At 70.1% G+C, this 41216-nt stretch carries 40 protein-coding genes, 1 pseudogene and 1 riboswitch; of the genes and pseudogenes, 23 read left to right on the forward strand and 18 right to left on the reverse strand.

Annotated elements, in window-relative coordinates; genetic code table 11:
- Positions 1 to 298: biotin/lipoyl-containing protein (locus AC1DWC_RS21365; protein ID WP_477911286.1), on the reverse strand; the 298-nt coding region annotated here is incomplete at its 3' end.
- Between the two features lie 279 nt (positions 299 to 577).
- Here AC1DWC_RS21365 and AC1DWC_RS21370 point away from each other — a divergent pair.
- Complete coding sequence (locus AC1DWC_RS21370) at positions 578 to 916, forward strand: oxidoreductase (protein WP_477911288.1); 339 nt, start codon at positions 578 to 580, stop codon at positions 914 to 916.
- A 62-nt stretch (positions 917 to 978) separates the two neighbouring features.
- Here AC1DWC_RS21370 and AC1DWC_RS21375 read toward each other — a convergent pair whose 3' ends face one another.
- The gene (locus tag AC1DWC_RS21375) at positions 979 to 2499 is read right to left on the reverse strand and encodes a leucyl aminopeptidase (RefSeq protein ID WP_477911290.1); all 1521 of its coding nucleotides are present in this window, start codon (positions 2497 to 2499) and stop codon (positions 979 to 981) included.
- Positions 2500 to 2608: 109 nt separating this feature from the next.
- Here AC1DWC_RS21375 and gcvT point away from each other — a divergent pair, with 109 nt between their 5' ends.
- Together gcvT and AC1DWC_RS21385 are read left to right on the forward strand one after the other, a co-directional pair.
- A complete protein-coding gene (gene gcvT / locus AC1DWC_RS21380; RefSeq protein ID WP_477911292.1) occupies positions 2609 to 3709 on the forward strand; it encodes a glycine cleavage system aminomethyltransferase GcvT in 1101 nt (366 codons plus the stop codon).
- 64 nt (positions 3710 to 3773) lie between these two features.
- Entirely contained in the window at positions 3774 to 4877 is a 1104-nt protein-coding gene (locus AC1DWC_RS21385; protein WP_477911294.1) for a branched-chain amino acid aminotransferase, read from the forward strand.
- Positions 4878 to 4955: 78 nt separating this feature from the next.
- On the opposite strand, the gene AC1DWC_RS21390 is transcribed toward AC1DWC_RS21385, so the two are convergent.
- From AC1DWC_RS21390 to AC1DWC_RS21410, 5 genes are all read right to left on the reverse strand, one after another.
- Positions 4956 to 5717, reverse strand: coding sequence for a hypothetical protein (locus AC1DWC_RS21390; RefSeq protein ID WP_477911296.1), 762 nt, complete (start codon positions 5715 to 5717; stop codon positions 4956 to 4958).
- Positions 5718 to 5838: 121 nt separating this feature from the next.
- Entirely contained in the window at positions 5839 to 6609 is a 771-nt protein-coding gene (locus tag AC1DWC_RS21395; protein ID WP_477911298.1) for an adenosylcobinamide-GDP ribazoletransferase, read from the reverse strand.
- A gap of 2 nt (positions 6610 to 6611) precedes the next feature.
- A complete protein-coding gene (gene cobT / locus AC1DWC_RS21400) occupies positions 6612 to 7778 on the reverse strand; it encodes a nicotinate-nucleotide--dimethylbenzimidazole phosphoribosyltransferase (RefSeq protein ID WP_477911300.1) in 1167 nt (388 codons plus the stop codon).
- A gap of 73 nt (positions 7779 to 7851) precedes the next feature.
- Complete coding sequence (locus AC1DWC_RS21405) at positions 7852 to 8436, reverse strand: bifunctional adenosylcobinamide kinase/adenosylcobinamide-phosphate guanylyltransferase (protein WP_477911302.1); 585 nt, start codon at positions 8434 to 8436, stop codon at positions 7852 to 7854.
- A gap of 53 nt (positions 8437 to 8489) precedes the next feature.
- Complete coding sequence (locus AC1DWC_RS21410; protein ID WP_477911304.1) at positions 8490 to 9146, reverse strand: DUF3043 domain-containing protein; 657 nt, start codon at positions 9144 to 9146, stop codon at positions 8490 to 8492.
- A gap of 198 nt (positions 9147 to 9344) precedes the next feature.
- Here AC1DWC_RS21410 and AC1DWC_RS21415 point away from each other — a divergent pair, with 198 nt between their 5' ends.
- Positions 9345 to 9695 carry an iron-sulfur cluster assembly accessory protein gene (locus AC1DWC_RS21415; protein WP_072847385.1) on the forward strand — a complete coding sequence of 117 codons (351 nt, stop codon included), beginning with the start codon at positions 9345 to 9347 and terminating at the stop codon, positions 9693 to 9695.
- 219 nt (positions 9696 to 9914) lie between these two features.
- Entirely contained in the window at positions 9915 to 10880 is a 966-nt protein-coding gene (locus AC1DWC_RS21420; protein ID WP_477911306.1) for a carbohydrate kinase family protein, read from the forward strand.
- Positions 10881 to 10951: 71 nt separating this feature from the next.
- Here AC1DWC_RS21420 and asnB read toward each other — a convergent pair whose 3' ends face one another.
- Positions 10952 to 12877: an asparagine synthase (glutamine-hydrolyzing) gene (asnB, locus tag AC1DWC_RS21425; protein WP_477911308.1), complete on the reverse strand. Its 1926-nt coding sequence runs from the start codon at positions 12875 to 12877 to the stop codon at positions 10952 to 10954.
- Between the two features lie 204 nt (positions 12878 to 13081).
- Between asnB and ctaC the strand changes: the two genes are divergently transcribed.
- Positions 13082 to 14152 (forward strand): aa3-type cytochrome oxidase subunit II, encoded by a 1071-nt coding sequence (gene ctaC, locus AC1DWC_RS21430; RefSeq protein ID WP_477911310.1) that lies wholly within the window; start codon positions 13082 to 13084, stop codon positions 14150 to 14152.
- A 46-nt stretch (positions 14153 to 14198) separates the two neighbouring features.
- The gene (locus tag AC1DWC_RS21435) at positions 14199 to 14615 is read left to right on the forward strand and encodes a cytochrome c oxidase subunit 4 (RefSeq protein WP_072847389.1); all 417 of its coding nucleotides are present in this window, start codon (positions 14199 to 14201) and stop codon (positions 14613 to 14615) included.
- Positions 14616 to 14744: 129 nt separating this feature from the next.
- Here AC1DWC_RS21435 and AC1DWC_RS21440 read toward each other — a convergent pair whose 3' ends face one another.
- Positions 14745 to 15491: a MerR family transcriptional regulator gene (locus tag AC1DWC_RS21440; RefSeq protein ID WP_477911312.1), complete on the reverse strand. Its 747-nt coding sequence runs from the start codon at positions 15489 to 15491 to the stop codon at positions 14745 to 14747.
- A gap of 54 nt (positions 15492 to 15545) precedes the next feature.
- Between AC1DWC_RS21440 and AC1DWC_RS21445 the strand changes: the two genes are divergently transcribed.
- Positions 15546 to 15812 carry a hypothetical protein gene (locus AC1DWC_RS21445; RefSeq protein ID WP_477911314.1) on the forward strand — a complete coding sequence of 89 codons (267 nt, stop codon included), beginning with the start codon at positions 15546 to 15548 and terminating at the stop codon, positions 15810 to 15812.
- Positions 15813 to 15968: 156 nt separating this feature from the next.
- Here AC1DWC_RS21445 and qcrB read toward each other — a convergent pair whose 3' ends face one another.
- The 4 genes from qcrB to ctaE form a co-directional block, all read right to left on the reverse strand.
- Positions 15969 to 17630 carry a cytochrome bc1 complex cytochrome b subunit gene (gene qcrB / locus AC1DWC_RS21450; RefSeq protein ID WP_477911316.1) on the reverse strand — a complete coding sequence of 554 codons (1662 nt, stop codon included), beginning with the start codon at positions 17628 to 17630 and terminating at the stop codon, positions 15969 to 15971.
- Complete coding sequence (gene qcrA, locus AC1DWC_RS21455; RefSeq protein ID WP_477911318.1) at positions 17627 to 18763, reverse strand: cytochrome bc1 complex Rieske iron-sulfur subunit; 1137 nt, start codon at positions 18761 to 18763, stop codon at positions 17627 to 17629. The genes qcrB and qcrA overlap by 4 nt, the downstream gene beginning before the upstream one ends.
- Entirely contained in the window at positions 18760 to 19611 is an 852-nt protein-coding gene (gene qcrC / locus AC1DWC_RS21460; RefSeq protein ID WP_477911320.1) for a cytochrome bc1 complex diheme cytochrome c subunit, read from the reverse strand. The genes qcrA and qcrC overlap by 4 nt, the downstream gene beginning before the upstream one ends.
- 63 nt (positions 19612 to 19674) lie before the next feature.
- Positions 19675 to 20286, reverse strand: coding sequence for an aa3-type cytochrome oxidase subunit III (gene ctaE / locus AC1DWC_RS21465; protein WP_072847392.1), 612 nt, complete (start codon positions 20284 to 20286; stop codon positions 19675 to 19677).
- Positions 20287 to 20412: 126 nt separating this feature from the next.
- Between ctaE and AC1DWC_RS21470 the strand changes: the two genes are divergently transcribed.
- Entirely contained in the window at positions 20413 to 20874 is a 462-nt protein-coding gene (locus AC1DWC_RS21470; protein WP_477911322.1) for a hypothetical protein, read from the forward strand.
- Positions 20875 to 20916: 42 nt separating this feature from the next.
- On the forward strand, positions 20917 to 21951 hold the full coding sequence (trpD, locus tag AC1DWC_RS21475) for an anthranilate phosphoribosyltransferase (protein WP_477911324.1): 1035 nt from the start codon (positions 20917 to 20919) through the stop codon (positions 21949 to 21951).
- A 94-nt stretch (positions 21952 to 22045) separates the two neighbouring features.
- Here the strand turns inward: trpD and AC1DWC_RS21480 are convergent, their stop codons facing one another.
- Entirely contained in the window at positions 22046 to 22321 is a 276-nt protein-coding gene (locus tag AC1DWC_RS21480) for an Lrp/AsnC family transcriptional regulator (protein WP_072847395.1), read from the reverse strand.
- Positions 22322 to 22407: 86 nt separating this feature from the next.
- A complete protein-coding gene (locus tag AC1DWC_RS21485; RefSeq protein WP_477911326.1) occupies positions 22408 to 24120 on the reverse strand; it encodes a DEDD exonuclease domain-containing protein in 1713 nt (570 codons plus the stop codon).
- A 537-nt stretch (positions 24121 to 24657) separates the two neighbouring features.
- Positions 24658 to 24823: riboswitch (cyclic di-AMP (ydaO/yuaA leader) on the forward strand.
- 16 nt (positions 24824 to 24839) lie between these two features.
- On the opposite strand from AC1DWC_RS21485, the gene AC1DWC_RS21490 reads away from it, so the two are divergent.
- The 4 genes from AC1DWC_RS21490 (at position 24840) to AC1DWC_RS21505 (ending at position 29414) form a co-directional block, all read left to right on the forward strand.
- Complete coding sequence (locus AC1DWC_RS21490) at positions 24840 to 25406, forward strand: NlpC/P60 family protein (protein WP_477840728.1); 567 nt, start codon at positions 24840 to 24842, stop codon at positions 25404 to 25406.
- A gap of 366 nt (positions 25407 to 25772) precedes the next feature.
- Complete coding sequence (locus AC1DWC_RS21495) at positions 25773 to 26783, forward strand: C40 family peptidase (protein ID WP_477911328.1); 1011 nt, start codon at positions 25773 to 25775, stop codon at positions 26781 to 26783.
- 8 nt (positions 26784 to 26791) lie between these two features.
- Complete coding sequence (locus AC1DWC_RS21500; protein ID WP_477911330.1) at positions 26792 to 28270, forward strand: hypothetical protein; 1479 nt, start codon at positions 26792 to 26794, stop codon at positions 28268 to 28270.
- Positions 28271 to 28286: 16 nt separating this feature from the next.
- Positions 28287 to 29414 (forward strand): glycosyltransferase family 4 protein, encoded by a 1128-nt coding sequence (locus AC1DWC_RS21505; RefSeq protein ID WP_477911332.1) that lies wholly within the window; start codon positions 28287 to 28289, stop codon positions 29412 to 29414.
- 66 nt (positions 29415 to 29480) lie between these two features.
- Here AC1DWC_RS21505 and AC1DWC_RS21510 read toward each other — a convergent pair whose 3' ends face one another.
- On the reverse strand, positions 29481 to 31289 hold the full coding sequence (locus AC1DWC_RS21510; RefSeq protein ID WP_477911334.1) for an AMP-dependent synthetase/ligase: 1809 nt from the start codon (positions 31287 to 31289) through the stop codon (positions 29481 to 29483).
- A 127-nt stretch (positions 31290 to 31416) separates the two neighbouring features.
- Between AC1DWC_RS21510 and AC1DWC_RS21515 the strand changes: the two genes are divergently transcribed.
- The 6 genes from AC1DWC_RS21515 to AC1DWC_RS21540 all read left to right on the forward strand — a co-directional run bounded on the left by AC1DWC_RS21515 (position 31417) and on the right by AC1DWC_RS21540 (position 35923).
- The gene (locus tag AC1DWC_RS21515) at positions 31417 to 31824 is read left to right on the forward strand and encodes a polyketide cyclase / dehydrase and lipid transport (protein WP_092776368.1); all 408 of its coding nucleotides are present in this window, start codon (positions 31417 to 31419) and stop codon (positions 31822 to 31824) included.
- Positions 31825 to 31954: 130 nt separating this feature from the next.
- Positions 31955 to 32392 (forward strand): SRPBCC family protein, encoded by a 438-nt coding sequence (locus AC1DWC_RS21520; protein ID WP_072846292.1) that lies wholly within the window; start codon positions 31955 to 31957, stop codon positions 32390 to 32392.
- A 17-nt stretch (positions 32393 to 32409) separates the two neighbouring features.
- On the forward strand, positions 32410 to 33651 hold the full coding sequence (locus tag AC1DWC_RS21525) for an ArsA family ATPase (RefSeq protein WP_477911337.1): 1242 nt from the start codon (positions 32410 to 32412) through the stop codon (positions 33649 to 33651).
- Positions 33648 to 34094 carry a hypothetical protein gene (locus AC1DWC_RS21530; protein ID WP_477911339.1) on the forward strand — a complete coding sequence of 149 codons (447 nt, stop codon included), beginning with the start codon at positions 33648 to 33650 and terminating at the stop codon, positions 34092 to 34094. Before AC1DWC_RS21525 ends, AC1DWC_RS21530 begins: the two co-directional genes overlap by 4 nt.
- Before the next feature lie 2 nt (positions 34095 to 34096).
- Positions 34097 to 35062 (forward strand): ROK family protein, encoded by a 966-nt coding sequence (locus AC1DWC_RS21535; protein ID WP_477911341.1) that lies wholly within the window; start codon positions 34097 to 34099, stop codon positions 35060 to 35062.
- Positions 35063 to 35191: 129 nt separating this feature from the next.
- A complete protein-coding gene (locus AC1DWC_RS21540) occupies positions 35192 to 35923 on the forward strand; it encodes a lysophospholipid acyltransferase family protein (protein ID WP_477911343.1) in 732 nt (243 codons plus the stop codon).
- A gap of 36 nt (positions 35924 to 35959) precedes the next feature.
- Here AC1DWC_RS21540 and AC1DWC_RS21545 read toward each other — a convergent pair whose 3' ends face one another.
- On the reverse strand, positions 35960 to 37363 hold the full coding sequence (locus AC1DWC_RS21545) for a glycosyltransferase 87 family protein (RefSeq protein WP_477911345.1): 1404 nt from the start codon (positions 37361 to 37363) through the stop codon (positions 35960 to 35962).
- Positions 37364 to 37425: 62 nt separating this feature from the next.
- Here AC1DWC_RS21545 and AC1DWC_RS21550 point away from each other — a divergent pair, with 62 nt between their 5' ends.
- Together AC1DWC_RS21550 and AC1DWC_RS21555 are read left to right on the forward strand one after the other, a co-directional pair.
- Positions 37426 to 37917, forward strand: a complete 492-nt coding sequence (locus AC1DWC_RS21550) for a polyadenylate-specific 3'-exoribonuclease AS (protein ID WP_477911347.1) — start codon at positions 37426 to 37428, stop codon at positions 37915 to 37917.
- Between the two features lie 66 nt (positions 37918 to 37983).
- On the forward strand, positions 37984 to 39369 hold the full coding sequence (locus AC1DWC_RS21555; RefSeq protein ID WP_477840703.1) for a class II 3-deoxy-7-phosphoheptulonate synthase: 1386 nt from the start codon (positions 37984 to 37986) through the stop codon (positions 39367 to 39369).
- Positions 39370 to 39394: 25 nt separating this feature from the next.
- On the opposite strand, the pseudogene AC1DWC_RS21560 reads toward AC1DWC_RS21555, so the two are convergent.
- Positions 39395 to 40309: pseudogene (locus tag AC1DWC_RS21560) on the reverse strand (aldo/keto reductase); the annotation flags it as partial.
- Between the two features lie 106 nt (positions 40310 to 40415).
- Between AC1DWC_RS21560 and AC1DWC_RS21565 the strand changes: the two are divergent.
- The gene (locus tag AC1DWC_RS21565) at positions 40416 to 40985 is read left to right on the forward strand and encodes a TetR family transcriptional regulator (RefSeq protein ID WP_477911349.1); all 570 of its coding nucleotides are present in this window, start codon (positions 40416 to 40418) and stop codon (positions 40983 to 40985) included.
- The last annotated feature ends 231 nt before the right edge of the window (positions 40986 to 41216 follow it).

A 41216-nucleotide genomic window follows, 5' to 3' on the forward strand; every position in this document is an offset into this window, starting at 1 on the left:
CGGCCTCGGCGGCGGGCGCGGGGGCCGGTGCGGGCGCGGCGGCGGGCGCCGGCGCCTCGTCAGCGGCACCGATGATGCCGAGCTCGCCACCGATCTCGACGGTGTCGTCCTCCTGGGCGACGATCTTTGTCAGAACGCCTGCAGCGGGGGACGGGATCTCGGTGTCGACCTTGTCGGTGGAGACCTCGAGCAAGGGCTCGTCGACCTCCACCGTGTCGCCCTCCTGCTTGAGCCACCTCGTGACAGTTCCTTCGGTGACGCTCTCACCAAGGGCTGGCATCTGGACGGAGAAGGCCATGCTTTTGACTCCTCGACAGTTGTGTTCGGGTTGTTGAGTTTGTCGACTTGTGGTCGAAATCCATTGTGCAGTAGTGCCGACGTCACGGAACCAGTTGCGGTCGGGAAATACCCCGACGAACTCGACCCGGGACGGCGTCTGCCCATCCTTCCATTGATCGGTTCGGGCCGTCCGATGAGGGGCGTGCCACAGCTTCCTCATTTCGCGCACAGGAACTGCTGGCAAACTTGAGACTGGACCACGCAATCGGCATCGACGTCGGGTGAGGAGGGGGAAATCGTGGGTTTGCTCAGCAAGTTCTCGAGGCGGCGACGCAGCGTCTCCGCGCGCGCCGACGCCGATTCCGACGCGCAGTACCTGGCGAACTGGGCGCACACGCACGTGGGCGTCGAGGCCTACGTCGAGCCGCAGACGACGGTCACCCCGGTCACCGTCGTGCTGGTGGCCACCGACGGGGAATGGACCCGCCGCCGCGTCGGTGGCGAACGCGGTGCCCGCCGGCTCGGCGAGGATCTCGGCATCCCCGTCTACGACGTGCGCAAGACCGGCTACCCGCAGCGGATGCGAGACCACGACGCCCGGCAGAAGATCCTGCGCAAACGCGCCCAGCAGGCCTGACGGCCCGTGCGCCTTCCCGGTAGGCACCGCTACCGGAAAGGCGCACAGACGACGCCAGTCGCCTATCCGTTGTCGGCGATGTCCTCGAGCACGGCGATCATCGTCCGCACCGGCACTCCGGTGCCGCCCTTGCCGGTGTACCCGAACGGGCCGCCGGAGTTGTAGGCCGGACCCGCAACGTCGATGTGTGCCCACTGGACGTCGTCCGCGACGAACTCCCGGAGGAAGATCGCGGCCGCGCACATCCCGCCCCACCGGTGGTTGGTGACGTTGGCGAGGTCGGCGACCTTCGAGTTCAGGTCGGCGCGCAACTCGGCGGGCATCGGCATCGCCCACGCGTTCTCGCCGATCTCCTGCGAGATGCGGGCGACCCGGTCGCGGAACTCGTCGGTGCCCATCACGCCGGGGGTGCGGTTGCCCAGCGCCACCATCTGGGCGCCGGTCAGGGTCGCCGTGTCGATCAGGTAGTCGGGCTTGTCCTCGCAGGCCCGCACGATCGCGTCGGCCAGGATCAGCCGGCCCTCGGCGTCGGTGTTGATGACCTCGACGGTGGTGCCGCCGTACTGGGTCAGCACGTCGCCGGGCCGCTGTGCGGTGCTCGACGGCATGTTCTCCGCCATCGGCACCGTCGCGGTCACGTTGACCTTCAGCCCGAGCTTCGCGGCCAGCACCACGGTCGCGATCACGGCGGCCGCGCCGCCCATGTCGGAGGTCATGGCCTCCATGCCGGCGGCAGGCTTGATGGAGATTCCGCCGGTGTCGAAGGTCACGCCCTTGCCGACGAGCGCGACGGACGGGGCCGACTTGCGGGCCGCGCCGGTGTAGGTCATCCGGACCAGCCGGGGCAGCCGCGAGGAGCCCTTGCCGACGCCCATGATGCCGCCGTAGCCGGCCTTGTCGAGCGCCTTCTCGTCGAGCACCTGGACCTTGAGGCCGGCCTCGGTGCCCAGGGTCTTCGCGCGGGCCGCGAACTCGGCCGGGAACAGGTGGCTGGGCGGGGTGTTCACGAACTCGCGGGCGGTGGCGACGGCCTCGCCGATCGCGAGCGCCCGCGCCAGCACGTCCTTGACGGCCTTGGTCCGGGGCGACTCGACGAGGAACTCGACGCGGGCGACCGGCTGTCCGTCGGCGCCGGGGACGGACTTCGACTTGTACGAGGTGAACGCGTAGGCGCCCAGGTAGAAGCCCTCGGCGGCGGCACCGAGGTCGAGCGCGGACAGGGTGGTCGCAACGGTCCCCGTCCCGGTCAGCGCGCGGGCGGCCGCACCGGCGGACCGGCGGACCTGCTCGGCGTCGACGTCGTCGGCCTTGCCGAGGCCGACCGCGAGGATGCTGGTGACGCCGGCGCCCTCGGGCGCCGGGACCCGGGTGACCTCCTCGGGGCGGCCGGTCGCGCCGACCGCCGTCAGGTTCGCGAGCACCGCCTCCACGGTCTCGTCGTCGAGCGCCTCGCCGACCGACGGCTCGGGGCCGTCGGGGCCTGCGGTGAGCCCGATGACCAGGACCTCCGCGCGGGCAGAGATCTTGCCGGCCAGCGCGAGGGCGGGGCCGAGCGGGGTTACGGGGGACAGGGCGGCACTCACGGGTGCACTCCTTCGTCAGGGGGTGGACAACTGCCCGACACCTTAGTTCGGTGGGCGGGGCGTTCGCCGTGGCCGTGACCCCCGACGCGGTCCGCTAGCGTTAACGCCCATGACAGAAGCCGACCTCCTGCAGGGACCCCTCCACGCTGTGCACACCGAACTCGGTGCGACCTTCGCGCCGTTCGGCGGCTGGCAGATGCCGGTCTCCTACGCCGGCACGGTTGCCGAGCACACCGCAGTTCGCGAGACGGTCGGCGTGTTCGACGTCAGCCACCTCGGCAAGGCCCTGGTCGCGGGCCCCGGTGCCGCCGACTTCGTGAACGCCAAGCTGACCAACGATCTCGGCAAGATCGGGCCGGGTCAGGCGCAGTACACGCTGTGCGCCACCGAGGCGGGCGGCGTCGTCGACGACCTCATCGCCTACTACGTCAGTGACGACGAGGTGTTCCTCGTCCCCAACGCCGCGAACACCGCGGCCGTGGTGGCGGCGCTGGCCGCGGAGGCCCCGGCCGGGGTGACGGTCACCGACCAGCACCGCGACTACGGCGTCCTGGCCGTGCAGGGGCCGCGGTCCGCGGAAATCCTTGCCGCGCTGGGCCTTCCGTCCGGCATGGACTACATGGCCTTCGAGGACGCGGTCTTCGAGGGCGCGCCGGTGCGGGTGTGCCGCACCGGGTACACGGGCGAGCACGGCTACGAGGTGCTGCCCACCTGGGACGGCAGCGAGGCGGTGTTCCGGGCGTTGGTGGCCGCGGTCCGCGAGGCAGGCGGCGAGGTGGCCGGGCTCGGCGCCCGTGACACCCTGCGCACCGAGGCCGGCTACCCGCTGCACGGGCACGAGCTGTCCACCGAGATCTCGCCGCTGCAGGCGCGGTGCGGCTGGGCCATCGGCTGGAAGAAGCCGCAGTTCTGGGGCCGGGACGCGCTGGTCACGGAGAAGGAGGCCGGCCCGGCCCGCAAGATGTGGGGGATCCGGGCGCTCGACCGTGGCGTGCTGCGGCAGGGCCAGACCGTGCTCCGCGACGGGGCGCCGATCGGCGAGACCACCTCGGGCACCTTCTCGCCGACGCTCAAGGTCGGGATCGCGTTGGGCCTGCTGAACTCCGACGCCGAACTGGCGGCGGGGGACGTGGTGGAGGTGGACGTCCGCGGTCGCGCGCTGCGCTGCGAGATCGTCAGCCCGCCGTTCGTCCCGCTGCACACCCGCTGAGCCGAGGCCTGTGCTCGCCGTACGCCGCGAAAGTGGCGTACGGCGCATTCGCTAGGATCGGCGCATGACTGGTGTCCTCGAATTCATGCACGTCGTCCACCCCTCGCCCGTCTCCGCGGACGAGCGCGCCGGGGTGTTGGCGAACCCCGGATTCGGGAAGTACTTCACCGATCACATGGTCACCATCGACTACACCGAGGGTCTGGGCTGGCACGACGCCACCGTCCAGCCCTACGCGCCGATGCAGCTCGACCCCGCGGCCATGGTCCTGCACTACGGTCAGGCCATCTTCGAGGGCCTCAAGGCGTACCGGCAGCAGGACGACACCGTCGCCTCCTTCCGGGTCGCCGCGAACGCCGAGCGTCTGCGCGCCTCGGCGCGGCGGATGGCCATGCCGGAGCTGCCCGACGACCTGTTCCTCAACTCGATCACCGAGCTGCTCGCGGTGGACAAGGACTGGGTCCCGGTGGCGGGCGGCGAGGCGGCGCTGTACCTGCGGCCGTTCATGATCGCGACCGAGGTGGGCCTCGGGGTGCGGCCGGCCAACCGGTACCGCTACCTGCTGATCGCGTCGCCGGCGGGTGCCTACTTCCCGCAGGGCGTCAAGCCGGTCAGCGTGTGGCTGTCCACCGAGTACGTGCGGGCGGCCCCGGGCGGCACCGGAGCGGCGAAGTTCGCGGGCAACTACGCGGCCTCGCTGGTCGCCCAGGCGCAGGCCGCCGACGAGGGTTGCGACCAGGTGGTCTGGCTCGACGCGATCGAACGCCGCTACGTCGAGGAGATGGGCGGGATGAACCTGTTCTTCGTCTTCGGATCCGGGCCCGACGCGCGGCTGGTCACCCCGGAACTGTCCGGCTCCCTGCTGCCGGGCATCACCCGCGACTCGCTGCTGACGCTGGCCGCCGACGCCGGATTCGCGGTGGAGGAGCGCCGGATCAGCACCGACGAGTGGCGCGAGAAGGCGGCCTCCGGCGAGATCACCGAGGTGTTCGCGTGCGGCACCGCAGCCGTGATCACCCCGGTCGGTCGGGTCAAGTCCGCCGAGGGCGAGTTCACCGTCGGCGGTGGCGAGCCGGGCGCGGTCACCATGGCGCTGCGCGACACCCTCACCGGCATCCAGCGCGGTACCTTCGCCGACACCCACGGCTGGATGAGCACGCTCGCCTGATCGGTCACACACCCGCGGCCCGCAACCGAATGGTTGTGGGCCGTCGGCGTTTCCGGTGCAGGCTGGTTCGGAACCAGGCTAGGGCAACGAAGCGGGCTCCGGCGCGGCCTCGGTCCGCTGCCGAGAGGAGATGTCGGCAGCCTCGGCCGGGACGGTCCTGGCGGACGTCAGGAACATGCCGAGGAGCTGGGACATGGCCGCGTCCCGCAGGGCCGGTTCCGCGCTCTCGGTACCGAGCAGCTCGGTCAGCCGGTGGACGGTGCGGACGTCGTCACCCCGGAGCTCGTCCAACCAGTGCTCGACAGGTTCCGGTGGCGTGGGCCGCCCGAACAGCGGATACCGCACGTACTGGTGTCGCCGGAGGTCCTTGCAGCGCCGTTCCCTGGCGAGGTCGTCCGCCGACCACTCGAAGACGCAGCCCGCCAGCGACAGTGTCGTCGGTTCCAGCTCCGAGCAGTCCCGGCCGGACGGCAGGGCCGTGATGACCAGCTCGACCGGGTCGGTTCCCTCCGCGATGGCGAACGAGATCCGGTACTCCTCACCGGATCTGGTGACCACACAAGTCACCCCCGGACAACCGGGAACCGGACGGACGGTACCGGAAGGCGGCTCGGTTCCGTCGCCGTTCGAGGCGACGTCGGGGTAGAGCAGGATCGCCGATCCCGCGGACTCCGCGGCGAGCAGCATCGTGCCGTGCGGGAAATCGGGGGAGGGGCTGCCCGCCGGGCAGGTGTACTCGACGGTCTCGGCCGCGTCGGTGCGGGAACCGACCCAGATCCCGTGCCGGCAGTACCGGGGATTGGCGTCGTAGTCCTCGACGGCGAGACTGATGGCTCCCATCGGACCTCGACGGTGTCCTACCTGTCGTAACCACTGAGTCATGTCGGCCTCCTTCGCGGATGTGCTCAGCGTAGGAAGGCCGACGGTCGGCGGTGCGAGTAGTCGACTACTCGAAACCTCGTCAGCCGCCGAGCAGGAGACCCACCGCGACCACGGTCACCGTCACCTCGATCGAGGCGCCCAGAACGTCACCGGTGAGGCCGCCGAACCTGCGGGCGCAGTGCCGGGTCAGCAGGACTGTCAGCCCGAGTGCGGCCGCGACGACCACCGGGCCCTGCCACCAGCGGACCGGCACCGCGGCGGACGCGGCCGCCAGCAGTGCGAGCGACCAGCCCGCGCACACCCACCTCGACTGGGTGCCGGCCACGAGCGCGCCGAACCCGGTAGGCGCGGCGGCGGACAGTGCCTTCCGGCAGGCCAGCACGGCGGCCACCCGGCCCGCCGCGACCGCGGCGACGAGCGCGAGCCACTGCCCGGCATGGGCGAGCGCGCCGAACGAGAGTGCCTGTGCGGCAAGGACGACCACCAGCGCGGCCGCCCCGAACGGTCCCACGCCGCCGCTGCGCATCACCTCGAGCGCCCGGGCCGGGTCGCCGTAGCAGCCGAGGCCGTCGACGGTGTCGGCCAGGCCGTCCACGTGCATCCCGCGGGTGGCCAGGGCCAGCGCGGCGACGGCGAGCAGTCCGGCCAGCGCGGGCTCGAGGTCGGCCGCCAGCAGCAGCCAGACCAGGCCCGCGGCGGCGGCGCCGAGGAGCACCCCGACCACCGGGGTCGCGGCGATCGCCCGGCGGCCCGCGACGCGGTCCGGGGCCGGCCGCCGCGGGTCGTGCAGGCCGGGCAGCACGGTCAGCCAGGACAGCGCCAGGCGGAGGCCGTCGAGTGCGGCGGTCACGGTCAGCGCGGGGCGGCGTCGGGGGCGGTGGTCCCGTCCTCGGGGTCGGTGGTCTCGTCCTCGGGACCGGCGGCGTCGGCTTCGGGTTCGCCGGAGCTGACGCCGGCGTCCGCGAAGGTGGCCATGTTCGTCAGCGTCGCGATCGCGGACTGCAGCAGCGGCAACGCGACCAGCGCCCCGGACCCCTCGCCGAGGCGCATGTCGAGCTCGACGAGCGGCTCCAGCCGTAGGTGGGTGAGGGCCAGCGTGTGCGCGGGCTCGGTGGACCGGTGCCCGGCCACCCACCAGTCCCGGGCACCCGGTGCGAGTTCCTCCGCGACCATCGCGGCCGCGGTGACCACCACGCCGTCCAGGATCACCGGCGTGCGGCGCAGCGCCGCCTGCGCGAGGAAGCCTGCCATCGCGGCCAGGTCGGCGCCCGACGCGACCCGCAGCAGCGCCGCCGGGTCCTTGACCACCGGCCGCGCCCGACGCATCGCGTCACGCACCGCGGCCGTCTTGCGGGCCCAGCCCGCGTCGTCGATGCCGGTGCCGCGGCCGACGGCCACCACGGGCTCGGTGTCGGTGAGCGAGGCGATCAGGACGGTCGCGGGGGTGGTGTTGCCGATGCCCATCTCGCCGGCGATCAGCAGGTCCGCCCCCGAGTCCACCTCCTCGTCGGCGATGGCGCGGCCCGCGGCGATCGCGCGCAGCGTCTCGTCCTCGGTGAGCGCGTCCTCGCGGTCGATGGAACCGCTCGAGCGCCGCACCTTGTGGGTGGCGACCGTCGGGTCCGTGTAGGAGTCGACCGCGATGTCGACCACCCGCACGCCGGCGCCGGTGATCGCGGCCAGCGCGTTCACCGCGGCGCCGCCGGCCTGGAAGTTCGAGACCATCTGCGCGGTCACCTCGGCCGGGTACGCGGACACCCCGTGTCGGGCGACGCCGTGGTCGCCCGCGAAGACCACCACCCGCGGCCGTTCGAACAGGTGCGGCGGGCACTGGTCCTGGCAGGCCGCGACCCAGCCGGCGAGCGACTCGAGCCGGCCGAGCGAACCGGTCGGCTTGGTCAGCTGGAGCTGGCGGGCGTCGGCGTCGGCGCGCGCGGCCGCGGACGGCGGGGTGACGGCGTCGAAGGCGGCCGCGGTGGGGCTGCCGGGCTCGACGGGGCTGGGCGATTCGGTTGTCACGGTTGACCTTTCACGTCAGCGCTGGTGATCGGAAAGAGGGTCGTCGCAGGGCGCGCCGGGTGCGCGGGAGGTGTCACTTGAGGGTCATCGCCAGGCCCGCCACCACGAGCAGGACCTCGTCGCAGGCCCGCGCGAGACGGGCGTTCAACGCGCCGATCTCGTCGCGGAACAGTCGGCCGGAGCGGGTCTCCGGGATGACGCCGAGGCCCACCTCGGGGCTCACCAGCACGAGCCGGCCGGGATAACGGGACACCGCGTCGACGAGGTCGTCCACCCGCGGGCCCACCGTTCCCCGCGGCAGGTCCCAGGCCGCGGCCGCGTCGAGTTCGGCGGTCAGCCAGGTGCCGAGGTCGTCGACGAGGGTCGCGGGGGCGTCCGCGCGCAGCACCTCGGCCAGGCCGGGTCCCGACGCCGTCTCGACGGTGGACCAGGACTGCGGGCGCCGGACCCGGTGCTCGTCGACGCGGCTGGTCCAGTCCGTGTCGGCGGGGTCGAGGCGGGAGGTGGCCACGTACCGGACGCGGTCGCCGGGCGTGCCGGCGAGCAGCGCCTCGGCGTGCCCGGACTTGCCCGAGCGCGCGCCGCCGAGGACCAGGGTGCGCTTGGGTACGGCGGGGGAGGACACGCGGTAGACCGTACCAACGGTGTTCTCCCGCATATCGACTGGTCGAAGCCGGACCGGTGGGGCGCCCGGKGGGCGCCCCCGGGGGGTCAGACGGCGTCGCCGGGGGAGACCCGCGGCTGCGGCGCCCGCATCTTCCGGATCTGCGAGGCCCGCACGAACGCGTACCAGCCGAGCTTGAAGCCGCCGTCCGTGGTCTCGGGGAACCGCTCGCGGACGCGGTTGTTGATGCGGCGGCCCATGATGTACCCCTCGACGGCCATGAACAGCATCATCACCAGCATGCCGAGGGTGACGAGGGACTGGACCGCGGGGTTGAGGAACATCGCCATGATCAGCAGCAGCGCCAGCGGCATGAACAGGCCGACCAGGTGCCGGCGGGAGTCGACCAGGTCACGGGCGAAGGCGCGCACCGGGCCCTTGTCGCGGGGGAGCAGGTACTTGTCCTCGCCCGCGAGCATCCGGGCACGGCGGTCGGCCGCGGTGGCACGACGCTCCACGGACGCAGCCTTGCGCTCCTCCTTGGAGCCCTGGGTCTGCTTGCGCCGGGCCCGGGCCTCCTTCGCGGTCAGCGGCGCCGGTGCGACGGGCCCGCGACGCTTGCCCTCGGCCTCGCGGCGGGTCGGCGTGGGCCGGCCCTTGCCCTCGGTCGGGGTGGACGGCGCCGACGCGGCGGCACTCGACTCGGCGACCTCACGGTCTCCGTTGTCGGAATTGTCGGGGTTACCTCGGCGCAGCAGTTTCACACCACCAGGCTACTTCGTGTACCGGTGCGGGCACGACACGCTCCCGTTCCGGGTGCCGCACCCCCCCGACGCCGGGTCCCGATCGACGGCCGCACGCGCTCACGGAGACGACAGCCGGGGACGTGGGGAAGGAATAATCGGAGGGCGGGGTACCGTTGAAGCGTTCACGGGTTTGGCACGAGCGAACAGGGAGAGCCCATGACTGTGCAGAACGAGACGACCGCGCACAAGGTCGTCATGACCGATGCCGCGGCCGCCAAGGCGAAGGCGTTGCTCGACCAGGAGGGTCGCGACGACCTGGCGCTGCGTATCGCCGTCCAGCCGGGTGGCTGTGCGGGGCTGCGTTACCAGCTCTTCTTCGACGACCGGAACCTCGACGGTGACCTGATCGTCGACTTCGGCGGCGTCAGCCTGGCCGTGGATCGGATGAGCGCGCCGTACGTCGAGGGCGCCTCCATCGACTTCGTCGACAGCATCGAGAAGCAGGGCTTCACGATCGACAACCCGAACGCCACCGGCTCCTGCGCCTGTGGAGACTCGTTCAACTGATCGATCCCGCGGCGTACGCCGTGTGAGCCGTGCGGCAGTGGCGCGGAACCCGGACCGGGTTCCGCGCCATTTGCCGTGTCCGGGGGTCGACGCCTCGACTCCTGTGCCGCCCGGTCGGCGCGGCCCGCGTCGCGGTGCCGGTACCGTGGCAGTTTTGCGGCACAACCGAATAGTGGGGCGGCGCGGACGCCGTCCCGACCAACTGAAAGGTCCCCGAGCGTGACAATTGCGGTCACCGGTTCCATCGCCACCGATCACCTGATGCGGTTCCCCGGCCGGTTCGCCGAGCAGCTGCTCGCCGACCAGCTCCAGAACATCTCGCTGAGCTTCCTCGTCGACGACCTGGTGGTCCGGCGCGGCGGTGTCGGCGGCAACATCGCCTACGCCATGGGCGTGCTCGGCGGATCGCCGCTGCTGGTCGGGGCCGTCGGCGCCGACTTCGCGGAGTACCGGACCTGGCTCGAGGGACACGGCGTCGACTGCGAGTCGGTCCGGATCTCCGAGACCGCGCACACCGCCCGGTTCGTGTGCACCACCGACGAGGACATGGCGCAGATCGCGTCGTTCTACCCGGGTGCGATGAGCGAGGCCCGCGAGATCTCGCTGGCCGACCTGCCCGCCGGTGTGGACCTGGTGCTCGTGGGCGCCAACGACCCGGCCGCGATGATCCGGCACACCGAGCAGTGCCGCGAGCTGGGGCTGCCGTTCGCGGCCGACCCGTCCCAGCAGCTCGCGCGGCTCTCCGGGGCCGAGGCCCGCGAGCTGATCGGCGGCGCGAAGTACCTGTTCACGAACAAGTACGAGTGGGCGCTGCTGCTGCAGAAGAGCGAGCTCACCGAGACCGAGATCGCGCAGCAGGTGGGCCTGCGGGTGACCACGCTCGGCGCGGAGGGCGTCGAGATCGTCGACCACGAGGGCAACTTCGTGCGCGTCGGGGTCGTGCCGGAGAAGGCGAAGGTGGACCCCACCGGCGTCGGTGACGCGTTCCGGGCCGGGTTCCTCACCGGACAGGCCGCGGGGCTGGGCCTCGAGCGGTCCGCACAGCTCGGCTCGCTGGTGGCGGTGCTGGTGCTCGAGACCGTCGGCACCCAGGAGTGGAGCCTGGACCGCGAGGACGCCGTCAAGCGGCTGGCCGACGCGTACGGGACCGACGCGGCCGACGAGATCGGTGCCCTGCTGAAGTAGGCGGCTCCGCSGCTCGTGCGCGGTTGACGGGTCCTTCGGACCCGTCAACCCGCGCACGAGCGCGTCAGTACCTACAGGTTGACCGGGTAGACCGGCTCCTGGATCTGCGGCACGATGCGCTTCTCCACGAAGATGCCGTGCCACACCATGAAGCACAGCACCGTCCAGAGCCGACGGCTGTGGTCGGAGACGCCCTCGCGGTGCGCGTTCAGCATCGCGGCGACCGCGGCCTTGTCGAAGATGTGGTCGGTCTGCGAGTCCGCGATCTGCTGGTGCGCCCAGTCGAACAGCTCCGTGCCGGCGAGCCAGTGCCGCAGCGGCACCGGGAAGCCCAGCTTCGCGCGGTGCAGCACGTGCGCCGGGACGATCCCCTCCAACGCCTGACGCAGCGCGTACTTCGTCGTGGTCTTGGTGATCTTCTGATCCAGCGGCACCCGCGAGGCCACGTCGAAGACCTCGGTGTCGAGGAACGGCACCCGCAGCTCGAGTGAGTTCGCCATCGTCATCTTGTCGGCCTTGACCAGGATGTCGCCGCGCATCCAGGTGAACAGGTCCAGGTGCTGCATACGCGCCACCGGGTCCCAGTCCCGCGACTGCGCGTAGATCGGCGCTGTCACGTCCTGGTGCGTCCACTCCGGCCGGAAGTCGCGCAGCACGCTCCGCAGTTGGGCGTCGCTGAAGCTGCGCGCGTTGCCGTAGTAGCGGTCCTCGAGCGTCATCGAGCCGCGGTGCAGCAGGCTCTTGCCGCGGGTGCCCTCCGGGATCCGGTCGGAGAGCTTGCCGGCGGCCCGTCGCAACGGGGCCGGCAGGTACTCGAACGGCTTGAGCGAGAGCGGCTCGCGGTAGATGGTGTAGCCGCCGAACAGCTCGTCCGCGCCCTCGCCCGAGAGCACCACCTTGACGTGCTTGCGGGCCTCCTTCGCCACGAACCACAACGGCACCAGCGCCGGGTCGGCGACCGGGTCGTCGAGGTACCAGATGATCTCCGGGATCGCGGCCGCGAACTCGGCCGGGCTGACGACCTTGACCACGTGCCTGGCGCCGATCGCGGCGGCCGACTCGGCGGCGACGTCGACCTCGGAGTAGCCCTCGCGCTCGAAGCCGGTGGTGAAGGTGATCAGGTCCGGGTTGTGCCGGATGGCCAGGGCCGCGATCGCGGTGGAGTCGATGCCGCCCGACAGGAACGACCCGACGGTCACGTCCGCGCGCATGTGCTTGGCAACGGAGTCCTCGAGGGCCTCGGCGATCTCCTGGTAGCGGGCCTGCTCAGAACCCGGGGTGAACGGCTTCGCCGGGAACTTCGGGGTGAAGTAGCGGGTGATCCGCGGCGCCTCCCCGGCCCGCACCCAGGCGTAGGAACCGGACTCGAGCCGGCGGATGTCGGCGTGCAGCGTCTCCGGTTCGGGCACGTACTGCAGCACCGTGTAGTGCTCGATGGCGCGGGGGTCGAGGCCCGTGCCGATGCCGATCAGCTCGGTCAGCTCCAGCAGGCTCTTCTTCTCGCTGCCGAAGGCGGTGCCACCGGCGCCCGTCGCCAGGAACAGCGGCTTGATGCCGAACGGGTCCCGGGCCAGGAACAGGTCCCGGGTCTCGGTGTCCCAGATCGCGAAGGCGAACATGCCGCGCAGCCGGCGGACCGCGTCGGCGCCCCAGTGGTGGAACGCGGCGACGATCGCCTCGCTGTCGCCCTCCGTCCGGAAGGTGGCGCCGTGGTCCTTCGCGAGTTCGGCGCGAATCTCCAGGTAGTTGTAGATCTCGCCGTTGAAGGTCAGGGCGTAGCGGTCAGGGTTCTCCGGCGGGCCCCAGCGCAGCGGCTGGTGCGAGTGCTCGATGTCGATGATCGAGAGCCGGTTGAAACCGAAGACGAGGTCGGCGTCGTGCCAAGTGCCGTGCTCGTCCGGTCCGCGGTGACGTAGACAGTGCATCGCCGCGTCGACGCGGGCGACCGCGTCGTCGGTGGTGCCGGTGGAGGTCAATAGCCCGAGCAGTCCGCACACAGCGTCCGGTACCTCAATTCACGCATAGGGGATGGACCCGCAGTTGACGGGGCCAATTCACGAATGTTCAAAAGTATGCCGCAGACTCGGCGAATCGCTGGTTCAGACCCGAGGGTGGATGGGCGGCAGCTTTGGTCTACGCTGCGTAGTATTCGGGCTGCCCACTGGGCGGGCCTATCTCAATTTTGCAGCGATCAGGAAGGCGTGAACGTGGCGCAGAGTCGGATCCTTCGGCGGGCGGGGCTAGCAGCATCATTAGGCCTAGCCGCCATGCTGCTGTCGGGTTGTTCGATCGACAATCCGGTACTCCGGTTCGGATGGCCGTCGGGCATTACCCCGCAGGCTGAGCGGATGCGTGAGCTGTGGACCTGGTCGGTCGTCGCCGCCCTGTTCATGGGCGTGATTGTGTGGGGCCTCACCTTCTGGGTGGTCATCTTCCACCGGAAGAAGAAGGACTCGCCCGAGTTCCCGAGGCAGACGGCATACAACGTGCCGCTGGAGCTCTTCTACACCGCGGTGCCGTTCGTCATCATCGCCGTGCTGTTCTACTTCACGGTGGTCGTGCAGAACTACGTCACGGAGAAGAAGGACAACCCGAACGTCGTGGTCGACGTGACGGCGTACCAGTGGAACTGGAAGTTCGGCTACCGCACCATCGACATGGGTGACGGCACCGCGAAGTACGAGGGCACCAACCTCGAGGCGCAGGCCGCTGCCGAGGTGCCGGCCGAGGAGCAGGAAGTCCACGGCAACCTGGTTCCCGGACCGATCAACGGCAAGAGCAAGAACGACCTGTCGTTCCTGCACTACGACAAGATCGAGACCGTCGGCACCAGCAACGAGATCCCGGTCCTGGTGCTGCCGACCGGCAAGCGCGTCGAGTTCGTCCTCAACGCCGCCGACGTCATCCACGCCTTCTGGGTCCCGGAGTTCCTGTTCAAGCGGGACGTCATGCCGAACCCGAAGGAAAACCACTCGGACAACGTCTTCCAGATCAGTGAGATCCAGAAGGAAGGCGCGTTCGTCGGCCGCTGCGCCGAGATGTGCGGCACGTACCACGCGATGATGAACTTCGAGATCCGCGCCGTGAGCCCGGAGAAGTTCAACGAGTACATCGAGCTGCGCAAGCCGGCTGACGAGGGTGGACGCGGGCTGAGCACCGCCGAGGCACTCCAGGAGATCGGCGAGTCGCCGGTCGCCACCTCGACGCATCCGTTCAACACCGAGCGCACGTACCGCCAGGCCAGCGACGTGCTCGAGGGCGAGTACCAGTAGTCGTGCCGACGGCACCCACCCATCAACCGCTGAAGGACGAGCTGACATGAATATCGAAGCCAAGCTCTTTGAGATTTTGACGGTGTTTTTCATCCTCGTCGGAATCGTGTACGGCGTGTTCACCGCCGCATCGAGGACAGGCATCGAGTGGGCCGGTCTGACCGCAATTGCGCTGTCTGCCGGGCTGACCCTGATCGTCGGGACCTACTTCCGATTCGTGGCGCGTCGTCTCGACACCCGCCCCGAGGACTACGACGAGGCCGAGATCGCTGACGGCGCGGGCGACCTGGGCTTCTTCAGCCCGGGTAGCTGGTGGCCGGCCGCGCTCGCCCTGGCCGCCGCGTTCATCGCGGTCGCGCTGGCCTTCTTCCAGCCCTGGATGATCGCCTTCGGCGTGCTCCTGGTGCTGACCGCGGTCTGCGGCCTGGTCTTCGAGTACCACGTCGGTCCCGAGAAGCACTAGCAACACCCACACGTACGCCACTGGGCGCCGTACTCCGCACCGGAGTCCGGCGCCCAGTTCGTTTTGACACCGGTGCGCCCAACGACACGTGATCCGCCAACTCGGCAGCCGTCTGCGAACACAGCGGTCCTACGTCGAGCCGGGAGCGTTCCCAGCCGCTCCCGCGATCAGTGCTGCGAGCCGCTGCCATGCCGGCGACACCTCGTTCAACGTGGATTGAATGAGGTCGGGGACGTTCGAGCGTGTTGCGTGGCCGGGCGGCGGCGCCTGCGCGTAGCGCTCCCGCGCAACTTCGGCGATCCTCTCGGCGAGATCCTCAATGCGGGGATCGTCGGGGCGCAGGTCGTGGGCGGCGTCGTAGGCGAGGTAGAGCTCGCGCAGGCGTGGGTCGTCCACTGCGTCGGCCTGGTCTCGGAAGAGCTCCAGCGCCTCGTCGGGGAGGGTCGCAAACACAAGGATCCAGAGATCGGTTTCGAGGGCGACCCATCGAGCGGTGAAGCCACAGTTCGGCAACCGATCGAGGTGGGCGACAACCTCGCCGGGAAGATTCAGGGGATCCTGGGCGGCGAGGGCACGGAGCCGTCGCTGGGTGTCGCGCAGGTCCCGGATCTGCTGGCTGAGGGCTTGGTCCACCTGGTGCAGGGCCGCAGCAAAGTCGGCACCGCTGGTGGTGAACAGCTCGCGAACATCGGCGAGCGGCACACCGGCCTGGGACAAGGTCCGTGCTCTGATGGCGGTAGCAACGTCTCGTGCGTTGTAGCGGCGGTAGCCGGAACCGTCGCGTTCGGGCTCTGGCAGGACGCCCTTGTCGTGGTAGACGCGGATGGTCTTGGTGGTTACTCCGGCGTAACGGGCGAGCTGGCCGATCGTGATCACCCCCGCATCCTGCCACTTGACCTTGCCCCAGGGGCAGGGTTGCATCCTTCTCTCATGACGACACCGATTGATCGAGACACCCTCCGGACGCTGGCCGATGAGGGCAACGAGGATGCCCTGGACCGACTCGCCGACTTGGCAGACGCACGCAAGGACCTCACCGAACTCGAGCAACTTCACGACGAGGGCAGTGAGCATGCCGGCAACCTGTTGGCTCAGCGAGCCTCTCAGGCCGGCGACGCGCGCTGTCTCCAGCGCCTGGCCGACGCAGGATCCGATCTCGCCGAGAGTCTTCTCGGCGAGCTCCTACGTGCCGATTGAGTCCGAACGGGAGACTGTGGGGGAGGGGAACGGCCACCGGGGAACCTCGGCACGCGCGTAGGCAGCAGCCGGGCCGGCACGCGCACCCCGGAAACAGCGAAGGCCCCGAACTCGAATCGAGTTCGGGGCCTTCACCGTTGACGTGTCAGACGGGAATCAGTGCTCGCCGTCGGTCTTGTCGTGGCCGTGGACCGTGTCCTGGTAGGCCTTGAGGATCGCGAGCTGCTCGTGCTCGTTCTGGTGCTCCGCGGCCTTGAGGGCCTCGGACTCCTCGATCGGGTCGGCGGTGAGCAGGCTGCCGGAGCCCGGCTTGCCGGCCGAACCCAGCTTGTTCATCTTCTTCGGGATCGCCGCGCCCTGGTACTCGAGCGGGATCGGGTGGCCGTGGTCGTCCACCGGGCCGAGCGGCTGGTGGATCTCGACGTACTCACCGTGCGGCAGGCGCTTGATCACGCCGGTCTCGATGCCGTGCTCGAGCACCTGGCGGTCGCTGCGCTGCAGACCCAGGCAGAACCGGTACGTGAAGAAGTACGCCAGCGGCGGCAGCACGACGATGCCGATGCGGCCCATCCACGTCGTCGCGTTCACGGAGATGTCGAACTTGTACGCGATGATGTCGTTGACGCACATGACGGTCAGGATGAAGTAGAACGTCAGTGCCATGACGCCGAGGCCGGTACGCACCGGAACGTCGCGCGGACGCTGCAGCAGGTTGTGGTGCGCGTCGTCCTTGGTGAACTTCTTCTCGATCCACGGGTAGGCGATCAGCACCGTGAAGACCAGACCCATGATGAGCGCGACCGCGAACACCGCCGGGATGGTGTAGGTGCCAAACAGGTAGATCTCCCACGCGGGCCACAGGCGGGCCATGCCGTCCGTCCACATCATGTAGATGTCGGGCTGGACGCCGGCGGAGACCTGCGACGGGTTGTACGGGCCGAGGTTCCAGACCGGGTTGATCTGCAGCAGGCCGCCCATCAGCGCGAGGATGCCGAAGGTGATGGCGAAGAACGCACCGGACTTGACCGCGAACACTGGGAGGATGCGGACGCCCACGACGTTCTGCTCGGTGCGGCCGGTGCCGGGGAACTGCGTGTGCTTCTGGTACCAGACCAGCGCCAGGTGCGCACCGATCAGGGCCAGGATGATGCCCGGAAGCAGCAGGACGTGTGCCACGTACAGACGCGGGATGATCAGCTGACCGGGGAAGTCGCCGTCGAAGATCAGCCACTGCAGCCAGGTGCCGACGACCGGGACACTCAGCGTGATGCCGGACAGGGCGGCACGCAGGCCGGTGCCGGACAGCAGGTCGTCGGGCAGCGAGTAGCCGAAGAAGCCCTCGAACATCGCCAGGATCAGCAGCAGGCAGCCGATGACCCAGTTCGCCTCACGCGGGCGACGGAACGCGCCGGTGAAGAAGATGCGCAGCAGGTGCACGATGATCGACGCGGCGAACATCAGGGCGGCCCAGTGGTGGATCTGACGGACGAACAGGCCGCCGCGTACCTCGAACGAGAGGTCCAGGGTAGTGGCGTACGCCCGCGACATCTCGACGCCGCGGAGCGGCTGGTAGGCGCCGTTGTAGACGACCTCGGCCATGGACGGGTCGAAGAACAGCGTCAGGTACACGCCCGAGATGAGCAGGATCACGAAGCTGTACAGCGCGATCTCGCCGAGCAGGAAGGACCAGTGGGTCGGGAAGACCTTGTTGATCTGCCTGCGCATGCCGGCGGCAAGGTGGTAGCGAGAATCGAGGTTCTCGCCCGCCTTGGCGGCGTGAGCTGCGACCTTGGACTGGCCGCCAGTGGTGGTTGTCATGAGGGACGCTCCCAAAATCCGGGGCCGAGAGCTTCGACGAAGTCGCCGTTGGCGACCAAGAAGCCCTCTTCGTTGACTGTAATCGGCAACTGGGGGAGTGCACGAGCGGCCGGTCCGAAGATCGGCTTTCCGTACTGGAGAGCGTCGAACTGCGACTGGTGGCACGGGCAGAGGATCCGGTTGGTCTGCTGCTCGTACAGCGAGGTCGGGCAGCCCAGGTGGGTGCAGAGCTTCGAGTAGGCGAAGTAGTCGCCGTAGTTGAAGCTCTCCTGGCCGCGACGCTTGACCGCGCGAGTGGCGTCCTCGGTGCGCAGACGGATCAGCATGACCGGGTTGTCGGCGCGCTTGAGGGCGTGGCCGAGGGCCTTCTCGTCGCCGCGCTCCGACTCACGGAACGGGAACACCGTCTCCATCGAGCCCGCGTCGAGGTCCTCCGGGCGAACCAGGACGATGTCGTCGCGACGGCCGGTGTAGCGACGGAGGTAGATGGTCTCGCCGGGGAAGGCCGGGGTCCAGCCCGAGGTCCACAGGTCGGACTTGTCGCCCTTGGCCCACGGGTTCTTGATCAGGCCGCCGAGCGGCATGATCGCCATGATGCCGAGCGCGCCGGCGCCGAACCCGAGGCTCCGGGTGATCAGCTTGCGCCGACCCAGCGTCGAAGTCTCCAGCGAGTCGCCGAGCTGCGCGACGATGGTCTTCTGGTCGACCGCCGAGGAACCGCCGTCGTGGCGGTCCTGGATCGCGACCTCTTCGGGGATGAACTTCTTGGTGAACTTCACCGCGCCGACACCGACCGCGAGGATTGCGGTGCCCATGGTCAGGCCCAGCAACGGGGTGTAGAGGTTGTACGCGCTGTAGCCGTCCTCGCCGATGCCCTTGTACTCCCAGGGCCAGAAGAGGTAGATCGCGATGAATGCAATGGCTGCCACGCCGGCGATGCCGAACCAGAGGGCGACGTCGCGCTCGGCGCGCTTCTCCGCCTTGGTTCCCTCGACGGGCCAGCGCTCGCGCCGGAACGCGAGGTCGACACCGTCGAGGTTGGTACCGAGTTCGACGAGTTCGTCGCGACTCATCGCGTCGAGCTCGGCCTCGGTGGGCTTACGTGGCGTATCGCCGTGACCGGCGTCGCTCATGACCTTGCTCCGATCCACAGCGCTGCGCCGACGACGGCAGCGATTCCGATGACCCACATGGCCAGGCCCTCGGGACCGGTGCCGAAGCCGCCGAGGCCGTAGCCGCCGGGGTTCTTGGTCTCGTTCGAGGACTTGACGTACGCGATGATGTCGTGCTTCTCGTCCGGGCTCAGCTGGCGGTCGGAGAACTTGGGCATGTTCTGCGGACCGGTGACCATTGCCTGGTAGATCTGCTGCTCGCTGGCCGGCTCGAGCGGCGGTGCGAACTTGCCGGAGGACAGCGCGCCGCCCTTGCCGGTGAAGTTGTGGCACGACGCGCAGTTCAGCCGGAACAGCTCGCTGCCGCGTGCGACGTCGTCGCCGCGCAGCGACGTCGAGGCGACCTCGCCGTTGGCGTCGCGGACGACGGTCGGGCCGCCGCCGTTCGCCTGGACGAACGCGCCGATGGCGTCGGTCTGGTTCGCGTCGAACTTCGCGGGCTTGCGCAGCACCTGCGCCTCGTTGCGCGCGGCCGGCATGCGACCCGACGAGACCTGGAAGTAGACGGCGGCCTCGCCGACACCGATGAGGCTCGGGCCACGGTCCTCGACACCCTGCAGGTTCGCGCCGTGGCACGTGATGCAGGACGTGTCGTAGAGCTGCTTGCCCTCGCGGATGAGCGCTGCCGAGTCGTCAGACGCGGTCGCTACCTGCGGGGTAGGGGTCAGGGCTGCGGCGAGGAAGCCGGCGCCGACGAGGCCCATCATCAGGACCATGGCGCCGGTGACGCGCCTACGGAACTTGCGCTGACGACGGGCTTTGGAGGCAGTCGCGCTGTCGGCGGCTGCTGAAGGGGGGGATGAACTCATCTGTATCCCTTTGGTCTCGCGGGAACGGACTGAACGGACTGGGCTGAGTACTGCGTTCAGCTTCTAACGGATGAAATAGATGGTGGCGAACAGGCCGATCCACACGATGTCGACGAAGTGCCAGTAGTACGAGACAACAATGGCCGCAGTCGCCTGCTGGGGGGTGAACTTACTGAGCTTGGTACGTACGAGCAGGATCACGAAGGCAACCAGGCCGCCGATCACGTGCAGTCCGTGGAAGCCGGTCGTCATGTAGAAGACCGAGCCGTAGGAGCTGCTCGAGAACGTCGTGCCGGTGTGCACCAGGTGGTAGTACTCGTATGCCTGGCCGATCACGAACAGGGTGCCCATCACCAGAGTGAGGGTGTACCACCTGCGGAGGCCGAATACGTCACCTCGCTCAGCGGCGAAAACGCCCATCTGGCAGGTGAAAGAGGAGGCCACCAGCACCGCGGTCACGGGGACCGCGAGCATGAGATTCAACTCGGTGGGCTCCGGCGGCCAATTGCCGTTCGCCTGCGCGCGCGCGACAAAATACATCGCGAACAAACCAGCGAAGAACATGAGCTCGCTGGACAGCCAGACAATGGTGCCGACGCTGACCATGTTCGGCCGGTTCAGCGAGTGCACGCGCTGGGTGATTGCGGATCCTTGGGTCCCTACTGCGCTCGTCACAGACAGAAGTATGACGCCTTGTCGTAAGAGACGGGTACCCGGGTCCAAGATGGGCGCGTCGGAGCCCTGACCAAGTATGCACGCCGCGACGATTGTGCAGGTAGATGGCTGTGCGAGGCTGAGGTCATGGAACTACAGCGGTGGTTGAGGGGTCTGTTCGGACGTCGACGGGTGGTCCCGCTCGACCCGGATCGGACCGATCTGGTTGCGGTCGTGGAGAGCTTCGACGACGTCGAGGCGTGCAGCCGGGTTCTGGAGCGGGCGGCGGTGTCGGAGCCCCGCTGGGTCGAGTCCGCGGAGGCGGTCCTGCGGCACCATCTGCGGGKGCCGCGGGGCGAGCTGGCCCGGGTCGCCGAGATCGCGGCTCAGGACGGTTACACGCCGGCTCAGGAACCAGCCCCGGGTGCCGCGTCGGACGAGGATCCGGAACTGGTCGCGCTGGTGCTCGCGCGCGTCCAGCTGCTCGACGCACTGCACTGTTCCCAGGAGCAGTCGCGGATGGCGGGTCTGGCGCAGCGTGCGGGCGGCCATGTCCTCGGGTGGGATGCGTTGCAGCCGCCGCATAATCCGGTTGCCGGTACTGACTAAGCTGCGGAGCATTGTCGGTCGGCCAGGGAAGAGGCGGTTGCGATGGGGAGTTGGCCAGAGGTGCTCGGTGCGCTGACGGACGGGCACGATCTGGATCCCGGCACCGCGTCGTGGGCGATGGACGAGATCATGTCGGACAACGCGACCTCGGCACAGATTGCCGCGTTCGGCGTCGCATTGAAGATGAAGGGCCCGAAGCCCGCAGAGGTGACGGGGATCGCGGACGCGATGCTCGCGCACGCGCGGACGCTCGACCTCGACGGTGACGCGGTCGACGTGGTCGGGACCGGCGGCGACCGCCAGCAGACCGTGAACATCTCGACCATGGCGTCCGTGGTCGTCGCGGCGGCCGGGGTACGGGTGGTCAAGCACGGTAACCGCGCCGCGTCGTCCAAGAGCGGTGGCGCGGACGTGCTCGAGGCGCTCGGGGTGAAGATCACCCTGAGCCCGGACGCCGTCGCGGAATGTGTCCGCCAGGTGGGGATCGGTTTCTGCTTCGCCCCGACGTTCCACCCCGCGTTCCGGTTCACCGCGGGCCCGCGCAAGGAAATCGGCATCCCGACGGTGTTCAACGTGCTCGGGCCGCTGACCAACCCGGCGCGTCCGCGGGCCGGGCTGATCGGTTGTGCGTTCGCGGACCTGCAGCCCGTGGTCGCGGGGGTGCTCGCCGGCCGGGGTGCCTCGGCGCTCGTGGTGCGCGGCGACGACGGACTCGACGAGATCACCACCTCGACCACCAGCACCGCCTACGTCGTCACCGTCGGCACGGTTCGCCAGGAGCGGATCGACCCGACGGCGCTCGGGATCGCGAGGGTGCCGCTGGATGCGTTGCGCGGCGGTGACGCGGAGGCCAACGCGGCAATCGCGCGGGCGGTGCTCGGCGGCGAGCGGGGCGCCGTGCACGACGCGGTGGTCCTCAATGCGGCGGGGGCGATCGCGGCCTACGACGGGCTCGACGGCGACCTCGACGATGCCCTGCGGGCCGGGATGGCGCGCGCGACCGCGGCGATCGACAGCGGTGCGGCCGCGGGTCTGCTCGACCGCTGGGTCGCCGTCAGCACCGCGCTGGCGGGCTGAGGCTGCTCCCGGGAGGCGCGGCGCCGCCGCGCCTCCCGGGGTGCCCGTGTCGATCCGGATGTCACTGATCCGGATGCGGTCGATCCGGTGGGCGCTACTCCCCGATCGAGAAGGCTGCCTCGACATCGGCGCTGGCATAGGACCGGAACGCGATGTGGGTGGTGGTCTGCACGACGCCCTCGACCTTGTTGATCGCGCCGGTGACGACCTCGGCGATCTGCGCGTGGTCGCGAACCTTCACGATGGCGATCAGGTCGACGTCGCCCGCGCACGAGTAGACCTCGGAGACGCCGGCGATGTCGGCCACGGCCTGGGCGGTCTCGGGGATCCGGTTCGCCTCGGCATGAATGAGGACGATGGCGTTGATCATCTCGCTCCTTATACAACTGTGGGAAGAGCCCTCGCGGTCGCTCCGGGGCTCCGGGCTTCTGGGGACTCCGCTCTCGCGTGCTCAGACTAGGCGCTCGCGCGGTGGGCGAGCGCGCACCACTCCTGCCACCCGCCGCCTCCGTGCGCGGGTTCGGCGTAGCCCTGGCTGGCCCGCACCACCCGTACTCCCGGTAGCGCGAGCCAACTCGCGACCAACCCGACCTCGCCCGCCATCGCGCCACGCAGCGGCGACGGCTCGTCGATCACCGTCTCCGCGGCGAGCACGAGTGCCTCGACCACGGGCATCGGCGCAACGCCGCGCGCGGCGACGCCCGCGGACGCCAGGCGGCCCGCCCGGACCACCGCGAATTCCCAGCCGCCCTCGTCGCGGGGCCGGGCGGCGACCAGTTCGTCCACGGCGGCCAGCGCGGCGAGTCGTTGCGCGCGGTGCAGCGCGGTGGCGAGGGCCGCGGTGCGGTCGCGCAGCCGGGCGGCGTTCTCGAAGAGTTCGGCGGCCGCCAGTTCCTCGACGCGGGAGCGCAGTCGTGCCAGTGGGGCGTCGTCCATGCCGCGGAACATGGCGAGCGCGCTCAGCGGCGCGGGCCGGTAGTGCTCGGCGGTCCGGGGCTCGCTGCCGGCCGGGCAGCCGCCGACCACGCTGTCGGGGCAGTCCGGCCCGTGCGGCAGTTCCTGGCGAATCTTCTTGGTGCAGGTGCGGATTCGGCATGCGTCGGCGATCGTGGCAGCGATCTCGCCGGCGTCGGTGCGTGAGGAGAACGGTCCGAGTGCCTCCGCCGTGGGGCGGCGGGTGACCGACAACCGGGGAAACGGTTCGTCGGTCATCGTGATCCACCAGGCACGCCGCGGGAACTTGGATCGGCGGTTGTACGGAGGCGCGTGCGCGGCGAGCAGTCTCAACTCCCGGACGGACGCCTCGAGCCCGTGCGCGCATTCCACATGGTCGACCCGGGTGGCGAGGGCGACCATCTCCTTCATCCGGGCGCGGGTCTCGGAGCCGGTGAAGTAGCCCCGAACCCGGCGCTGCAGGTTCACGGCGGTGCCGACGTAGAGGACTTCCTCCGACGGACCGCGGAAGAGGTAGACGCCGGGTGTGCGGGGGAGGTCGGCGGCCAGGTCGCGCTTGCCGCGCTGTGCGGCGGAGACGTTGGGTAGGTAGTCGACGAGTTCGGCATAGCTGTGCACGCCCAGGCCGCCGACCCGCTCGATCAGCCCGTGCAGGACGTCGACGGTGGCGCGGGCGTCGTCGAGGGCGCGGTGGGTGGGTTGGGTGCCGACCCGGAACAGGCCGGCCAGCGCGGAGAGCTTCACCGAGGGGGCCTCCTCCCGGGAGAGCACCCGGCGGGCCAGCTTCACGGTGCAGAGCACCTGGAACGGCGGCCACGGCAGCTCACAGCGGGCCGCAGCCGCCTTCAGGAAGCCGACGTCGAACGGGGCGTTGTGGGCGACCAGGACCGCGCCGCGCGCGAACTCGAGGAAGCTCGGCAGGACGCGCTCGATCCGGGGTGCGTCGATCAGCATTGCCGACGTGATCCCCGTGAGCTCGACGATGTAGGGCGGGATGCTGCGGCCGGGGTCGACCAGCGTCGCCAGCTCGCCGATCACCTCGCCGCCCCGGATCTTCACCGCGCCGATCTCCGTGATGGCGTCGTCGCCGGAGCTGCTGCCGGTGGTCTCGAGGTCGACGACGACGAAGGTGGTCTCGCGCAGCGGGGTGTCCAGCTCGTCGAAGGACAACTGCTGCGGCGTCGACTGCTGTGCGGTCGAAATGCGGGGACTCACAGCGCTGAGGCTAGGGCCGGCCACCGACAGCGCCGTCAAGTCGAACGTGTGCGCGAGAAAACCTGTCGGACCCCGGGGCTACTTTCCGTGGACGGGGCCGCGGAAACGCCCGGCGACGGACGAAAGAGACGAGGGTCACAGTGATTGTCGACTGCGGTGAGTGCGAGGTGCGGGGTGCGGCGTGTGCGGACTGCCTGGTGCCGGTCCTGCTCGGGTCGCCCGGGGTCCGCGGAGCGGCCGCGTCCGCGCAAGCGGGGCGTCCGGTCCGAATCAGTATTGAGCAGGACGAACGAGTTGCAATGGAGGTCCTGGCGGACGCCGGGTTGGTGCCCAGGCTCCGCCTGGTCGTGTCGGGGCGCCTGCAACAGACCACTCGGTCGTTATCTTGTCGTGACAAAGGGGTGGCTTGACGGCCGTCCAGGTGCGGATTTGGCGCATTTGTCCGACTTTCCGGGGGAGTCGGGTCGACACGGGGGATGCGCTTTCGTAATCTTCCTGAGACCTAGCGGGTTCTTGCTTCGCCACACCGGCGCGGCATCGCTAGGACCGCCTAATCGATTTCCCGCAAGGGCGATCGTGCCGGGAACCCAAGTTTTCCTTTGGGGTGAATCCCGTCGGAGCGCGCACCGCGTGCCGACGGGTAGGGCTGATCTTCCCAGCCCGAACCCGTCAGCTAACTCGGTCGGCGGTTGAGTGGAAGAAACGGAGCACATCCTTTCGTGGCAACACACAGTTCCAAGCGCTCGATGCGCCGGGTAGTCATTGCCAGTGCGCTCGCGCTCGGCGCAGTCACCGTCTCTGCGGCTCCGGCATTCGCCGAGCCCGTCACGGTCCCCGGCGTCGGCACCTTCGACATTCCGGGTGTCCCCGCGCAGACCATCCAGATCCCCGGCCTCCCGGCCATGCCCGTGCTCCCCGGAGTCCCCGCGCCGGCTCCGGTCGTGACCGCAGGTCAGAAGGCCGTCGACGCCGCTGCCAGCAAGATCGGCTCCCCGTACGTGTGGGGCGCCTCGGGCCCGGACGCGTTCGACTGCTCCGGCCTCGTGCAGTGGGCGTTCAAGCAGGCCGGCGTCGCGCTGCCGCGCACCAGCTACGACCAGGCCGCCGCGGGCATCGCCGTGCCGACCTCCGCCCTGCAGGTCGGTGACGTCGTCTCCTTCTACGGTGGCTCGCACTCCGGCATCTACGCGGGCAACGGCGAGGTCATCCACGCCGCCACCTCGGGCACTCCGGTCAAGCGTGCGCCCATCGCCTCCATGCCGATGGACGGCGCGCGCCGCTACTGAGCGCACCCGATTCACCCGGCGCCCCCGCGGCGCTGACGCAGGCCCCCGATCCCAAGTGGACGGGGGCCTGTGGCGTCTTCCCGGACCCCCGCCGGCACCCGCCAGGGCGGGGTGGAATGTCGCGCGATTCGGGACTCGCTGAGCGGGTGGACAGCCAGTTGGCCATTCCGTAACCTGGCCGAGACCTTCCGAAACCTCGCTGCGCCGTCCGGTGCGGCAGCGGAGGTCTCCGCCACGGCGGGGCCGGCGCCCATCGGCGCGTCCCGCACCGGGTATCCAATGGCGCAGGAGCGGAAGAACGGAGTACCACGGTTCGTGGCGTCTCGGAGATCGATGCGGTCCAGGTGTGGAGCGCTCGCAACAGGAATGCTCACCCTCACACTGGTCGCGGTGTCGGCCGGAACCGCGGGTACCGCGTCCGCGGACCCCGCGCTCGACAACCCGACCGCGGCGCTCGAGCGGCTCGCCGAACTCTCTCGTGAGTCCGAGCAGACCACCGAGGCGATGCACAACGCGCAGATCGACCTCGAGTCGAAGCTCTCCGTGCAACACGACGCCGAGGCGCGCAACGCAGGCGACCGCACCCTGCTCGAGCAGGCCCAGGCGAAGGTCGCGCAGTTCCAGCCCGCCGTCGACCGGCTGACCGCCGTCAACTACCAGGGCGGCCGCGTCAACCGGCTCTTCGCGGTGATGGTGTCGGACTCTCCTCAGCAGTTGCTCGACCAGATGTCCACGTTGAGCGTCATCTCGGCGGACACCGCAGTCCAGGTCAAGGAGTTCAAGGAGGCCGGCGACCGGGCCGCCGCGGCCGCCGCCGCGTCGCAGGAGTCCGCCGCCGCGGCCCGCACCGCCACCGAAGAGGCCAAGTCGATCAGCGACGACCTGCAGCGCAAGCAGAGCGACCTGCAGACGCAGATCGCCGAGGTGACACGGGCGTTCGGTGCGCTGACGGCCTCGGAGCGGGACACCCTCGCGGGTACCCCCTTCCCGCCCGGTGTCGACCTCGGTGCCCTTCTCGCGAGCCTGCCGGCCGGGTCGAACGCCGGCGCGGTCGAGGCCGGCCTGACCCAGGTGGGCAAGCCGTACGTCTGGGGTGCCACCGGACCGGACGGCTACGACTGCTCGGGGCTGATGGTCTGGGCGTACAAGCAGATCGGCAAGACCCTGCCGCGGTCGAGCCAGGCGCAGGCCGCGGGCGGGGCGCCGGTGCAGAAGGCCGACCTGCAGCCCGGCGACCTGGTGCTCTACTACTCGGACGCCTCGCATGTGGGTATGTACATCGGGAACGGGAACATCGTGCACGCGTCCACGTACGGGGTGCCGGTCAAGGTCGCGCCGATGGACGCGTACCCGTTCTACGGCGCCCGACGCTACTGAACGCCGACATGCCGGGGGCCGGGTCGCCGAACACGGGTCCGCCGAACGCAGACATACCGAACACGGACCTGCTCAAGACGGACCTGCTGAGCACGGTCACCCCGAACTCGGACCGGCCGGCCGCCGGTGGTGACCGACCGCAGCGCCGGACCAGGCGGCGGATCCGGCGCTGGGAGGCGCTGGCATTGGCCGGGTTGCTGTGCGCGCTCGGCGCCGCGGGCGCAGTCGCGCTGTCCGCCGGTTCCGGCGGTGCGCCGCCGCCCGCCGCACCTGTGGCGGCCGCCCCTCTCAGCGCGTTCGAGCAGGCCCGCAGGGCGGGCGTGCAGGGGTTGCTCGACCGGTGGGCCGGGGCGGTGCGTGACGGGGACCGTGGCTCTCTGGTCGCGCTCTTCGACGAGGGCGCGGTGCCCGGGTTCGTCGACGCCGAGGTGCGCCGGATGAACAACCTGGCGGGGGTGCCGTTGGCGGACTGGGGCTACGAGATCGGTCACGAACCGGAGCACCCGGTCCCGACCGACCTCGCCGAGCACCTGGGCGCCACGGACGTGTGGGCGCCGCCGGTGTACCTGCGCTACGCCGTCGAGGGGGCGGACGCCGCGTCGACGCGCAAGCCGGTCTCGCTGGTGGTGGCACGCCGCGGTGACGACTGGAAGCTGGTCTCGGACTGGGACCTGCCCGAGTACGGTCGTGAAACCTGGCGGGGGCCTTGGGACTTCGGGCCGGTGATCGCCCGCGAGGTGACCACCGCGTCGAACGTCTCGGTGGTGCTGGGACATCCGGACCAGGAGGCCTGGGTCGACGCCGTGGCCGAGGAGATGCGGACCGCGGTGCCCGCCGTGACCGAGCTGTGGGGGACCGGCTGGGCCCGTCGGGCGGTGGTGATCGTCGCGTCCGACCAGGAGGAGTTCACGGCCCAGGCCGGCGCGGACCACAGCGGCGCGAACATTGCGGCGGTCGCGGTGTCCGACGCCGTCGTGCCCGGGTCGGACACGGTAACCGGGCAGCGGATCGTGTTCAGCCCGGCGTCGGCGGGCCGGCTCACCGAGGACACTCGGCGTTCGGTGCTCCGCCACGAGCTGACCCACATCGCGGCCAGGGCGGCGACCACGGACGGTTCGCCGCTGTGGATGCTCGAGGGCTTCGCGGACTACACGGGTCACCGCGGTTCCGGAATCGGCGTGGCGGCGGCGGCGCCGACGGTGGCGGCCGCCGTGGCCGCGCACGGGCCGCCCGCCCGGCTGCCCTCGGACGCAGACTTCGCGGCGGGTGGGGACCGTGCGGTGGTGGCCTACGAGCTGGCATGGTCGGTGAACGCCTACATCGCCGACCGGTTCGGCGAATCCGCGCTGGGGGACCTGTACCACGCGCTGGCCACCGGTCCGGTCGACGCGATCACGCTGGACGGCCGCCTGCAGGGCGTTCTCGGACTGTCGAGCGCGGAACTGGTGTCCGGGTGGGGCACCTGGATGACCGAGCAGCTCTCCTGACCCCTACGGTGGACACATGCGGCGAACCCTGTTGGTGACGAACGATTTTCCGCCTCGACCGGGGGGAATTCAGTCCTACCTGCAGTCTTTCGCGACGGCACTGCCGCCGGACGAGCTGGTCGTCTACGCGCCGCGGTGGCGCGGCGACAGCCACACCAAGTTCGACGCGCGCCAGCCGTTCGAGGTGGTACGGCACCCCACGACGCTGATGCTGCCCACTCCGCTGGTGGCCCGCCGCGCGGCGAAGCTGGTCCGGTCGCACGGGTGCGACAGCGTCTGGTTCGGCGCCGCCGCGCCGCTGGCGTTGCTCGCGCCGGGCCTGCGCCGCGCGGGTGCGGAGCGGATCGTCGCGAGCACCCACGGCCACGAGGTGGGTTGGTCGATGCTGCCCGGTGCCCGGCAGGCGCTGCGGCGGATCGGCGGCACCACCGACACCGTCACCTACGTCAGCAAGTACACCCGCCGGCGCTTCGCGGCGGCGTTCGGCGCCGACGCGGCTCTCGAACACCTGCCGCCGGGGGTCGACACCGAGGTGTTCCGCCCGGACCCGGCCGCTCGGGCGGAGCTGCGTGCCCGGTACGGCCTGGGCGAGCGGCCCACGGTCCTGTGCCTGTCCCGGCTGGTGCCGCGCAAGGGGCAGGACATGTTGATCAAGGCGCTGCCGACGATCCGGCGGTCCGTAGACGGTGCGGTGCTGGTGATCGTCGGCGGTGGCCCCTACGAGGGCGCGCTGCGGGCGCTGGCGCGCGAGCAGGGCGTCGAGGAGCACGTGGTGTTCACCGGGACCGTGCCGGCCGCGGAACTCGCCGCGCACCACACCATCGCGGACGTGTTCGCCATGCCGTGCCGGACCCGGGGCGCAGGGCTGGACGTGGAGGGCCTCGGGATCGTCTTCCTGGAGGCGTCGGCCACCGGTGTGCCGGTGATCGCCGGGCGGTCCGGCGGAGCGCCGGAGACGGTGCGGGAGAACGAGACCGGGCACGTCGTCGACGGAACCTCGGTGCGGGCGATCGCCGAGTCCGTGGTGTCGGTTCTATCGGACCCCGACCGCGCCGCGGAGATGGGTGCGGCCGGTCGGCGTTGGGTGTCCGAGCAGTGGCGATGGGACACCCTGGCCGCCAAGCTGGCCGGCCTGCTGCACTGACCGCTTCGCGCCGGTGAGTCCTTCCCCCGAGGGGAACCGGACGGACTCACCGGCGGCGCGGCCGCCCTACTTCGAGTAGATGGCGTCGATGTCGGCGGCGAAGCTCTGGTGGATGACGTTGCGCTTGAGCTTGAGCGTCGGCGTGAGCTCGCCGGTGTCCTCGCTGAAGTCGACCGACAGGATCTTGTACTTCTTGATCGCCTCGGCGTGCGAGACCAGGGTGTTGGCCTCGGCGATCGCCGCGTCGACGTCGGCGACCAGGTCCGCGTCGGTGAGCAGTTCGGCCACGGTGGCCGCGGCGGGCTTGCCGTTGCGCTGCTTCCAGCCCGGCCACGCGTCCGGGTCGACGGTGATCAGGGCGCCGATGAACGGCTTCTGGTCGCCGACCACGATGGCCTGGCTGATCAGCGGGTGCGCGCGGAGCATGTCCTCGAGTTGCGCGGGCGCGACGTTCTTGCCGCCCGCGGTGACGATGATCTCCTTCTTGCGGCCGGTGATGGTGATGTAGCCCTCGGAGTCGACGGACCCGAGGTCGCCGGTGTGGAACCAGCCGTCCTCGATGGCGTCGGCGGTGGCCGCCTCGTTGCGCCAGTAGCCGGTGAAGACCACCGGACCGGAGAGCAGGATCTCGCCGTCCTCGGCGATCCGAACCGCGTTGCCGGCCAACGGCTTGCCCACGGTGCCGATCTTCTGGTTGCCGGGGGTGTTCACGGCGATCGCGGCGGTGGTCTCGGTGAGTCCGTAGCCCTCGTAGATGGTCACGCCGATGCCGCGGAAGAAGTGGCCGAGGCGGGCGCCGAGCGGGGCGCCGCCGGAGATCGCGAGCTGGCACTGGCCGCCGAGGGCGGCGCGCAGCTTGGAGTACACCAGCTTGTCGAACAGGGCGTGCTGTGCCTTGAGGATCAGGCCCGCGCCACCGGTGTCCTGGGCCTCGCTCCACTGCACGGCGATGTCGGCGGCCTTGTCGAAGATCTTGCCCTTGCCCTCGCCGTGCGCCTTCTGGCGTGCCGAGTTGTACACCTTCTCGAACACCCGGGGCACCGAGAGGATGAAGTCCGGCTTGAACTCGCCGAAGTTCGCCACCAGGTTCGGGATGTCGGCGGTGTGGCCGAGCGTGGCGCCGGCGTCGAACGCGCCGAGGCTGACCGCGCGGGCCAGCACGTGCGCCATCGGCAGGAACATCAGCGAGCGGCGGCCCGGCTGCAGCAGGCTGCCGAACCCGGAGGTGGTGATGCCCCGGGACTCGGCGATCAGGTTGCCGTGGGTGAGCTGACAGCCCTTGGGGCGGCCCGTGGTGCCGGAGGTGTAGATCAGGGTGGCCGGGTCGGCGGACCGGAGCCCGTCGGTGCGCGAGCGCACCTCCTCGTCGGCGACGTCCGCGCCCAGGGAGACGAGTTCCTCGACGGCACCGGCGGTGCCGTCGGCGCCCTCGATGCGCAACGTCCGGCGCAGGCTCGGCGCCTCCGCGGCGACGGTCTCGACGGTCCGCTCGTGCTCGGCGTTCTCGACGACGAGCAGGACGGCGGCGGAGTCCTCGAGGATCCAGCGCACCTGCTCGGCGGCCGAGGTCTCGTAGATCGGCACGGTGACGCCGCCCGCGGCCCAGATCGCGAAGTCGACCAGCGGCCACTCGTACCGGGTGGCAGACATCAGGCCGACCCGGTCGCCGGGCTGCACGCCGAGCGCGGTCAGTCCCTTGGCGACGGCGGTGACCTGGGAGGCGAACTCGGCCGCGGTCACGTCGGCCCAGGTGCCGCCGGTCTGCCGCTTGAAGATCACCAGGTCGGGACGCTCGGCGGCGTGTTTGAACACCCCGTCCACCGCGGACGCGTCCTCGGGAACGATGAAAGTTGAGGGAACGCTGAACTCACGCACGAAGACCTCCGACGCAGCGGGCTGACGAGTGGGTACTGACGAGTAGCTTTGAACTTTGCGTCCACTTTAACGCCTGCTGTTGCGCCCTGGACCACACCCGGTCTCGCGCATGTGTGAAGCTAGCCGGGTGAGCAGCATTCAGGTCGCGGACCAGACTTTCATCGCGGCGGAACCCGCCCTCGTCGCCGGGTGCCTCGGTGCGCCGTCCAAGTGGCGCCGCTGGTGGCCGGATCTCCGGCTCGGCGTCGGGGAAGACCGTGCCGAGAAGGGAATTCGCTGGACGGTGAACGGCCCGCTGACCGGCACCATGGAGGTCTGGCTGGAACCGGTGCTCGACGGCACCATCGTGCACTACTTCCTGCACGCCGAGCCGACCGGTTACGGACCCGCGGCCCTGGCGAAGTTCGACCTCGCGGCGGCGAACCGGGAGCGCCGGGTGGCGGGCAAGAACATGGCGTTCGAGGCCAAGCGTGAGCTCGAGGCCGGCCGGCCGGCCGGGGAGTCGCCCGCCGCGTACGCGGCCGCACGGGACTAACATCGCTGCTGGCAGCAGGGCGCTCCCGGCACCGGGAGAGCGTGCCGCAGCTCCGTCGGAGGACGGGGCGGTCGAGGGACCGACGCGGTCGAGGGACCAGCGCAGTCGTGGGAAAGGAAGCGTCGCCAGCATGGCCGACAAGACCAACAGGTCGATCAGCATCGCCGCCGCACCGGAGCGGGTGATGGACGTGATCGCGGACTACGACGCGTACCCGCAGTGGGTGGCCGCCGCGAAGTCGGTCGAGGTGCTCTCCGTCGGGGCGAACGGTCGGGCCGAGCAGGTCCGGTTCGTCCTGGACGCCGGGATGGTCAAGGACACCTACGTCCTCGAGTTCGACTGGGCCGCCGACGGCCGGTCGGTGCGCTGGGAGTTGGTCTCCGGCGAGATCCAGAAGGCGCAGTCCGGTTCCTACACCCTGGTCGGCGAGCCGGACGGGTCCACGACCGTCACCTACGAGCTCACCGTGGACCTGAACATCCCGATGATCGGCCTGTTCAAGCGCAAGGCGGAGAAGGCGATCACCGACACCGCGCTCAAGGAATTGAAGAAGCGAGTCGAGGGCTGACCGCGAACGACGCCGATGTGCGCTCCCAGGTGCAGTTCATCGTCGGCAAGGGTGGCGTCGGCAAGACGACGGTCGCCGCGGCGACCGCGGTAGCTCTGGCGCGCAGGGGGATTCGAGTGCTCGCCGTGTCCCTGGACCAGGCGCACTCGCTGGCCGACGTGTTCGGTGTCGGGCGACGCCCGGGCGACGCGGACTCGGTGACCTCCGTGGCGGACCGGATCGACGTCCTCGAACTCGACACGCTCGCGCTGCTGGAGCGGCGGCTCGCGGTGCTCGCGGCGTTGGTGCCCGGCGACCACGAGCACGAGCACGGTGCGCCGCTCTCGCTGCCCGACCCGCAGGAACTGACCGGACTGCCCGGCGCCCAGGAACTGCTGGCGCTCGCCGAGGTCACCCGGTTGGCCGACTCCGGCGACTGGGACGTGGTGCTGGTGGACTGCCCGGCGACCGCGGACGCGCTGCGACTGCTCCAGGTGCCCGAGACGGTGGCCGACTACGTCGAGCGGATCTGGCCCCTGCACAGCCGCGCCCTGGTGGGTCCGTCGGCGCCGCAGTGGCAGCTGATCGCGGCCCTGCTGGTGGACCGTCTCGTCGCGTCGACGGAGCCGATTCGTGAGCTCCTGGCCGACGGCGCCCGCACTGGCGTCCGGCTGGTCGCCGGGGCCGGGACGGTGCCGCTGGCCGAGGCGCGCCGCACCGTCACCGCCCTCGCGCTGCTCGGCCTCCGGCTCGACGACGTGGTGGTGAACGGCCTTGCGCCGCACGACGATCAGGCGCCGGAGGCAGTCGCCGATGCAGCGGTTCTGCGCGGGTTCCGCGGTCGCCGCGCCGCTCAGGACGCGATGGTCGCGGAGCTGCGCGCGAGCCTCGCGGCGGTGACCGTGCGCACCGCGGACGAGTGCGCGAGCGAGCCGGTAGGGTTGGAGCCTCTCGCGACGCTGGCCGACGCGCTGTTCCCTGCCGTCACGGCACCGCGGCCAGGAGACACGCCGGCGGCGGGGCGGGAGAACACGGTGGTACTCGAGTCGGGATCGGGGGTGGAGTCGGTGTACGCGTTGCGCCTGCCACTGCCGTTGGCCGACCCGTCCACCGTGACCCTCGGCAGGGTCGAGGACGACCTGGTGGTCGGTGCCGCGGGGCTGCGCCGCCGGGTGCGGCTGGCGTCGGTGCTGCGCCGCTGCGTGACTGTCGGGGCCGACTTCGAGGGCGACGACCTGGTGGTCCGCTTCCAGCCGGACCCGCAGGTGTGGCCGCAGTGAGCGGGGACCACACCGAACTGATGGTGGAACTGCGCGCGCTGACGCTCGCCGCGCTGGACCGCCTCGAGCCGATGCTCGAACCGCTCCTCGAACGTGCGGCAGAAGCGGCGGGCGAGACCCCCGGCGCGGCCGGGCCGGGGGACCCCGCGGTGTCCGGTGCCGCCGTTTCCGGGTCGTCCCCTCCGCCGTCCGGCTGCAAGTGGTGCCCGGTGTGCGCCCTGGCGGCGTTGGCTCGCGGCGAACAGCACGACCTGCTCACCCTGCTGGCCTCACAGGCCGTCGCCCTGCTCGCTTTGATCCGGGCGCTGCTCGAACAGCACGGGCAGCGGCCGGGACCGGACGGTGACGACGGCGGGGTCGGCGGGGTTGGCGACGGCGACCCGCCGCCACCTCGACCGCGCGGATTCGTCCCGATCGTGGTTCATGTCGAGGACAATCGCTGATCATGGGCGCACTCGAGGAGGGTCCGGCGCTGACGGTCGGTATCGACGTCGGGGGCACCAGCATTCGCGCCTCGGTCGTCGCGGCGGACGGCGAGGTACTCGACTCGGTGCAGGCGCCGACCCCGCAGTCGGCGCGGGCACTCGAGGACGGGCTGGACCGCGCCGTTCGGGAACTGGCCGGCCGGCACCGGATCGGCGCGGTGGGGCTCGCGGTGGCGGGGTTCATCGACCTCGAACGCACCACGGTTCGGTTCGCGCCGCACCTGCCGTGGGTCGACGCACCGGTGGCCCGGGACCTGGGGGACCGACTCGGGTTGCCGGTGGTCCTCGAACACGACGGCAACGCCGCGGCGTGGGCCGAGTACCGGTTCGGCGCCGCGGCCGGCGGGCGCAACGTGGTGACCGTGGCCATCGGCACGGGGATCGGGGCGGCGCTGCTGATCGACGGGGCCCTGTACCGCGGCAGTCACGGCGTGGCACCGGAACTCGGTCACCTGCAGGTGGTGCCGGACGGTCGCCCGTGCTCGTGCGGCAAGCGTGGATGCTGGGAAAGATATTGCAGTGGAACGGCTCTGGTGGACACCGCCATCGAGATGCTGGCTGCCAACCCGGCGGACTCGACGGTGCTGGCGCGGGAGGTGGCCCGCGACCCCGGCTCGCTGACCGGGCGCAGGGTGGCGGGCGCTGCGCAGGACGGCGACGGGGTCGCGCTGCGGGCGATTGCCGACCTCTCGCACTGGCTCGGCGTCGGTCTAGCGATGGTCAGCGACATCTTCGACCCCGATCTGGTGGTGATCGCGGGCGGCGTGGCGAGCTCGTCGGCACTGTTCCTGGACGACGCCCGTGAGCGGTACGCGGGCCTGGTCACCGGGGCCGGCCACCGTCCGCTGGCCCGGATCAGGGCCACCCAGCTCGGTGAGGCCGCCGCGATGATCGGCGCCGCCGAACTCGCCCGCTGCATGCTGTGAACGCCGGGCGGGAGTGGGTGTGTGATCCTGCCGGCCGCCGCCGCCCGCTGTGGCGGCCTTCACGCCTGCTCGGTACAGTCAGCAGCAGCGAAAACACAGTGTGAGCACGGTTGACTTCGGGAAGGCGCCATGTGGTACTGGCTGTTCAAATACGTTCTTCTCGGACCGTTTCTCTACGTGCTCGGGCGCCCCACAATCGAAGGGGCAGAGCACCTTCCGACTGACGGGCCCGCGATTCTCGCCAGCAACCACCAGGCCGTGGTCGACTCGTTCTACCTGCCGATGCGGTCGCCGCGGCGCATCACCTTCCTGGCCAAGAGTGAGTACTTCACCGGCGCCGGACTCAAGGGCAGATTCCAGAAGTGGTTCTTCTCCGCGCTGGGGCAGGTGCCGATCGACCGGACCGGCGCCGACGCCGCCAGCGACGCGCTGAAGGCGGGTCTCCAGGTGCTCGCCGACGGCAAGCTGCTCGGCATCTACCCGGAGGGCACGCGGTCCCCGGACGGACGGCTGTACAAGGGCAAGACGGGCATGGCCCGGATGGCGCTGGAGGCGGGCGTCCCGGTCATCCCGGTTGCGATGATCGGCACCGACAAGCTCAACCCGATCGGTTCGCGGCTGCCGCGGCCCGGAAAGATCGTGATCCGGGTCGGCCCGCCGCTCGACTTCTCCCGGTTCAACGGCATGGGCGGAAACCGGTTCGTCGAGCGGGCGGTCACCGACGAGGTGATGTACACGCTGATGAAGCTCTCGGGTCAGGAGTACGTCGACGTGTACGCGGCCACGCTCCGGAACAAGGTTCCCGCCGAGCCGGCGCCCCGACCGGACGCCGCACGCATCCCGGACGTCGAGGCGAGCTGAGCGAGTCCGGCCCGGCGAGCTGCCCGGCGCGGACCGTCAGCTGACGCGGACCAGTTCGGGGTCCTCGTCCTCGTCCTCGTCCGCGGACTCCGCCGGCAGCGGGTCGGCGGCGTGGGCCGGTGCCAGGGGCACGACCGCGACCAGCACCAGTGTGGCCAGGCCCCACCACACGTACGACGACGCCAGGAACTGGTCCCACAGCGGCCAGCCGAGTCCGCTGGTCCGGCCGGGCGCCAGCCGCCAGTGCGGTGCGATCACGAAAAGGGCGATGCCCGCGAGCGTCCATGTCGCCCACAGTGCCCGGTGTCGGAGCTCGTTGTCCGCCGACCGCCCGGCGTCGCGTCGGGCGAGGGCCAGGTGCCCGCACACCGCGAGCATCGGGACCACCCACACCCAGTGGTGCGACCACGAGACCGGCGAAGCCAGCAGCCCGAACATCGCGGTCGTGGTGAGTGCGAGCGCGGGTCGTCCGGCCGCGAAGGACCGGCGCACGGCGACGACGGTGATCGCCAGGGCCAGCAGGCAGCCCAGCACCCACAGCGGGGAACGCAGGGCCGGGTCGAGGCCGAGCCGTGCCAGCACGCCGGTGATCGACTGGTTCGCCGGGTAGGCGGGCAGCCCGATCCGGCCGGAGTCCACCAGCGTCTCGGTCCAGTAGGTCTTCGCGTCGGAGAAGGACACCGCGAACCCGATCGCGACGCCCGCGAGGAAGCCGACGCCGGTCATGAGCGTGGCGCGGAAGTCCTTGCGCAGCAGGAAGAACAGTACGAACACCGCGGGCGTCAACTTCACCGCCGCGACCAGACCGACTACCAGTCCGCGGGGCCACGGTGTCTTCGGCAGCAGGCAGTCCGCCACGACCAGGGCCATCAGCACGATGTTGACCTGGCCGTAGTCGAGCGTCGAGTACACCGGCTCGAGCAGCAGCGCGCCGGCGAACAGGGCGCCGGCCGTCCACGTCACGGTGGTGCGGTCGACCAGGCCGAGGGACCGCAGGGTCAACAGGATCGACCCGACGAGGAAGACCAGGGACGTCGCCGTCAACGCGAGGCTGGCGTGGTCGAGGGTCAGCGCCGACATCGGGCTGAACAGGATCGCGGCGAGCGGCGGGTAGGTGAACGGCAGTGGCTTGCCGAGGGCGGTGGCCGGGAGGTGGCCGTACAGCGGCACGCCGTGCGCCAGCGCGGTGCCGCCGATCCGGTAGACGTCCAGGTCGATCCGGTAGTAGCTGCCGACCTGACGCAGCCAGGGGAAGCCGACCAGGTTGTAGGCCACTCCGACGGTCACCGCCGCCAGCACGGCCAGGCGGGCGGTCAGCGACCTCGGCCAGGTCGACCAGGTCGGCCGGGTGTCGGGGGAAGCATCGGTGCCGCCGTGGTCCCGGGCGGGGGATTCGGCGGTGCGGGCGGCTGCGGTCCCAGTGTCAGGGGCGGTCGGCACCAGTCATCCTTCGGTTCGGGGGCGGTCGTACTCCCAGTGTGCATGGCGCATAGGCTGCTCGTGTGCGCTATTTCTACGACTGCGAGTTCATCGAGGATGGTCGCACAATCGACCTGGTCTCGATCGGTGTGGCTGCCGAGGACGGGCGAGAGTTCTACGCCGTGTCCACCGAGTTCGACCCCTCCCGTGCGGGAAAGTGGGTCCGCGCGAACGTGCTGCCGAAGCTGCCGCAGCCGTCGTCGCCGCTGTGGCGCTCGCGCGAACAGATCCGCAACGACCTGCTCAAGTTCCTGATTCCGAGGCCGGGCATCACCCCCGAGCTGTGGGCCTGGGTCGCCGCCTACGACCACGTGGCGCTGTGCCAGCTGTGGGGTGACATGACCGCGCTGCCACAGCCGATGCCGCGGTTCACCCGTGAGCTCAAGCAGTACTGGGAGGAAGCCGGGTCGCCGGTGCTGCCGTCCGCACCGAGTGACGCGCACGACGCGCTCGCCGACGCGCGGCACAACCTGGTGAAGTACGAGGCGATCCGGGCGTCGCTGACGCTGCGCTGACCCGCCACCGGCACGGGAAACGGCCCCTTCGTGACGGCGAGCCCGGGGAATGAATATCCTGTATGAGTGAACTGGACTGTCGACGTGCCGATCGACCGCTTGCCCCAACTCCCGCCGCTGCCCGCAGCGATGCGCCAGCAGCTCGACGAGGCGCTGAGCAAGCCCGCCGCCCAGCAGCCGTCGTGGCCGCAGGACCAGGCGGCCGCGATGCGCACTGTGCTCGAGAGCGTGCCGCCCATCACCGTCGCCAGCGAGGTGGAGGCCCTGCAGGCCCAGCTCGCCGGCGTCGCGCGCGGCGAGGCCTTCCTGCTGCAGGGCGGTGACTGCGCGGAGACGTTCGCGGACAACACCGAGCCGCACATCAAGGGCAACATCCGCACCCTGCTGCAGATGGCCGTGGTGCTGACCTACGGCGCGAGCCTGCCGGTGGTGAAGGTCGCCCGGATCGCCGGCCAGTACGCCAAGCCGCGTTCGTCGGACGTCGACTCGCTGGGGCTCAAGTCCTACCGCGGCGACATGGTCAACTCGCTCGTCGCCGACGAGGCCGTGCGCGCGCACGACCCGTCGCGGTTGGTGCGTGCCTACGCCAACGCCAGCGCCGCGATGAACCTGGTGCGTGCGCTCACCGGGGCCGGCATGGCCGACCTGCACAAGGTGCACGACTGGAACCGCGAGTTCGTCGCGTCGTCGCCGGCCGGTGCCCGCTACGAGTCGCTGGCCACCGAGATCGACCGCGGCCTGCAGTTCATGAACGCCTGCGGGGTCACCGACCCGACCCTGCACCAGGCCCAGATCTTCGCCAGTCACGAGGCGCTCGTGCTCGACTACGAGCGCGCGATGCTGCGGCTGGACAACGACGACGACCACCCGAAGCTGTACGACCTGTCGGCGCACTTCCTGTGGATCGGTGACCGCACCCGTCAGCTCGACGGTGCCCACATCGCGTTCGCCGAGCTGGTGTCGAACCCGATCGGCCTCAAGATCGGGCCGACCACGACGCCCGAGATGGCGGTCGAGTACGTCGAGCGTCTCGACCCGACGAACAAGCCCGGTCGGCTGACGCTGATCTCGCGGATGGGCAACGGCAAGGTCCGCGACCTGCTGCCCCCGATCATCGAGAAGGTGCAGGCCACCGGTCACCAGGTGATCTGGCAGTGCGACCCGATGCACGGCAACACCCACGAGGCATCGACGGGGTACAAGACCCGTCACTTCGACCGCATCGTCGACGAGGTGCAGGGCTTCTTCGAGGTCCACAACGGCATGGGCACCCATCCGGGCGGCATCCACGTCGAGCTGACCGGCGAGAACGTCACCGAGTGCCTCGGAGGCGCGCAGGACATCTCCGACCTGGACCTGTCCGGTCGCTACGAGACCGCGTGCGACCCGCGGCTGAACACCCAGCAGTCCCTCGAACTGGCCTTCCTGGTCGCCGAGATGCTGCGAGGCTGACGCCTCGGACTGATGTCCACCCTTCGGCCGCGAGCATCGTGATGCTCATCGCGACCAGATCCTCGTCGGTAAGTACCAGATCGGCAGCCGCGATGTTCTGCTCGACCCGAGCCGGGTTGCGGGAGCCCGGGATCGGGACGATGTAGTCCTGGCGAGCCAAGTGGCATGCCAACGAGAGCTGGGCCAGGGTGGCGTCCTTGCGGCGGGCGAGTGCGGTGAGTTCGTCGACGATCGAGAGGTTGGCGGCGAAGTTCTCCGGGGCCCACCACGGGATGTGCTGACGGAAGTCGTTGGCGTCGTAGTGCTCGCGGGAGGCGACCGCACCGCTGAGGAAGCCGCGGGCCAGCGGCGAGTAGGCGACAAAGCCGACGCCGAGTTCCTCCAGGACGGGGAAGAGGGACTCGACCTCGCGCGCGAAGATCGAGTACTCGGTCTGCAGTACCGAGATCGGATGCACTGCATGTGCGGCGCGGATGGTGGCCTCGTCGGCTTCGGACAGCCCCAGATACTTGACCTTGCCGGCCTCGACGAGTTCCTTCATCGTGCCGACCACGTCCTCGATGGGGACGTTCGGGTCGGGACGGTGCTGGTAGAGCACGTCGATCGTGTCGACGCCGAGATTGCGGAGGCTGGCGTCGACGACCTCGCGGATGTGGCCGGGTCGCGAGTCGAACCCGAACGTGGGCGTGAAGCCGAACTTCGTGGCGATGACGACGTCGTCGCGCACCGGTGCCAATGCTCGGCCGAGCAGCTTCTCGCCCTCTCCCCAGCCGTACATCTCGGCGGTGTCGAACATCGTCACTCCGAGATCGTGTGCCCTGCGGATGGCGGCGATCGACTCGTTGTCGTCGGTCGGGCCGTAGCCGATGGCGGTGCCCATCGCGCCGTAGCCGAGGGCGGAGACGGTCAGACCTTGCTTGCCGAGCGTGCGCTTTTCCATGGATTCCCTTTCGACGGTTGTCAGCCTCGGCCCAATCTGTCAGAGACTGACAACTTTGTCCATGTATGCTGCCCACGTGGAAAGTTCCTCGACACCGACCTCGGGATTGCGCGACATCACCCGAGAGGCCGTGCGCACGCGCATTTCCGAGGTCGCGGTTGACCTTTTCGCCGAGCGCGGCTTCGACTCGGTCACCGTCGAGCAGATCGCCGCCGCGGTCGGTATCTCTGCCCGAAGCTTCCATCGCTACTTCCCGGCCAAGGAAGACGCGGTCATCGGGGACCTGACCCGCTGGGGCGAGTTCGTCCGTGACGCCCTCGCCTCGCGTCCGGCCGATGAACCTGCTCTGGTGTCGTTGCGGATCTCCTTCGAATCCCTGCTGTCTCGACCACGCGGCGACGAGGACGAGCAACGCAGCAAGCGGACCATGCGCGTGCTCAACAGCACCGCGTCTCTCCGTGCCCGAAATCTCGAGAAGCATCTGGGCTGGGCGAACATGCTTGTTCCCGTTGTGCAGGCACGTCTGGCCGGTGACTGTGCGGAGCTACGAGCGCAGACACTCGTACAGGCCGCACTCGCCTGCTTCGACATCGCTCTGACCACCTGGGCCGATTCCGAGAGCGCGGACGCGGTCGAACTCCTGCGCCGATCCTTCGACGCACTCGCCGCCGAGTAAGAGATATAGGTTCGCCGGCGGCCAAGAGCAGGTTCCAGCCCGCTCCTTCGTCGCAACGGCACCCTCGTCGCACCTCCAGGCACACTGACAGCGGCCAGAACCTGCAAAGATGAGGGCCATCGCGCTCGGTTGCGGTTGGGCCGGCGTTGTCACTGATGGGATGCCGGTAGGTCTGCTCGTCTGCAAGATTGGGAGAGGCTGTGGCTGACGATGTTCGTCACGACGAGGGTC

This window comes from Rhodococcus sp. P4_C10 (assembly GCF_056402135.1).

Bases quoted from the DNA above. Each gene is read 5' to 3' on its own strand.
- AC1DWC_RS21540 (WP_477911343.1), top strand. From the start codon at position 35,192: ATGTGGTACTGGCTGTTCAAATACGTTCTTCTCGGACCGTTTCTCTAC.
- AC1DWC_RS21445 (WP_477911314.1), top strand. From the start codon at position 15,546: ATGACGACACCGATTGATCGAGACACCCTCCGGACGCTGGCCGATGAG.
- AC1DWC_RS21535 (WP_477911341.1), top strand. From the start codon at position 34,097: ATGGGCGCACTCGAGGAGGGTCCGGCGCTGACGGTCGGTATCGACGTC.
- qcrB (WP_477911316.1), bottom strand. From the start codon at position 17,630: ATGACAACCACCACTGGCGGCCAGTCCAAGGTCGCAGCTCACGCCGCC.
- qcrA (WP_477911318.1), bottom strand. From the start codon at position 18,763: ATGAGCGACGCCGGTCACGGCGATACGCCACGTAAGCCCACCGAGGCC.
- qcrC (WP_477911320.1), bottom strand. From the start codon at position 19,611: ATGAGTTCATCCCCCCCTTCAGCAGCCGCCGACAGCGCGACTGCCTCC.
- AC1DWC_RS21405 (WP_477911302.1), bottom strand. From the start codon at position 8,436: ATGCGGGAGAACACCGTTGGTACGGTCTACCGCGTGTCCTCCCCCGCC.
- AC1DWC_RS21505 (WP_477911332.1), top strand. From the start codon at position 28,287: ATGCGGCGAACCCTGTTGGTGACGAACGATTTTCCGCCTCGACCGGGG.
- AC1DWC_RS21415 (WP_072847385.1), top strand. From the start codon at position 9,345: ATGACTGTGCAGAACGAGACGACCGCGCACAAGGTCGTCATGACCGAT.
- AC1DWC_RS21390 (WP_477911296.1), bottom strand. From the start codon at position 5,717: ATGGGAGCCATCAGTCTCGCCGTCGAGGACTACGACGCCAATCCCCGG.
- AC1DWC_RS21520 (WP_072846292.1), top strand. From the start codon at position 31,955: ATGGCCGACAAGACCAACAGGTCGATCAGCATCGCCGCCGCACCGGAG.
- AC1DWC_RS21500 (WP_477911330.1), top strand. From the start codon at position 26,792: ATGCCGGGGGCCGGGTCGCCGAACACGGGTCCGCCGAACGCAGACATA.
- AC1DWC_RS21495 (WP_477911328.1), top strand. From the start codon at position 25,773: ATGCTCACCCTCACACTGGTCGCGGTGTCGGCCGGAACCGCGGGTACC.
- AC1DWC_RS21480 (WP_072847395.1), bottom strand. From the start codon at position 22,321: ATGATCAACGCCATCGTCCTCATTCATGCCGAGGCGAACCGGATCCCC.
- trpD (WP_477911324.1), top strand. From the start codon at position 20,917: ATGGGGAGTTGGCCAGAGGTGCTCGGTGCGCTGACGGACGGGCACGAT.
- AC1DWC_RS21385 (WP_477911294.1), top strand. From the start codon at position 3,774: ATGACTGGTGTCCTCGAATTCATGCACGTCGTCCACCCCTCGCCCGTC.
- gcvT (WP_477911292.1), top strand. From the start codon at position 2,609: ATGACAGAAGCCGACCTCCTGCAGGGACCCCTCCACGCTGTGCACACC.
- AC1DWC_RS21435 (WP_072847389.1), top strand. From the start codon at position 14,199: ATGAATATCGAAGCCAAGCTCTTTGAGATTTTGACGGTGTTTTTCATC.